Annotated in this window: 52 protein-coding genes and 2 pseudogenes (1 of these 54 running past the window's edge); 34 read left to right on the top strand and 20 right to left on the bottom strand. The window is 63.4% G+C overall.

Translation table 11 applies throughout. The annotated features are described in order from the left end of the window. The 7 genes and pseudogenes from pdhA to A5784_RS34130 all read left to right on the top strand — a co-directional run. Positions 1–792: the 3' portion of a pyruvate dehydrogenase (acetyl-transferring) E1 component subunit alpha gene (pdhA, locus tag A5784_RS34160; protein WP_064949297.1), read on the top strand. It extends 180 nt beyond the left edge of the window; the window shows 792 of its 972 coding nt (coding positions 181–972); its start codon lies off the left edge, out of view; the stop codon is at positions 790–792. After that, positions 789–1,763 (top strand): alpha-ketoacid dehydrogenase subunit beta, encoded by a 975-nt coding sequence (locus tag A5784_RS34155; protein ID WP_064949296.1) that lies wholly within the window; start codon positions 789–791, stop codon positions 1,761–1,763. Before pdhA ends, A5784_RS34155 begins: the two co-directional genes overlap by 4 nt. Further along, positions 1,763–2,899, top strand: a complete 1,137-nt coding sequence (locus A5784_RS34150) for a dihydrolipoamide acetyltransferase family protein (protein ID WP_064949342.1) — start codon at positions 1,763–1,765, stop codon at positions 2,897–2,899. Before A5784_RS34155 ends, A5784_RS34150 begins: the two co-directional genes overlap by 1 nt. A gap of 7 nt (positions 2,900–2,906) precedes the next feature. Continuing rightward, the gene (locus A5784_RS34145; RefSeq protein WP_064949295.1) at positions 2,907–3,155 is read left to right on the top strand and encodes an acyl carrier protein; all 249 of its coding nucleotides are present in this window, start codon (positions 2,907–2,909) and stop codon (positions 3,153–3,155) included. 142 nt (positions 3,156–3,297) lie between these two features. Continuing rightward, on the top strand, positions 3,298–4,434 hold the full coding sequence (locus A5784_RS34140) for an alpha/beta hydrolase family protein (protein ID WP_064949294.1): 1,137 nt from the start codon (positions 3,298–3,300) through the stop codon (positions 4,432–4,434). A gap of 12 nt (positions 4,435–4,446) precedes the next feature. Then, on the top strand, positions 4,447–5,841 hold the full coding sequence (locus A5784_RS34135) for a wax ester/triacylglycerol synthase family O-acyltransferase (RefSeq protein WP_064949293.1): 1,395 nt from the start codon (positions 4,447–4,449) through the stop codon (positions 5,839–5,841). Positions 5,842–5,950: 109 nt separating this feature from the next. After that, positions 5,951–6,583 (top strand): annotated as a pseudogene (locus A5784_RS34130) (dienelactone hydrolase family protein); the annotation flags it as partial. Between the two features lie 53 nt (positions 6,584–6,636). Here the strand turns inward: A5784_RS34130 and A5784_RS34125 are convergent. Then, complete coding sequence (locus A5784_RS34125; protein ID WP_064949341.1) at positions 6,637–8,313, bottom strand: GAF domain-containing sensor histidine kinase; 1,677 nt, start codon at positions 8,311–8,313, stop codon at positions 6,637–6,639. Between the two features lie 403 nt (positions 8,314–8,716). On the opposite strand from A5784_RS34125, the gene A5784_RS34120 reads away from it, so the two are divergent. Beyond that, the gene (locus A5784_RS34120; protein WP_064949292.1) at positions 8,717–9,004 is read left to right on the top strand and encodes a hypothetical protein; all 288 of its coding nucleotides are present in this window, start codon (positions 8,717–8,719) and stop codon (positions 9,002–9,004) included. Between the two features lie 114 nt (positions 9,005–9,118). Continuing rightward, positions 9,119–10,831, top strand: coding sequence for a sensor histidine kinase (locus A5784_RS34115; protein ID WP_156750933.1), 1,713 nt, complete (start codon positions 9,119–9,121; stop codon positions 10,829–10,831). A 24-nt stretch (positions 10,832–10,855) separates the two neighbouring features. On the opposite strand, the gene A5784_RS34110 is transcribed toward A5784_RS34115, so the two are convergent. Next, a complete protein-coding gene (locus tag A5784_RS34110; protein ID WP_232006358.1) occupies positions 10,856–11,275 on the bottom strand; it encodes a hypothetical protein in 420 nt (139 codons plus the stop codon). Positions 11,276–11,716: 441 nt separating this feature from the next. On the opposite strand from A5784_RS34110, the gene A5784_RS34105 reads away from it, so the two are divergent. From A5784_RS34105 to ligD, 4 genes are all read left to right on the top strand, one after another. Then, positions 11,717–12,184, top strand: a complete 468-nt coding sequence (locus A5784_RS34105; protein WP_064949290.1) for a hypothetical protein — start codon at positions 11,717–11,719, stop codon at positions 12,182–12,184. Between the two features lie 107 nt (positions 12,185–12,291). After that, the gene (locus A5784_RS34100; protein WP_064949339.1) at positions 12,292–13,551 is read left to right on the top strand and encodes an NRAMP family divalent metal transporter; all 1,260 of its coding nucleotides are present in this window, start codon (positions 12,292–12,294) and stop codon (positions 13,549–13,551) included. 56 nt (positions 13,552–13,607) lie between these two features. Then, positions 13,608–13,916 carry a hypothetical protein gene (locus A5784_RS34095; RefSeq protein ID WP_064949289.1) on the top strand — a complete coding sequence of 103 codons (309 nt, stop codon included), beginning with the start codon at positions 13,608–13,610 and terminating at the stop codon, positions 13,914–13,916. Positions 13,917–13,918: 2 nt separating this feature from the next. Beyond that, entirely contained in the window at positions 13,919–14,953 is a 1,035-nt protein-coding gene (gene ligD / locus A5784_RS34090; RefSeq protein ID WP_064949288.1) for a non-homologous end-joining DNA ligase, read from the top strand. Between the two features lie 75 nt (positions 14,954–15,028). Here the strand turns inward: ligD and A5784_RS34085 are convergent, their stop codons facing one another. Next, positions 15,029–15,457, bottom strand: a complete 429-nt coding sequence (locus A5784_RS34085; protein ID WP_064949287.1) for a three-helix bundle dimerization domain-containing protein — start codon at positions 15,455–15,457, stop codon at positions 15,029–15,031. 190 nt (positions 15,458–15,647) lie between these two features. Between A5784_RS34085 and A5784_RS34080 the strand changes: the two genes are divergently transcribed. Together A5784_RS34080 and A5784_RS34075 are read left to right on the top strand one after the other, a co-directional pair. Further along, entirely contained in the window at positions 15,648–16,757 is a 1,110-nt protein-coding gene (locus tag A5784_RS34080) for a 3-oxoacyl-ACP synthase III family protein (RefSeq protein ID WP_064949286.1), read from the top strand. After that, complete coding sequence (locus A5784_RS34075) at positions 16,741–17,664, top strand: 3-oxoacyl-ACP synthase (RefSeq protein WP_064949285.1); 924 nt, start codon at positions 16,741–16,743, stop codon at positions 17,662–17,664. The genes A5784_RS34080 and A5784_RS34075 overlap by 17 nt, the downstream gene beginning before the upstream one ends. A gap of 271 nt (positions 17,665–17,935) precedes the next feature. Here the strand turns inward: A5784_RS34075 and A5784_RS34070 are convergent, their stop codons facing one another. Together A5784_RS34070 and A5784_RS34065 are read right to left on the bottom strand one after the other, a co-directional pair. Beyond that, positions 17,936–19,981, bottom strand: a complete 2,046-nt coding sequence (locus tag A5784_RS34070; RefSeq protein ID WP_064949284.1) for an erythromycin esterase family protein — start codon at positions 19,979–19,981, stop codon at positions 17,936–17,938. 48 nt (positions 19,982–20,029) lie between these two features. Further along, positions 20,030–20,461 (bottom strand): Hsp20/alpha crystallin family protein, encoded by a 432-nt coding sequence (locus A5784_RS34065; RefSeq protein ID WP_064949283.1) that lies wholly within the window; start codon positions 20,459–20,461, stop codon positions 20,030–20,032. Positions 20,462–20,621: 160 nt separating this feature from the next. On the opposite strand from A5784_RS34065, the gene A5784_RS34060 reads away from it, so the two are divergent. Continuing rightward, a complete protein-coding gene (locus A5784_RS34060) occupies positions 20,622–21,275 on the top strand; it encodes a hypothetical protein (RefSeq protein ID WP_064949282.1) in 654 nt (217 codons plus the stop codon). A gap of 4 nt (positions 21,276–21,279) precedes the next feature. On the opposite strand, the gene A5784_RS34055 is transcribed toward A5784_RS34060, so the two are convergent. The 5 genes from A5784_RS34055 to A5784_RS34035 all read right to left on the bottom strand — a co-directional run bounded on the left by A5784_RS34055 (position 21,280) and on the right by A5784_RS34035 (position 28,303). Continuing rightward, positions 21,280–22,185, bottom strand: coding sequence for a universal stress protein (locus A5784_RS34055; protein WP_064949281.1), 906 nt, complete (start codon positions 22,183–22,185; stop codon positions 21,280–21,282). A 134-nt stretch (positions 22,186–22,319) separates the two neighbouring features. Further along, complete coding sequence (locus tag A5784_RS34050; RefSeq protein ID WP_064949280.1) at positions 22,320–22,745, bottom strand: universal stress protein; 426 nt, start codon at positions 22,743–22,745, stop codon at positions 22,320–22,322. Positions 22,746–22,790: 45 nt separating this feature from the next. After that, positions 22,791–23,234, bottom strand: a complete 444-nt coding sequence (locus tag A5784_RS34045) for a pyridoxamine 5'-phosphate oxidase family protein (RefSeq protein ID WP_064949279.1) — start codon at positions 23,232–23,234, stop codon at positions 22,791–22,793. 57 nt (positions 23,235–23,291) lie between these two features. After that, on the bottom strand, positions 23,292–27,287 hold the full coding sequence (gene otsB / locus A5784_RS34040; RefSeq protein ID WP_064949278.1) for a trehalose-phosphatase: 3,996 nt from the start codon (positions 27,285–27,287) through the stop codon (positions 23,292–23,294). Further along, on the bottom strand, positions 27,284–28,303 hold the full coding sequence (locus tag A5784_RS34035) for a 1-phosphofructokinase family hexose kinase (protein ID WP_064949277.1): 1,020 nt from the start codon (positions 28,301–28,303) through the stop codon (positions 27,284–27,286). The genes otsB and A5784_RS34035 overlap by 4 nt, the downstream gene beginning before the upstream one ends. Before the next feature lie 168 nt (positions 28,304–28,471). Here A5784_RS34035 and ppsA point away from each other — a divergent pair, with 168 nt between their 5' ends. From ppsA to A5784_RS34020, 3 genes are all read left to right on the top strand, one after another. Continuing rightward, complete coding sequence (ppsA, locus tag A5784_RS34030; protein ID WP_064949338.1) at positions 28,472–30,730, top strand: phosphoenolpyruvate synthase; 2,259 nt, start codon at positions 28,472–28,474, stop codon at positions 30,728–30,730. A gap of 91 nt (positions 30,731–30,821) precedes the next feature. Beyond that, entirely contained in the window at positions 30,822–31,604 is a 783-nt protein-coding gene (locus A5784_RS34025) for a universal stress protein (protein ID WP_064949276.1), read from the top strand. Between the two features lie 96 nt (positions 31,605–31,700). Further along, complete coding sequence (locus tag A5784_RS34020; protein WP_064949337.1) at positions 31,701–32,225, top strand: hypothetical protein; 525 nt, start codon at positions 31,701–31,703, stop codon at positions 32,223–32,225. On the opposite strand, the gene A5784_RS34015 is transcribed toward A5784_RS34020, so the two are convergent. The 5 genes from A5784_RS34015 to A5784_RS33995 all read right to left on the bottom strand — a co-directional run bounded on the left by A5784_RS34015 (position 32,220) and on the right by A5784_RS33995 (position 38,008). Beyond that, complete coding sequence (locus tag A5784_RS34015) at positions 32,220–33,329, bottom strand: site-2 protease family protein (RefSeq protein WP_232006357.1); 1,110 nt, start codon at positions 33,327–33,329, stop codon at positions 32,220–32,222. The genes A5784_RS34020 and A5784_RS34015 overlap by 6 nt on opposite strands. 63 nt (positions 33,330–33,392) lie before the next feature. Beyond that, the gene (locus tag A5784_RS34010; RefSeq protein ID WP_064949274.1) at positions 33,393–34,775 is read right to left on the bottom strand and encodes a WS/DGAT/MGAT family O-acyltransferase; all 1,383 of its coding nucleotides are present in this window, start codon (positions 34,773–34,775) and stop codon (positions 33,393–33,395) included. Between the two features lie 440 nt (positions 34,776–35,215). Next, a complete protein-coding gene (locus A5784_RS34005; protein ID WP_064949273.1) occupies positions 35,216–36,910 on the bottom strand; it encodes a SulP family inorganic anion transporter in 1,695 nt (564 codons plus the stop codon). A gap of 148 nt (positions 36,911–37,058) precedes the next feature. Next, entirely contained in the window at positions 37,059–37,739 is a 681-nt protein-coding gene (locus A5784_RS34000) for a hypothetical protein (RefSeq protein ID WP_064949272.1), read from the bottom strand. A 5-nt stretch (positions 37,740–37,744) separates the two neighbouring features. Next, positions 37,745–38,008, bottom strand: coding sequence for an SHOCT domain-containing protein (locus A5784_RS33995; RefSeq protein WP_064949271.1), 264 nt, complete (start codon positions 38,006–38,008; stop codon positions 37,745–37,747). Between the two features lie 241 nt (positions 38,009–38,249). Here A5784_RS33995 and A5784_RS33990 point away from each other — a divergent pair, with 241 nt between their 5' ends. From A5784_RS33990 to A5784_RS33965, 6 genes are read left to right on the top strand one after another with little or no spacing between them, the layout of a single operon-like run. Beyond that, a complete protein-coding gene (locus tag A5784_RS33990; protein WP_064949270.1) occupies positions 38,250–39,131 on the top strand; it encodes a universal stress protein in 882 nt (293 codons plus the stop codon). Positions 39,132–39,182: 51 nt separating this feature from the next. Next, the gene (locus A5784_RS33985) at positions 39,183–40,061 is read left to right on the top strand and encodes a slipin family protein (RefSeq protein ID WP_082945248.1); all 879 of its coding nucleotides are present in this window, start codon (positions 39,183–39,185) and stop codon (positions 40,059–40,061) included. A 16-nt stretch (positions 40,062–40,077) separates the two neighbouring features. Beyond that, positions 40,078–41,073: an Acg family FMN-binding oxidoreductase gene (locus A5784_RS33980; protein ID WP_064949269.1), complete on the top strand. Its 996-nt coding sequence runs from the start codon at positions 40,078–40,080 to the stop codon at positions 41,071–41,073. Between the two features lie 25 nt (positions 41,074–41,098). Next, complete coding sequence (locus A5784_RS33975; protein ID WP_064949268.1) at positions 41,099–42,091, top strand: Acg family FMN-binding oxidoreductase; 993 nt, start codon at positions 41,099–41,101, stop codon at positions 42,089–42,091. 48 nt (positions 42,092–42,139) lie between these two features. Beyond that, positions 42,140–43,042 carry a universal stress protein gene (locus A5784_RS33970; RefSeq protein WP_064949267.1) on the top strand — a complete coding sequence of 301 codons (903 nt, stop codon included), beginning with the start codon at positions 42,140–42,142 and terminating at the stop codon, positions 43,040–43,042. Further along, on the top strand, positions 43,036–43,689 hold the full coding sequence (locus A5784_RS33965) for a response regulator transcription factor (RefSeq protein ID WP_064949266.1): 654 nt from the start codon (positions 43,036–43,038) through the stop codon (positions 43,687–43,689). Before A5784_RS33970 ends, A5784_RS33965 begins: the two co-directional genes overlap by 7 nt. 22 nt (positions 43,690–43,711) lie before the next feature. Here the strand turns inward: A5784_RS33965 and A5784_RS33960 are convergent, their stop codons facing one another. Beyond that, positions 43,712–45,154, bottom strand: a complete 1,443-nt coding sequence (locus A5784_RS33960; protein ID WP_064949265.1) for a bifunctional aminoglycoside phosphotransferase/ATP-binding protein — start codon at positions 45,152–45,154, stop codon at positions 43,712–43,714. Positions 45,155–45,387: 233 nt separating this feature from the next. On the opposite strand from A5784_RS33960, the gene A5784_RS33955 reads away from it, so the two are divergent. Next, complete coding sequence (locus A5784_RS33955) at positions 45,388–46,230, top strand: universal stress protein (protein WP_232006355.1); 843 nt, start codon at positions 45,388–45,390, stop codon at positions 46,228–46,230. Positions 46,231–46,236: 6 nt separating this feature from the next. Then, positions 46,237–46,770 (top strand): GNAT family N-acetyltransferase, encoded by a 534-nt coding sequence (locus A5784_RS33950; RefSeq protein WP_064949264.1) that lies wholly within the window; start codon positions 46,237–46,239, stop codon positions 46,768–46,770. A 19-nt stretch (positions 46,771–46,789) separates the two neighbouring features. On the opposite strand, the gene A5784_RS33945 is transcribed toward A5784_RS33950, so the two are convergent. The 3 genes from A5784_RS33945 to A5784_RS33935 form a co-directional block, all read right to left on the bottom strand. Beyond that, complete coding sequence (locus A5784_RS33945; protein WP_064949263.1) at positions 46,790–47,800, bottom strand: Acg family FMN-binding oxidoreductase; 1,011 nt, start codon at positions 47,798–47,800, stop codon at positions 46,790–46,792. 92 nt (positions 47,801–47,892) lie between these two features. Beyond that, positions 47,893–48,690, bottom strand: coding sequence for a universal stress protein (locus A5784_RS33940; protein ID WP_064949262.1), 798 nt, complete (start codon positions 48,688–48,690; stop codon positions 47,893–47,895). A gap of 221 nt (positions 48,691–48,911) precedes the next feature. Then, on the bottom strand, positions 48,912–49,511 hold the full coding sequence (locus A5784_RS33935) for an Rv1733c family protein (protein WP_064949261.1): 600 nt from the start codon (positions 49,509–49,511) through the stop codon (positions 48,912–48,914). A gap of 231 nt (positions 49,512–49,742) precedes the next feature. Between A5784_RS33935 and A5784_RS33930 the strand changes: the two genes are divergently transcribed. The 6 genes from A5784_RS33930 to A5784_RS33905 all read left to right on the top strand — a co-directional run bounded on the left by A5784_RS33930 (position 49,743) and on the right by A5784_RS33905 (position 55,565). Beyond that, positions 49,743–50,789, top strand: a complete 1,047-nt coding sequence (locus A5784_RS33930; RefSeq protein ID WP_064949260.1) for a zinc-dependent alcohol dehydrogenase family protein — start codon at positions 49,743–49,745, stop codon at positions 50,787–50,789. A 102-nt stretch (positions 50,790–50,891) separates the two neighbouring features. Then, positions 50,892–51,524 carry a universal stress protein gene (locus A5784_RS33925; protein WP_064949259.1) on the top strand — a complete coding sequence of 211 codons (633 nt, stop codon included), beginning with the start codon at positions 50,892–50,894 and terminating at the stop codon, positions 51,522–51,524. Next, positions 51,499–52,146, top strand: a complete 648-nt coding sequence (locus A5784_RS33920) for a response regulator transcription factor (RefSeq protein ID WP_064949258.1) — start codon at positions 51,499–51,501, stop codon at positions 52,144–52,146. The genes A5784_RS33925 and A5784_RS33920 overlap by 26 nt, the downstream gene beginning before the upstream one ends. Before the next feature lie 88 nt (positions 52,147–52,234). Then, positions 52,235–53,680 carry a bifunctional lysylphosphatidylglycerol flippase/synthetase MprF gene (locus A5784_RS33915; RefSeq protein WP_082945247.1) on the top strand — a complete coding sequence of 482 codons (1,446 nt, stop codon included), beginning with the start codon at positions 52,235–52,237 and terminating at the stop codon, positions 53,678–53,680. A gap of 21 nt (positions 53,681–53,701) precedes the next feature. Beyond that, entirely contained in the window at positions 53,702–54,520 is an 819-nt protein-coding gene (locus A5784_RS33910; protein WP_064949256.1) for a universal stress protein, read from the top strand. A 163-nt stretch (positions 54,521–54,683) separates the two neighbouring features. Further along, the gene (locus tag A5784_RS33905; RefSeq protein ID WP_064949255.1) at positions 54,684–55,565 is read left to right on the top strand and encodes a universal stress protein; all 882 of its coding nucleotides are present in this window, start codon (positions 54,684–54,686) and stop codon (positions 55,563–55,565) included. A gap of 55 nt (positions 55,566–55,620) precedes the next feature. On the opposite strand, the pseudogene A5784_RS38005 reads toward A5784_RS33905, so the two are convergent. After that, a pseudogene (locus A5784_RS38005) lies at positions 55,621–56,244 on the bottom strand (TIGR03857 family LLM class F420-dependent oxidoreductase); the annotation flags it as partial. Positions 56,245–56,435: 191 nt separating this feature from the next. Between A5784_RS38005 and A5784_RS33895 the strand changes: the two are divergent. After that, positions 56,436–57,671, top strand: a 1,236-nt coding sequence (locus A5784_RS33895) for an HNH endonuclease signature motif containing protein (protein WP_082945255.1), incomplete at its 3' end; no start/stop codon positions are given.

Genomic DNA, 57,671 nt, shown 5'->3' with positions numbered 1-57,671 from the left:
GTCGCGACGTACCGCGAGCACGCACATGCATTGCTTTGGGGTGTCGCGATGAACTCCATCATGGCCGAGATGTTCGGTAAGCAGGAAGGATGTTCTGGCGGCAGAGGCGGATCGATGCATCTGTTCGACGCCGCCACCCGTTTCTACGGTGGCAACGCCATCGTGGCGGGCGGTCTGCCGATCGCAGTGGGACTGGCCCTCGCCGACAAGACTCTCGGCCGCAACCGCGTCACCGCCTGCTATTTCGGCGATGGAGCCGTCGCCGAGGGGGCATTCCACGAGTCACTGAACATGGCCGCCCTGTGGCAGCTTCCCGTGTTGTTCTGCTGCGAGAACAACCTCTACGCGATGGGCACCAGACTGGACCGGGCACAGTCCCAGACCGACCTGACGGCCAAAGCAGCGTCCTACCGGGTGCCCACGCTCGCCGTTGACGGGATGGACGTGTTGGCCTGCCTGCACGCAACCGAACAGGCTGTCGCGCACATCCGGACAAAGAGCGGACCGTTCTTCCTCGAGTTCCGTACCTACCGCTTCCGCGCCCATTCGATGTTCGATCCGGAACTCTATCGCGACAAGACCGAAGTCGCCCAGTGGCGCGAACGAGATCCGATCGAGCTGTTCCGCACGCAGTGCCTGCGCGACGGTGTGCTCACCACCGACGAAATAGCTGGTATCGAATCGGCCGCCGACCGCGAGGTGGCCGAAGCTGTCGCGTTCGCCGAGGCCGGGACCTTCGAGCCCGTCGAGCAGTTGGGACGTGACGTTCTCACTTCGGAGAGTGTCGCATGAAGGTCAGCTATCGAACCGCCGCGCACGACGCATTGCGCGACGCACTGCGAAACGATTCCCGGGTCGTCCTGATGGGCGAAGACATCGGCCGATACGGCGGAACGTACGCGGTGTCCAAAGGGCTACTCGATGAGTTCGGCCCCGACCGGATCCGCGATACCCCGTTGTCCGAGCTGGGTTTCGTCGGGGTCGGCATCGGTGCGGCGTTGGGCGGATTACGCCCGATCGTCGAAGTCATGACCGTGAACTTCAGTCTGTTGGCACTCGACCAGATCGTCAATACCGCTGCGGCACTGAGACATATGTCCGGCGGGCAGTTCTCGGTACCGCTCGTGGTGAGGATGGCGACCGGGGCAGGTAGACAACTCGCCGCGCAGCATTCCCACAGTCTGGAATGCTGGTATGCCCACATCCCTGGCATCAAGGTGCTTGCCCCGGCCACCGTCGAGGACGCCTACGGGATGCTGCGGACGGCTCTCGCAGACCCCGATCCGGTAGTGATCTTCGAACACGTGCAGCTGTACAACGCGACGACCGACGTCGATGCACTCACCCCGGCCGACATCTCCCGAGCCGCGGTACGGCGACCGGGATCCGACATCACCGTGATCGCCTACGGCGGGTGCGTGCCGAAAGCCATCGACGCGGCGAATAGACTTGCGATTGACGGAATCGCTTGCGAGATAATAGATCTTCGCGTGCTGCGCCCGTTGGATGACGCGACTATCACCGAGTCCGTGCGCAAGACGCATCGGGCCGTCATCGTCGACGAAGCCTGGCGCACAGGCAGCCTGGCCGCGGAGATCAGCGCGCGGCTGGTCGAGAACGCATTCTACGACCTGGATGCACCCATCGCCCGGGTATGCACTGCAGAGGTACCGATTCCATATGCCAGGCACCTTGAGGAGGCTGCCCTCCCCCAGGTTGATGCGATTGTCGACGCGGTGAAGCGCACTCTCGGGAAGCCATGATGATCGAGTTCAAGATGCCCGCGCTCGGGTCGGACATGGACGAAGGAACGCTGACCGAATGGCTCGTGAAGCCCGGTGATGCCATTGCCCGAGGCCAAGTCGTGGCGGTGGTGGAAACCACCAAGGCAGCTGTGGAGGTGGAGTGTTGGCAGAGCGGGACCGTGCACGAGCTGCTGGTTCCCGTCGGCGAAACCATCCAGGCCGGTACGCCTTTGGCCACACTGCTGGCAGCAGGCGAGTCCGCCCCGACCGAGCTGCCTGCAGTGTCTGCCGAAACCACTGCGACCCCACAGCCGGCACGGCGCCGGTGGATTTCGCCGGCCGCACGGCGCGTTGCCGCATCATTGGGCGTCGGCCTCGGCGGCGTCACCGGGACTGGACCGCAGGGAGCCGTCACCATTGCCGACGTCGAGCACGCGGCAGCAGAGGCTACGAAGACTCCGTCACACACCGCCACCACCGATCGCGCAGCGCAGATGCGCAGATCGATCGCTGCCGCGATGAGCCGCTCCAAGCACGAGATCCCGCACTATTACCTGTCAGAAGAAATTCCGATGGAGACGGCGCTGACGTGGCTCGCCGACTACAACAGTCGGCGGCCGATCGCCGAGCGCGTGTTGCCCGCCGTGCTGCTCGTGAAATCGGTTGGCCTGGCTGCGCGACGGTACAGCGAATTCAACGGGTTCTGGCACAACGATGAGTTCCAGGCAGGTTCAGGAAGCCACGTCGGTATCGCGATCTCCCTCCGCGGCGGCGGATTGGTGGCGCCGGCAATACATGATGTTGCGGACAAGAAGATCGATGAGTTGATGCGCAACCTGACCGATCTCGTGGCCCGAGCTCGTGCTGGCAGTCTCCGCAGCTCTGAGGTGTCAGACCCGACGATCACGGTGACAAACCTCGGCGATCAGGGAGTCGATTCTGTTTTCGGCGTGATCTATCCGCCACAGGTTGCGTTGGTGGGGTTCGGGCGGCCGGCTCAGAGGGTTCGCGTCGTCGACGGTGGGATCCGAGTCATGACCACGGTGAACGCAACCCTTTCCGCCGATCATCGTGCCAGCGACGGCCACCGCGGCGCGCTGTTCCTCGCCGCAATCAGTGAGCAATTGCAGCTGCCTGACGAACTCGAGAAATGACACGAAAATGATGACCGCTCAACGCATCCGTGAAGAAGTGCTGTCGGTTTTGACGACCATCGCCCCCGAGGTGGATCCGGTCGAGTTGTCCGACGACGTCCTGTTGCGCAACCAGGTGGACCTGGATTCGATGGACTGGCTCAATTTCCTGGTCGGCATACATCGACGGCTCCACGTTGCGATACCCGAAAAGGACTACGCGGGCTTGCGGACGCTCTCGGATGTGGTTCGTTATGTCGAGACCCACGCAGTCTAACCTTCCGACCTCAGCGGAGAGCCCGGCAATCCGTGACAGTACGAGTGCATCTCGTACCGGCCTTTCGCGCATTCACGCGTTCGGACGGGGTGCGGTCAGCTCGGCGATACACCCGATCGTCCAAACGATCGACTACTACGTGATGGCCTGGCGCGAATACCTCGACCGTGGTTCGCGCGACCTGCCCGTCGCGCGGCCGACGATCGCACTGGCCGCACACGCACTTCGCGATGAGATCGTGTTACTGGGATTGCGGGCAAGACGGCCGGTGGGCGACCTGCGTGAATTCGACCGCATCGAGGCTGAAGTCACTGCGGCGCTTGGTCTCTACGCCCGCAGAGGTTGGTTGGCCGAACCGTCGCGGTTCTTCGCAAAACCCCCCGCGTTGACAGAGGTCACAATCCGGTCGGTGCGCGCGACGGGTCGACGCTATGAACGTATCGCCTTTGACAGCGGCTACAGGCCTCGCGTGGGTGAACCCGGCAGGACTCGATGGATGAGCTATACCGCCAACAACCGCGAATTCGCCTTGCTACTGCGGCACGCTGATGACCGGCCCTGGCTGGTATGCGTACACGGCGCGGAGATGGGCCGCGCCGCACTCGATCTCGCGCTGTTTCGGGCCTGGCACCTACATGACGATCTCGGCTTGAACGTGATCCTGCCGGTCCTGCCCATGCATGGTCCACGGTCACGCGGGCTACCCAAAGGGGCCGTATTTCCGGGCGAGGACGTGATGGACAATGTCCACGCGACAGCTCAGGCGGTTTGGGACATCAGGCGGCTGCTGACCTGGATCCGGATGCAGCAACCCAACTCGTCGATCGGCTTGTACAGCATCTCTCTCGGCGGATATGTCTCATCGCTGGTCGCCAGTCTGGAAGACGGCCTGACATGCGCGATCCTCGGGGTACCGGTGGCCGATTTGGTTGTGCTGCTCGGTCGGCACGCCGACCTGAGTCGCGAAGATCCGCGTCGCCGGATCGTGTCATTGGCCGCGCCCATCGGACACATGTTGTCACCACTGGCCCTGCGGCCGCGTGTACCGATCTCTGGTCGCTTCATCTATGCCGGCATCGCTGATCAGCTCGTTCATCCGCGCGAGCAGGTCCTTCGATTGTGGGAACACTGGGGTAAGCCACAGATTGTCTGGTACCGCGGTGGTCACACGGGGTTCTTCGAGTCGCGGCCCGTGCAGCAGTTTGTCGACTCTGCGCTGCTGCAATCGGGGCTCGTCAATGGGCCGTTCACCGAGCCCGAGTCACACCGGTCGGCCTGAGCGAGGCGCACGGTGAACTGGATGGGCCCGTTGGACGCGGCAATGATCACCGCAGACGTGATTTCCAACCCGCTGAACATCGGTGCGGTACTGGTACTGTCGCCGCCACCCGGGTCGACGCCGGATTATCTCGATCAGGTATATGCGGACAGTGTCATCGGTCGAGTAGTCGGGGATCCACGGCTGCGCAGATATCCCCACCGCGGCATTGACACAGCGGGCGTCTGGGTGTGGCGGGAGCTCGACGTCGTCGATGTCGGCAGGCACTGCCAAAGAGTCACGCTGACACCAGGTGAGAGCCTGTGGAAGTTGATCAGCGCATTGCACGCAGAGCCTCTCGCCAGATCACGACCGATGTGGATGTCCTATCTCATCGACGGCCTTGACGACGGCCGCTTCGCCTTCTACATCAAGATGCATCACACCGTGATGGACGGTGTGACCGGTTTGCAGACGCTCGCCGATGTGCTGAGTCCTGATCCGCGATGCCGTTCGTCGCGTGGATTCTACGCCGAGCCAAAGACCCGAACCCCCGCGGTACACCGCGGATTTCGGTTACCCAATCCCCTGGCGTTGCTCGGCGCCGTGACCAAAGCCGGGTCATCAGCCGCCGCGTTGGCGGCGCAGGTGGTCACCGGCGAAGTAGCGAGGATTGCGGCAAGCGTGACCGGGGATACCGCGTTGCAGCCTTTGGCCGCGCCCTATGTTCGCTTCAACGGCCGCCTCGGACGCGAACGTGTGGTCAGTGCCGCCACCCTGCCCAGCAGTCGTTTTCAGGCAGTCCGACGAGAAACAGAGACGACGGCCAACGACGTCATCACCGCGGTGATCGCCGGTGCTCTTCGCCGATGGCTGACAGATCACGACGAGTTGCCCCACCGGTCGTTGGTCGCCATCTGTCCGATCGCGGTGCATCCTCACGATCACCGACGAGCCGACCAGCCGGGCAACATGTTCGGCGCGTGGCTTTGCCCGCTGGGTACGGATCTGGTCGACCCCGCAGAGCGACTGGATCGCATCCATCGGTCCATGTCCGAGGGCAAGCACGAAGTGGCTGCGCGCGGTGCGGCAGCGTCCTTGCTACTACTGGCGGCGAGCATCGCTCCGACGGTGCTGCTGCCGATGCTGCCGTTCGCGCCGAGACTCCGAGCAGGTTACAACCTGCCGATCTCGCACGTTCCAGGTCCGCGAGACGAAATGTATTGGAACGGTGCACATGTCGAGGAGATTTATCCGATCTCTGCCGTGTATGACGGACAAGCGCTCAATGTCACGACCTGCTCGTACGCCGATCGCGTCGGGTTCGGCTACGTCGCCGGTGGCGACGTCATGCCCGATATCACCGAACTGGGGCCCCTGACCGAGCAGGCACTCGCCGAACTTGAGACGGCCGTCGGCGTGACGTGAGGCCTCTTGTCCGCACGACCGGTGACCAAATCCCGTATCGATCCGGTACATGCCTGCCGAACATTCAACTATGGAATACCTTGATACTGCGCACCAGTCAGGACAGCGTTACCTGCGCGACGAGGAAGTACAAGTGCTCGCAGGGCAGGCTTCGGTAGCCGGGCACCTCACGATCCCCGAGAATCCCAGGGGTGTTGTGGTCTTCGCTCACGGCAGCGGGAGCAGCCGGCACAGTCCGCGCAATCGTTATGTCGCACAGGTCCTCAACGCTGCCGGTTTCGGCACGCTCCTGTTCGACCTGCTCACGGTCGACGAAGAACGCAACCGCGCCAACGTCTTCGACATCGGGCTGCTGGCCTCGCGCCTGGTCGGTGTCACCAGATGGCTTGCCGACCAACCCGACACCGCGGCTCTTCCGATCGGCTATTTCGGCGCCAGCACCGGGGCCGGCGCAGCGCTGACAGCCGCAGCCGACCCGCAGGTGCGGGTCAACGCAATCGTGTCGCGCGGTGGCCGTGCTGATCTCGCCGGGCGCGCGCTGACAAGAGTCCTCGCGCCGACACTTCTGATCGTCGGAGGGCGCGACCATGGCGTCATCGAGCTGAATCAGCGTGCGCAAGCGCTGATTCCAGGTCGATGTGAACTTGCGATCGTTCCTGGCGCCGGCCACGTCTTCGAGGAGCCGGGCACTCTGGAACAGGTCGCCAAGCTGGCTTGCGAGTGGTTCGCCGAATACTTGTGAGCGCCTGTGGTCGACGTTGCCCGCGGCCAGTCATCTCGGCGCTGACAACTTCGCTACGGTTGCAGCGGCGCCGACCATCGCAAGGTCGCGCCTTGACCCGTGGTATCGACGACGCTGCACTCACCCCCCATGTCCTTGGCGCGCTGGTTCAAATCCTCCACGACGCTGGTGGTCACGTCGTCAGGAACGTCGTGTCCGTTGTCGGTGACCTCAATGGTCAAGTCGTCATCAACCGTGACCGCAATGGCGAGGGTTGTTGCGTGCCGGGCAGCATCGCGCACCGCTGCTCGGACGACTGCCTCGGCATGATCGGCGAGCTCGGCGCTGACTGCCGATAACGGCCCCTGTGTCCGCACCTCGGTCTGCAATCCTGAGTCAGCAAACTGTGCGACCGCAGCGTCGAGACGTTGGCGCAGGCGCGTCACACCCGCCAAGGATGGCCCGTGGAGATCGAATATGGCCGTGCGGATCTCCTGGATGACATCGTGCAGCTCGTCGACGCTGTCGATAATGCGTCGCTGCACTTCGGCCATGCGCGCCCTGGGGATAGTTCCCTGCAGCGCCAGTCCGATGGCGAACAGGCGTTGGATGACATGGTCGTGGAGGTCTCGGGCAATGCGATCGTGGTCGGTCAGGATGTTCAGCTCACGCATGTGGTGTTGGGCTGTGGCCAACTGCCAGGCGAGCGCGGCCTGGCTGACGAAACCCGTCATCATGTCGAGTTCGTTGGCGTTGAAGGACCGCTCGCCCTCGGATCGCAGAACAACCAGTACGCCGACGATCACGTCCGTGGTGTGTAACGGCAGGATCAATGCGGGCCCCGAGGCCACGTCGAACCCGCTGTCGAAGCAGTCCACGTTTGCGGCCAAGCCCGTGCTGAAGGCCTCACCTATCGCGGTCCCCGCGGTCGGCACCGTCTTTCCCGCAGTGATCGGGTGTCTACCTGCTGTAGCCACCACAATGAGTTCGGTAGTGTCGATCGCCGGTACGTCAGGATCTGCTGGGACAGCGACGAGCGTTGCGGTCGCACTGCTGAGTGTGCGGGATTCGTCGGCAACCAATTGGAACACGCGGTCGGGATCGGCCCCCGAGAGCATCTCGGTGCCGATGTCCCGGGTTGCCGCGATCCATACCTGTCGGAGCTTGGATTGCGCATACAGCCGCGCATTGTCGATGGCGATACCCGCTGCCGCGGCCAGTGCCCGAACGAGTACCTCGTCATCGTCGCTGAAGGGCTGCCGGCCAGCCTTCTCGGTCAGATAGAGGTTCCCGAAGACCTCGTCTCGGATACGAATCGGCACACCAAGAAAGGTACGCATCGGGGGGTGATGGGCCGGAAACCCGACAGAGGCGGGATGTTGGGAAATGTTCGCCAGCCGAATCGGTTTCGGATCATCGATCAATGCCCCCAACACTCCACGCCCCTCGGGCAGAGATCCGATCCGTTCGCGTAGGTCGTCGCCGATTCCTTCATAGATGAACTCGGTCAGCTCGTGGTCGTAACCACGAACACCCAGGGCTCCATAGCGCGCGTCGACGAGCTCGATGGCGGTGTGGACGATGGTGCGCAAGGTCGTATCGAGGTCCAGGCCCGATGTGACCGTCAGCATCGCCTCCAGGAGTCCGTCGAGTCGATCACGCCCCAGCACGATTTGCTCGACTCGGTCCTGTACCTCCATGAGCAATTCGCGGAGGCGCAACTGCGAAAGTGTGTCACGCAGGGGACGCATGCCGGTCTCGACGCCCGACCTGCGAGGGCCGGTCACAAGATCATGATCGCATCGACTCACTGGTTTGACCAGAGGTTCCTAACCACCAATTGACGCAACCGAAGATTGTTGTTGATCAAGAAACGACCGTCCGGGCCGGCGGACCCCCCAAAGGCCACGACATCGGTGTCGATCCTGCCCCCGACAGCGCTGCAGTGGAAACCGATGGGCTCACACCGAGATTCGGCATTCAGGTCGCGGTTGACCACTTAGGCGATGAGTCTTGACCGAATCGACCGCCCCAATCCTCCTGCGCAGGGACTATCGGCCGCGCCAGGTCGGGACTTTCGCCGGTGTCGGGGCAGATTCACTCTCGATACCGTCAAACCGCACGCATTCACAAACCCACAAGGAGAGAGCAGACATGTCCCAGACAACCGAATCCACGTCGTCGCCGCAGCGGACCGAACTGTTCGAAGAACTTCGCGAATCGGCCCGCGTCGGCCAGCACGCAGCGACGGATGCCCTGCGCAAGTTCAACCACGCGCTGGATGAAGCAATCCCCGAAGCCGTCCATCCGCTGCGAGCCAAGATCGTCGACGCGGCAATCGATCTGGCGAGCACCCTGGCGGCCGCGCAGTACCAGTTTCACCGCAATCTGATCCAGACCGCTGACCGGGCCCTGGCGCGCCCCGGCCAGGACGGAAAGTAAACCCACCGGGTCCGGTAAGAACAGTCGGACTCCGGCCGACTGTGTCGTTCAACTGGAAACGATCAAGACTAGTTTTTGCTCGCGTTCACGATCACTGAGTGGGACCATCGTGTGGTGGCCGATGAGTCGGGCGCCGATAGCGCCGTGCATCCGCTCAGGAACACGCTGTCCCAGCTGCGGTTGCGGGAACTGCTCGTGGAGGTACAGGACCGCGTCGAGCAGATCGTCGAAGGCCGTGACCGCCTCGACGGCCTGCTCGACGCCATGCTGGTGGTCACGTCGGGTCTAGAGCTCGACGCGACTCTGCGCACCATCGTGCACACCGCGATCGAATTGGTCGACGCTCGCTACGGTGCTCTGGGTGTGCGCGGTCGGGATCATGAACTGGTCGAGTTCATCTACGAGGGCATCGACGAAGCAATGCGCGAGCGGATCGGGCACCTGCCGGAGGGACGTGGCGTGCTCGGGGTGCTCATCGACGAACCCAAACCAATCCGGTTGGACAACATCGCCGATCACGTTGCATCCGTGGGCTTCCCACCGAACCACCCGCCGATGCGGACTTTCTTGGGGGTACCGGTCCGTATCCGCGACGAGGTGTTCGGCAACCTCTATCTGACCGAGAAGGCCGGTGGCCAACCATTCAGTGAGGACGACGAGGTACTCGTCCAAGCGTTGGCCGCCGCTGCCGGCATCGCCATCGACAACGCGCGCCTCTACGAGCAGTCCAAGGCCCGGCAATCGTGGATCGAAGCAACACGCGACATCGGGACCGAGCTTTTGTCCGGCATTGATCCAGCGACAGTCTTCCGGCTCGTGGCTGACGAAGCCAGAAATCTCAGTGGTGCCGAACTGACCCTGGTTGCCGTCCCCGACGATCCCGATGCGCCGCCCGATGAAGCGGAAGATCTTGTTGTGGCGGCCACTTCGGGGGCTAGTCCAGCATCCGTCGCATCGGTCATTCCGGTCGCTGGATCGGTGATCGGCGACGCCTTCGTCCGACGACAAGCGGGGCGCTTCGACAGCATTCGCATCTTGCCCGAAGACGAGCCAGCGACCGGTCCGGCACTGGTGCTGCCGTTGCACGCGCCCGAGACGACCGCCGGGGTGCTGGTGGCATTGCGTCAGGTGGGTGCCGAGCCGTTCAGCGCAGAGCAACTCGACATGATGGGTGCCTTTGCCGATCAGGCTGCGCTCGCCTGGCAACTCGCGACGACTCAGCGGCAAATGCGGGAACTGGACGTTCTGACCGACCGGGACCGGATCGCACGGGATCTGCATGACCACGTGATTCAACGGTTGTTCGCGGTCGGGATGGCGCTACAGGGCACGATCCCGCGCGCGCGTGCTCTCGACGTACGCCAACGACTCACCGAGTGCGTCGACGATCTCCAGGATGTGATCCAGGAGATTCGGACCGCCATCTTCGACCTGCACGGTGTCGGCTCGGGAATCACCCGGCTGCGTCAGCGGCTGGATGAAGCCATCGGAGGGTTCGCGGGTTCGGGAATCCGAACCACCATCCAGTATTCGGGTCCATTGTCCGTTGTTGATACGGCCTTGGCCGATCATGCCGAAGCCGTTGTCCGGGAAGCGGTGAGCAATGCTGTACGGCACGCTCAGGCCAGTACCCTCTCGGTCTACGTCGGGGTAGCCGACGAGTTGAGCATCGAAGTGGTGGACAACGGTTGCGGAATCGGTGACAACATCACAGGCAGCGGGTTGGTCAATCTGCGTCGCCGTGCCGAGGAGGCTGGCGGATCGTTCATCGTGGAGGCTGCGCCCGGCGGCGGCACCCGGCTACGGTGGTCGGCCCCGCTCCCGTAATCGACCGCCCTTCGGCCCAGGGCGTCAGGCTGCTCGCGGAAGATCAGGCGTTGAGCTGACAGCCGGTGAAATCGTGGGCTTCGGGCGGGCGATCCAGCCTGCGTAGGTCAGATAGACGCCCATCGCAACGAAGACGACGAACACTACGCGCCATAGGTTTTCCGCACCGACAGTCCGGTTGGCGATGGACATGAAGAAGTCGGGAAATGCCATGAGCAGGATCCCCCGTATCACCATGATCCATCCCAGCAGGGACACGATAACTGCAGTGAGCCCTCGCCAGTACGGATGCAGCGCGACGACGATGATACCCGCGATCAACACGAACGCGCCTGTTACCCAGGGCCATACGGCGCTCGCGCCAAACTCCGTCAAGAGCACGCGCATGTTGGGCGAGCGCGCAACCACGGTTGCCGACGCGATGGTGAAGAACGGACCGAGCACTCGGGCGAATGCACGGGTCGCTGCCGATTGAGCCACTGTGCTCATCATCTACCTCCAGTTCGGGGCCAAACCGTATTGCGGCCGGCCTGACGTCAAGATGCCGCGGGATCGTAAGACCCCACGGTCTATATCAGCACCGGTATCCCTCGTTGCCCAGAGACCAAGGTCTTTGGACGCTGGGGCTTTCGACCAGATTTCGGTATGCCGTGCAACCATCACACAACGATCTCCAAATCCGGCGAGAGGCGTAGCGGCACCGAGCCTCCGTCAGCCGTTGGCCCTCGGTGACACGCCGACAGTCGCTGACGCTTGCCAACCGATCAGGGACTTCGGTCCCTACCGGTGGGGTGTCGTTGCGGGGTCAGATAGCCTTGCGGGAGGTGGACTCCCGCTGATGTCGCGTCATCACCGCGATGGCGCACTCGCCCAACGGAGGTCGCCATGAGCACCACACCGCTGCAGCCAAGGACGCGCCTGTTCGCTCGCGTGCTGGGCCCGTACCTTCTCGTCGCTGCAGTGACCGTGATCGGCCGCGGCCCACGGCTGCGTTCGATGGTCGAAGCATTCGCCGCAGACCCCGTATGGCCCTGGGTCACCGGCGCCTTCGTACTGCCGATGGGTCTGATCGTCATCGCTCTGCATTCCTACTGGCGCGGTCCGGCCGCCATCATCGTTTCGGTGCTGGGCTGGCTCACCACCTTCAAAGGGTTGGCGCTCTTGGCTTTCCCACAGGCGTACCTCTCCGTGGGTCAAACCGCTGTCAGCGCCACCCTGTGGTGGCAGGCAAGCTCGTCCGTGATCGCGATCGTCGGACTGTATCTGACGTACGTCGGCTGGACTCCCACCCGCAGCCATCCAAGTTCACACCAATCCCTCGATACCACACCCGATCTCCCGCGCGCCGCGTGAACCTCTACGGGCCGCGGGGAGAGAACACCGCGCCAGAACCGAGCCATGCGGACGAATCATCGGATCCGCGCGAGATCCCCTCGTTGCACGAGTCTTTGCGGTCCCGGATGGGCTCAGCATGGCGAGTCCTGGGTCCAGGGTTTGTCACCGGATCCTCCGACGACGACCCATCGGGCATCCAAACCTATAGCCAGACCGGGGCACAATTCGGTTACTCCCAACTGTGGGTGGCCGCCTGGACGTACCCGTTCATGGCAGCAATCCAGGAGATTTGCGGCCGGATCGGCATGGTGACGGGCCGTGGGCTGGCGGCAATCCTGCGCGAACACTATTCGCGGAAGGTGCTTTTCGTCGCGGTAGCGCTGCTCATGAGCGCAAACATCGTCAATGTGGGGGCCGATCTCGGCGCGATGGCCGCCACCGGACAAATGCTCTTTCACATCCCGTTCGTGGGGTGGCTGGCGATCATCGTAGGGATCTCGCTCGCGCTACAGATCTTCGTGCCCTATCCCGCATATGCCCGATTCTTGAAGTACGCGTGCCTGAGCCTGCTGGCCTATGTTGTGGCAGCCTTTGTCATCCATCATCCATGGCCGACAGTCATTGTGAGCGCACTGATTCCTCATGTCGAATGGTCGCGGGATTACGTGCTCAACATCGTCGCCGTGCTGGGGACGACGATCACGCCCTACTGCTTCTTCTGGCAAGCCGACCAGGAAGCTGAAGAAGACTTCGCCCGTGGTCGAATGACGTTCTACGGTAAGGGTGTTCCCACACTCCGCAGCGGCGACATCCGCACCATGCGGACCGACACCGCGGTCGGTATGGGTTTCTCCAACGTCGTGCAGTTCTTCATCATCCTGACGTGCGCGTCCACCCTGCATCAGGCAGGTGTGTTCACTGTCGATACACCGGACCAAGCGGCTGCAGCACTGCGGCCCCTCGCCGGTGACTTCGCCTTTATCCTCTTTGCGGTCGGGATCATCGGGGTCGGCTTTCTCGCCGTGCCCACCCTGACCGGTTCGGCGTCCTACGCGTTGTCCGAGGCCATGGGCTGGAAAGCGGGCCTCGGCTACACATTCCGCCAGGCCCGGGCGTTCTACGTCGTGATCGCCGTGGCGACCGTCCTCGGCGTAGGATTGAATTTCGTTGGGATTCAACCATTTCGGTTGCTGTACTACGCTGCTGCCGTCAACGGTATCCTCGCTCCGCCGTTGATGGCGATGATCATGTTGGTCGGCAACGACAGCTCGATCATGGGCAAGCACGTGAACGGTCGGTTCACCAATGTCATGGGATGGGCGATCGTGGGGATCATGGGTGCGTGTGCGCTGGCGCTGCTCGGGTCGATCCTGACCGGCGGATGATGAGAACTGACCCGCGATGCTGATCGAATGCATAGCGCTCCAGAAAGGCGAATCCCATGACGATGCTGACGATAACCGCGCCGGCGACGGTAGATCTGGAAGACCTCGAACAACAGACCGTCTCCGCGCTGGCGGACCGACTCAGGGACGACGACGGGTGCGAACTGACGGATCTGCGGCCCCACCCATCGGAGTGGGGTAATGAATACCGGCTCGCGCCGGCCGGCCGCATCATCGTCGACAGCCACCAGAAAACGCTGACCGTCAGACTTCGCGACCTCGCTGTCGACGCGCACGACCTGTTCGTCGCGGTGAGTAGCGAATTGGAACAGCAATACGATGAGCTCAGTACAGAGATTGGTTGACCATGGTCTCCGCTGACGACGGCGGCCATGGGATCGACTGTCGCCTCGACCGGCTGCCGAGCGAGGTGCGCAAGTTGCTGCAGAGCGAGCCCGTGCCCACGTGGCGGGCGCCGATGCTGGCAACCTTGACCGACCAGCGGTTCTCCGACCCCCTATGGATATTCGAACTCAAACTCGACGGCGAGCGGTGTCTCGCCTTCCGTGACGGGGACCGCATTCGCCTGCTGTCCCGAAATCGTCAGTCGCTGAACGGCACCTACCCCGAACTTGTCCATGCACTCAACACCCAGCGGAGCTCACGTTTCATCCTCGATGGTGAGGTCGTCGCCTTCCAGGGAAAGCGCACCAGCTTTCAGCGGCTTCAGTCCCGATTGGGCGTTACCGACGTCGACGAGACACAAGCGTCACGAACGCCCATCTTTTACTATGTATTCGATCTTCTGCATCTCGACGGATATGCGACAACCGCTTTGCCTCTGATCTGGCGTAAACGTCTTCTGCACAACGCAATCAGCTGGAAGGATCCAGTTCGTTACCTGCCCCACCGCCGGACCGAAGGCCAGCGGGCATACCAGGAAGCCTGTGAACGCGGCGACGAGGGCGTGATCGCCAAGCTCGCCGATTCGACATACGACCAGGGTCACCGTTCGTCCAATTGGCTCAAGTTCAAGTGTGTGTTGGGGCAGGAGTTCGTCATCGGCGGTTACACCGCTCCCAAAGGCACCAGAGTCGGATTGGGCGCGCTCCTGATCGGCTACTACGCGGGCGACGAGTTCATATACGCGGGTAAGGTCGGCACCGGCTTCGATGATGCCACCCTGCGAAGTCTGCACCGGCGTCTGTCCGCCATCGAACAGGACACGTCGCCGTTCAGCGGGTACCGGGCTCTCCGCGCCGATACCCATTGGACACGTCCAGAGTTGTTGGCCGACGTCGCCTTTTCGGAATGGACGCGAGAGGGAAAGCTGCGTCATCCTCGCTTCGTCGGCCTACGTAATGACAAGCGCCCGGCCGAGGTGGTGAGGGAATCGCCCTGAAGGGCGGATTCGATCGACAGCAGACAGTTTACGTGGATGGCGGTTCTCGTTTGTCGCTCGCCGGCTCACGCGTGGTCAGGCCAAACGCTGGTGAGCGACCTGTTCGGCGACCAGCGGCAGAAATTTGCGCACCGTGTGCGCGTCCAGGTCGGCGTAGATGCCCGTGACGACGTCGGCGACAGTACCGGCATCGACGTCCGGATAGGTGATCGTGAGCTGGGCGACAAGGTCCTTGATGGCAGCAAACTCTTCCGTCGCAGTGACATGCTCAGCACCTGACGGCTGCACACCGGAATTGTGGCGATGTTCGACGTCGAAGGCGTCGTAGGCGCAGGCGATGTGCTCCGGCGTGGCGTCTGGATGCTCTTGAGCCAACAGGTCGATCGACGCCCAAGTTGCGGGGCCCACCATCGCGGTGCGATGTGGCCGGTGACCGTGCACGATCGCCCGGTTGACCAACTCTCGGAACGTCGATTCGGCGCCGTCGGCGGACACTTCGGTCATGCAGACGAAGGTACGTACCCCACGTTACGCAGAAGTGCACTCGACGTGCCGATCATGATGAATGCTGCTCACGGACCGGCGTTCATGGCGAGACGACCGGGCGAAGTACGTCGCCGCGGGACTTTCGGACCATGTATTTGTCGACTTAGCGCCCTAGTTCAAGTACCGCGCCGGGAACGAAGATTCGTAAATGACGCGCGACGACTGGCTGATGATGGAACCCGCAGACGACGGGTCGCCCGCCCGGTTTCGCACGCGGGTGACCGGGGTGGGTCGGCACCTTCCCGGCACGCGCCTGACCACCGAAGCTCTGATGTCGGCGACGAGGCACCGGACCCACATCGACCTTGAGCGCCTGACGGGTATCCGGGAACGCCGTGTCTCCATCGGCGACGAAGACTCGTTCACTCTCGCGACGGCGGCGGCACGGGACTGCCTCATAACCGCCGGATGCGACGGGTCGGCGGTGGATGCCGTCATCAACTGCAGCATCACAAAATTCCGGGGTGGCCTCTCCCAGCGGATGGAACCGCCCATGAGCGGGATGGTCGCCCACGCGATCGGCGCCGACAACGCCATCACGTTCGACGTCTCCAACGCCTGCGCGGGAATGCTCACCGGGGTCATGATCGCGAACAACTGGATCCGGCGCGGCATGATCCGTCGGGCACTCGTGGTCAGCGGCGAATACATTTCGCAGCTGGGTCAAAACGCTTCCCGCCATGTCCGAACGATCATGAGCAAGGAGCTCGCCTCTCTGACGCTCGGCGACGCGGGCGCGGCGCTGCTCCTCGAACGCGCAGATGCCGACTCATCCGCCGGCATCATGTTGGCAGGGTTCACCACAGTGGCCGGTTACAGCAGGCTCTGCCTGGCCTACCCAAAGGGCCATGAGTCCGGAGCCCGAATGTTCACCGACGCCAGAGGCATTCAGCAAGCTGCGATGTCCGACACTCCCCTGCTGCTGCACGAAGTGCTTGATTCGATGGGCATCTCGATCCACGATATCGACCACGTCATCACCCACCAGACCTCCGCGCGAGCCATCCGAAAGGGGATGGCGAAGGTCGCCGCCTCATTTGGCGACCGTCCGCGCCACGACGCCGTGATCACCGTCGACCGGTACGGCAACACCGCATCGACCACACACACGGTCGCTCTGATCGAAGAACTCGAAGCCGGGCACATCCAGGCGGGGGAAACGATCGCTCTGATTGCGCTGGCTTCCGGACTCGAAATCGGCATCGTCCTCCTGACCCTCGACGAGACAGTGGTGAACCACCATGGGCACAGTTATTGAGGCAACGACCCTCACCACCGGCCACCATTGGCGCGATCGGCACAGCGCACTGAGACTCGCGGTGAAGGCAGCCAGAGATTGTCTGAGCAGCGCAGGCCGCGAAGCCTCCGAGGTCGATCTGCTGATCAACGCGGGCATCTACCGCGACCGCAATCTCGGCGAACCCGCTCTGGCCGCGATGATCCAACAGGACATCGGGGCACATCCGGAGGACCCGCGGCCCCAGGCGCACGGGACATTCTCGTTCGACGTCGCCAACGGGTCCTGCGGAGTTCTCACCGCGCTCCAGATTGTCGATGGCTTTCTGAGTGCCCGGGTGATCAATCGGGCGCTGATCGTGGCAAGCGATGCCGACCCAGGCCGCAGAATGAGTGAGAACTTCCCCTTCTCCCCCAGCGGATCTGCGTTACTGTGCCGGTGGTCCGACGACGAAGGCCTCAACGCTGTGCACTGGGCGCGAATCCCCGACGACGGCGAGAGCTTCAGTGCTGGAGTAAGTCTCGTCAATCGTCGCAATGTGCTCCGCATCGGAGAAGGCTCGACGATGGACGAACGGTTCGCCGCGGCCGCCGCGCAAGCCGTGATTCAGTGCGTCGGGGCGGCCACACTCGACATGACCGAGATCGCTGCGATCGTCGTCGCGCCCACCCGTAGCCGGTTCTGTTGCCTGCTCGCTGAACACCTCATGGTCCCCGACGACATCATCATCGCGGCCGACGACGAGAACTCCCACACCGCAGCACTTGCGGGCGCGTTCACATGCGCTACCCGCCGCATCGTGCCCGGCAAGTACGTCCTCATGGTGGCGGCGGGCGCAGGCGTCACGGCTGGGGCGGCGCTGTACCGAATGCCGTTCGTAGCGCAGACCGGTCCAGCACCCGATGTATTTCAGTATCCACCCATGTAGCCCGGCGATCGCGGAGTTGCGCTCGGAGGCGTGGTAGTGCTCGTGGTAGCGGTGGAATTCGACAGGGACGGGCCCGATTCACTCGGCGTAGGCGTAAGCACGACCGCGCCGACGCTAGCAATGATCAGGACGCCCGAGCAGTTCGCGGCAACATTCTTCCAATTCATCGTGAAACTCCATCCAGGCCCGTGGCGGTCGCGGACCCTGCACTATCCACGATTCCGGCCATGGTGAAGTTCAGCGTTGGCGGACAACGGCTCTTGTGACCGGCTCACAGCCCGGTCGGATATGTCTCGGGAGTCTCCCCCTGCACCCACGTGCTGGTGACGTCCAGTGGTTCGAGCGCACGCGTCCGGTCGATGTGGATGATCGCATCGAACTGTTCGGATGGTCTCACGTGGTAGTAGTGGCTTTGTCGTTCGGTGGCCGGCAGATAGATCACGCCGATGGCCCGGCCCAGCCGGACGACCTCGAGCGGTTCGGCTACTGCCCGGCTGATCATGGCCGACACCAGGAATTCCGGCTCACCGGTCTCGTGGAACAGCTCCTCGATGCTGCCGTTGAGGGCAGGCCTGACGACCTTGCGCTCCGCGATGGCACCCCATTCGCTTGCCGCGGTGACAGTGCCGGTGTAGGTGGTGAACCCGATCGAGCGGGAGTCCTCCCCCCAGCGCTCGCGCACCAGCTGCCCCAGCGTCAACTGGCCGTCGTTGCCGACTTCGGTGGCCCGCGCATCACCGACATGAGAGTTGTGTGCCCACACCACGATTCGTGCAGGCGAACGGCCGTCGTGCCGGTCGAGGTGCGCCAACAAGGCCTGCAGTGTTTGCGCCATGTGCTGATCACGCAGGTTCCACGATGTGACCCTGCCGCCGAACATGGCCCGGTAGTAAACCTCAGCGTTGCGGACGGTCTGCGCGTTCTGCTGAGCGTAGAAGAGTTCGTCTTCGGCAAGCAGGCCGTCTCGGCGCGCATATTCGATAGCGTTGCGGTGGATCTCGACCAGTTGGTCGACTGCCTGGCGTTCGCACGACAGCCCAGCGCCGAAAGCCGCGGCAAATCCGTAGGCCTGCCCGTCGTCGGCGGAGGTGTGGTCAAAGCACGCGTAGCGTTCCCGGGCTCGCGCCGCGGCAACCGGATCAACATTCTCGAGGTATCTGATGACCTCCTGCATGGACCGGTGCAAGCTGTAGAGATCCAAACCGTAGAAGCCGGTTTGCCGTTCGCCGTCGGCCCTGCGGCGCCCGTTGTGCATATGCAGCCAGTCCACGAAGTCACGAACCACGACGTTGCGCCACATCCAGGCGGGGAAGCGCTCGAATCCGCTCAGGGCCTGGGTTGCCGATTCGTCGCCGCCGAGTCCTCGGACATACCGGTTCACCCGGTAGGCGTCCGGCCAATCCGCCTCAGCAGCGACGGCGCAGAAACCCTTGTTCTCGATCAACCATTTGGTGATCTCCGCGCGCGCCTCGTAGAACTCGTGTGTGCCATGCGAGCTTTCACCGATCAACACGATTCGCGCGTCACCGATGATCTCCTCGAGCGCCTCGGCCGGGGGTACGCCACCGGGGGAATCGACGGCAAGCCGCCGGACGACCGCCGCTGGCGTTTCGGCGGCTCGAACCCGTTCTGCGGCACGGCCCGTGGTGGGCGCGGCGAGCAATTCGCGCACCTCTTCGTCGCTGACTTGCCGGAAATCCCAGAACGATTCACCGACCGCGACGAACGGAGTGGGCATGGACGCACACACCACATCGTCGACCATGGCTGCGAACTCGCGGCAGGTGGACTCCGGCGCCGCAGGTACGGCGATCACGATTTCGGCAGGGTCGGATTCTCGCAGCGCCTGCACCGCGGCGAACATGCTGGCGCCGGTCGCCAACCCGTCATCGACGAGGATGACTGTTTTGCCGGCCACGTCGACGCGAGGACGGCCACCGCGATAGGCGGCTTCGCGCCGGTGCAGTTCCCTACCCTCGCGTTCGGCGATGGTGCGAAGCTGTTGTGGGGTGATTCGCAAGGCACGCAGCATGTCGTCGTTCACCACGACCCGGCCGTCTGCGGCCAGTGCGCCTACGGCAAATTCCTCATGCCCCGGCGCGCCGAGCTTGCGGACGACGAAGGCGTCCAACGGCGCGCCGAGGGCGGCGGCTACTTCCCATGCGACCGGGATGCCACCGCGAGGTAACCCCAGAACAACGAGGTTCTCACGGCCTCGGTACGCGCTGAGCATGCCGGCCAGGACCTGCCCAGCTTCACGCCGATCCCTGAAGACATGCCTTGGCGCCCCACGGGTCAGGCCTCGTGAACGAGTCATGGTGATACTCCGTCCGCTCGGATTCTCGTTGTCTGGTGATCCGATCGGCTACTTCGCCGACTCGATCGCGACGTGCTTTTCACGGGTCTGCGGTTCGGCTACCGGAACCGCGACCGTGAGAATGCCCTTGTCGTAACTAGCCTTGATCCCCTCTTCATCGGCCCCGGCCGGCAGCGTGAGCGACCGGGTGAACGATCCGTAGGAGAACTCGGAATGCCCGGTCGTCTCTTTCTTCTCGCTGCGCTCAGCCTTGATGGTCAGCACACCGTCGCGGACGGTGATGTCAACGTCTTTGCTGGGGTCTACCCCGGGGATCTCCGCACGCAGCTCATAACTGCCGTCTTTCATCTCGTCCTCGACGCGCATCATGTGGGTGCCGAAGGTCGGCCGAAGCGTCGCCCAGGACGGAAAGCCCTCGAACAAGTCGGCCAGCTCTGGAAATCCGGACCGCGGACGATGGGGGGCGGGAAGCTTGTTCATGATTGCTCCTGTCGTTGATTGGATTCGTAGGTTCAATCCGACCACCGTGACAACCCCCTCACAAGGGACCGAAGTCCCGGCTGACCGGGCCATTCGTCGGCGCCCAAGTCCGGGACCACTGGCCCTAGCGCGTTCCGGCACAGCCGCGCATGGTCAAGGCATGAGAATCAACATGACGCGCGGCGCGGTTGCCATCGCGCTGCTTGCCGCGGCAAGACGCTTCTACCGCAACTGGGGCACCACGAAGGAAGAGTGCCAGATGCACATACCGGGTGACGATGCGATCGGCGAGCCCGCAGATGTTACAACAGAGGGCATTTGGATCGACGCCCCACCGAGCGCCGTCTGGCCATGGCTGGTTCAGATGGGCCAGGACCGCGCCGGCTTCTACGCCTCGCCGGGATACCAGAATACGGACAGCATTCATCCGGAATGGCAGCATCTCGCCGTGGGCGACACGGTACGCCTCACGCCCGGCGACGACGGATTCGTGCTCTCGGTCGTCGAAGTCCTTGAGCAGCACGCGATAGTCCTTCGCACCAACCGCACCGGCAACTGGGACGCCACGTGCACGTTGCACCTGGTGCCGCACTGGCAGGACCGGTGCCGACTGCTCGTTCGGACCCGCATCCGGCTAGCCCACCCGGGCGCGGTCGTGATCACCGAACTCGTCGGAGCGCCAAGGGCACTCGCCGTCCGCCATATTCTCAAAGGCATCAAACAGCGCGCGGAGTTCGCCTATCAGGCCGAGGTAGCCACCGCACCATCCGAAGCCCCCACGGCGGTGCTGGCAGCGCCGCATCTAGACCGCTGATCGGTCATCCGGTGGTCTGATGAGAGCGCGGTCGGGTGATGAGTACCGGGCACATCGCGTGGTGGATCAGCGAGTGGCTGGTGGAGCCGAGGAACAAACCCGCCGCGTCGCCGCGGCCACGGCTACCCACCACGACCAGCCGGGCATGCTGACTTTGGCTGGCCAGAACCGCCGCCGGCTTACCAGTCGTCACGACACGATGCACCTTTACGTCAGGAAACTTCTCCTGCCATCCCGCCAGACGTTGAGCCAACAGCCTCTCCTCCTGGGTGTCAGGTGTCTCGTCACCTGGGCCGGGCGGTCGATAACCCCAGAAGATGTGGGACGGTGCGATGTCGTTCCAGACGTGCACGGCGATCAAGTCAGCGCCGCGTAGCGATGCCTCGTCGAATGCCCACGCAATCGCATCCTCTGCATCGGCAGATCCACTGACACCGACCACGATCGGGCCGTCGATCGAAGGCACGGACGTACGTGTTACCACGACCGGGCTATGCCCCCGGGCCGCAAAACCTACCGATACCGAACCTGCCACCAGCCCCGAGAAGGCGTTGAGCCCGGTGGAACCCAGGGTCGTCAGGACGGCGTCTGTGGACAGTTCGACGAGAGCTGCCAGCGGATGGCCTGCCACTCTGGACATCACAATCTGGACGTCCGGATCGAGTGCGTGTGCATGGTCACGGGCCTGGTGGAGGTACCTGAGGGCGTCAGCGTTGAGATGCTCGAAGAAACTCTCCGACGCGCCAGGATTGAATCCGACAGCCGCGCCGCTGTTGTCGACCGCGTGGGCCAGCCGTATCGGCAGCTTCCGCAGCTGGGCTTCGCCCACTGCCCAGGTCAGGGCGTTCAGTGCTGAGCAAGATCCGTCGATACCGACGAGAATGTATGGGTGAGGAACTGATTCGGTCACGGTGCCCTCCGGGATGAGGTTGACGACATCTCTGCTGTCGACACTAGTCGGACGCCGTCGGCACTCGATATGGCCGAAAGTCCCGCACCGCCGGGACCTCAGTCTCGATCAGCTCGCCGGCTACCCCGCGCCTACTACTGCTCCTTCGCAGGAACCGCGAGCACCGGGCAGGGTGCAACTTGGAGGAGCCGTTGCGTGACGCTCCCGAGAAGGAGCCCTGTGATCGGGCCAAGCCCGCGCGTTCCAACGACGATGAGGTCCGCCCCCTCCTCCCTCGCGATGTCGGCCGTGATGTGCGCGGCGTGACCCGCCGCTGCATGGTGGGCCCGCAAAGACGCGTCGACGCCTGCCCGCTTCAAGTCGTTCACCTGGGCGTAGATCTTTTGCTCGAGTTCGTCCTCGTTGAGATGGACGGGGCCGGCCCCTCGGCCCACGATCACTTCCTTCACGTGCACGACGACGACCCGTGACTGGCCCCCTTCGGCGAGCTTCCTGACGTAGTCGAGCGCAAGGTCGGCGTTCGCCGAACCGTCGGTCGCCCAAACAATCACATCGAACATCCCACTCCTCCTGTCGTAAGGGTTTCCGGGGTATCTCGCTCCACGCTAATCACTTACCTCGTCGGCGGTAGCGCACTCTGGTTCAGGGCCGAAAACGAATCGCCTGCCGGTGACTCGCAGCGGCCGGATCCGCACGTAGTGTTTTTTGGTCGTTGCTGTCCAGGGATACAGCTGTGCGCGCTCGGCCTCCTCGAGTTCCTCGTCGCTACGCAGCGTTTGAGCGACGCCCCTGACGATCACACTCCAGCCATCGGTAGCGACGTGATCGTCGGCTTCGAACAGCACGTGGTTGTTGATCGCGGCACTGACCAGTTTGGTTCCCCCGGCGGTACGAAACAGCACAGTGCGGCGCTGTACGGCGAAATTCACCGGGAAGATCTCTGGCTCGCCGTCGACGCTCGTCACCAGCCGGCCCAGTGCCACGCCGGACAGCAGATCCCAGCATTCGGTCTCGGACAGAATGGAAATCGGTTGCGGTTCTTTGGACATGCCAAGGACGCTACCCAGTGAGCGGACCAACTCGACATGGCCGAAAGTCCCGAATCGTCAGACCCCAACGGCACCTGTTCGACTGGGTGCCTGGGCTATCGTCGCTCCTGGAAAGCGGACCAGGCAACCCGGTGCCACGTGCTCGACTCTGCCTCGGCATTCGATGGTGACCGGAGGTAGATCGCGCGGGCTCACGCTGACCTCGGCTCCCAGACCGCTCACTCGGATATACAGGTGATGACCGCGATAGTGGATCGGGAAACCCAAGGCGCCGAGCGATTCCGGCCAATGTGGGGACAGCACGATCCGGTTGGCGCGGGTTTCGAGTCCGGTGAAACAGCGCTGTACAAGGTCAACGCTGCCGGCCATCGCGGCGAGGTGTATCCCCTCGGACGTGGTGCCGCCCTGAATGTCGGCGACATCGGATTTCAGCACATCTCGGAAGAACTCGACGGCACGATCGCGGTTGGCCCGCGCGAGAACCCAGGCATTGACCACTGCGCTCAATGTGGACCCGTTCGACGTGCGGGCGATGTAGTAATCGACCATCGCCGGGATGCGTTCCGGCGGAAACTCGTAATCGAGCCGGTCGAGCAACTCCCCCAACTCATCGGACGACAGGAGATACAGCAGCATCAAGGCGTCAGCCTGCTTGGCGGCCTGGTATCGATTCACGTCATCACCCTCGGCTTCGAGGATGCGGTCGAGCCGCTGAATGTTCCCGTATTGAGTTCGGTAGTCCTCCCAATCCAGTTCTGCCAACTGGTCATAGCCTTGAAATTGACTGATGAAGCCATCATGGAACGGCACAAACATCCGACGGCTGACATGGTCCCACCGAGCGAGTTCTTCGTCTGTCAGTCCGAGCTTTTCGCGCAGGTCGAGCCGGTTGGCCAATGGCATCGCCTCAAGGGCTTCGATGGCCCGAAGAATGGCCCACACCGCCATCACATTCGTGTATGCGTTGTCGTCGATTCCGTCGTGTGGCCTGTCGGGGTATCCCGAGTGGAACTCATCGGGACCGATGACACCGTTGATGTGATAGCGATTCTCGACAGCATCGTAGGTAGTTCTGCTGGCCCAGAATCGGGCGATCTCGACCAACATCTCGGCGCCATAGTCGATGAGATACGCCAGATCTCCGGTGACCTGATAGAACTGCCAGACGTTGTAGGCGATGGCGACACCGATATGATGCGCGTGGTGGCTCGGGTCGACGCTCCACCGACCCGATCGCGGGTTGAGGTGCAGCTCCGGACTCTCCTCACGTCCGTCACTGCCCGACTGCCAGGGGAACATCGCACCCGAGTAACCGGCCATCCGGGCGGCGCGACGCGCCTCGGTGAGCCGACGGTAGCGGTAACGCAGCAACGCCCGGGTGATCGTCGGGAAGTGCATATTCAGGACGGGGAAGATCAGCAACTCATCCCAGAACACGTGGCCTCGGTAGGCCTCGCCGTGCAAGCCACGGGCGGGGATGCCGATGTCCAGGTCCTCGCTGTGGTACGAGACCGTCTGCAGCAAGTGCATCAGGTGCAGTCGCAGTACACGCAGTTCATCGACGTGGCCGTCGAAGTCGACATTCAGCCGCTCCCAGATATGTGACCATACGAGTTCGTGGCCCCGCCGCAGCTCGGCGAACCGACCTTGCCGTTCCAATCGCCGTATCGCACTGCCTGCTGCGTCGGAGGTCGCAACGTCGCGACCTGTCACCAACACCACGGTCTTCTCGATGGCCAACGACTGACCCGCACTCAATTCTGTACGGATCTCATGGCCGATCTCGAATCCGTCCTCGAGGAGTCGGTACTTCGCCACGGCCGCAATCTCGTCACACCAGACCGTGGTGCGCGCGGCGAGTGCTATGGGTATCTGCGATTGCTTGGTCTGGACCGTCAGAAGTACCGAATTATCTGCCAGGGGAAGAGTTTTCAGCGATCGAAGGTGGTCGCCGGCCAGCTCACGGTAACGCTCGACTCCGATATTGCACACGTTGGCGTCCAGTGTCGAACGAATCTCGATCGTCCCGGACCAGTCCTCGGGGCGAATTACCGTTTCCAGGGCCGCGACATGAGCCTGGTCCATGGCGGCAAATCGATTCTGAGTCACCGCGGTTGTATGTCCGGCGCTATCGCGGAATCGGAGCTCGCGGGTCAGCACCGCAGCTCTGAGATCGAGGGCCTGCCGGAACGAGAGCAACGTAACGGTGTCAATGTCAAACCAGTCGCCGCCGTCGACGCGGAAAGTCAGAGGAAGCCAATTGGGAAGATTCACCAGGCTTTCGTTCTCGACCTTGGCGCCGGCGACCGAATCCTCCAATCGGTTGTATACGCCGGCGACATAGGTGCCCGGGTAGTGGGTCTGTCCAGCCGTCGATTCCGGTGCCGCGCCCCGCGTGGCAAAGTAGCCATTTCCGACCGTGCACAGGGCTTCCCGCAACTTCTCGTCCGCCGGTACGTACTCGTCGTACGCAAACGTCCAGGCCGGCCCGTGGTCAGTTCTGCGGTGCACCAGCCAAGCCGCTCCACGTCTCAGGAACTGGCCGACGTCAACGGGATTGTTCAGCCGGTACTGGGCGGCTGTCCGACGATCGCCGGCTTCGTCGTGACAGACGATGACTCCGACTCCGTTGAACCGAATCGCGTCGAAGACGTCTTCATCAGTGAGGTCGTCGCCGATGTAGAGGGGCAACATCTGGTTGCGATGGCAGACCTGATCGCGGATCCAGGTCAATGCCGCGCCCTTGTCCCAGTGGATGTCTGGTCGCAATTCGATCACCATGCGGCCTCCGGTCACCCGCAGGCCGCGTTCGTGTCCTTGCCGGTACACGGTAGCGACAACCTCGCTCACCCGCTCATCTGCCACGTTGCGGTAGTGAACAGCGACCGCATACCGCTTGCGTTCGATGCGCACCCCTGGCACATCCACCAGGTCATCGTGCAAAGCCTCGGCAGCACGCTCTATCGCCGGAATCGCAGCCAGCGCCGCCTCGTTATCGTGACGCTTTCCGTCTGGAGCGACGAGTTCAAAACCGTGGCTGCCCGCGTACCACAACCCCGGCACGCCCACCCTGTCGCGGATGTCAGCCAGGTCGCGGCCGCTGAGCACCGCAACTGGGCACAGCGTTGCCAACTCGACCAGTGTTTCGGCAACACCGTCGACCAGCGTCGCCAAGTCTGGCTCCGCCACGATCTCGGACAACGTTCCGTCGAAGTCGAGACAGATGAACGGCTGCCGACCATCCACCACACCCGTCAGCTCACCGTAGACATTCGCCGCATTGGGCAGCTCTGACATGTGCTTGTCACCCGTACGCACCGCCACGGCCGCCAGATCGGAAACGACGACATCGGCCCCAGCGCAGAGCAATTCCTCGGTGTGCCCGGTCCTGTCGACACCAATCACAAGCCCGAAGCCTCCGTCGCGGCCGGCTGCCACACCGGCTTGAGCGTCTTCGACGACCACGCAGCGTTCCGGACGTACTCGCAACCTGCCGACGGTCTCCCAAAGGACAGCCGGGTCCGGTTTGCCAGGCAGGTCGAGCGCATCAGCGACCAGTCCATCGACACGGGTCGCAAACAGATCGTCGAGTCCGGCTGCCTTGAGGACCTTTTCGCAATTCCGGCTGGAGGTATAGACGGCTGTGGCCACACCGGCTTCGGTGAGTCTGCGGACCAGCGCAACCGTTGACGGGTAGGCCGACACCCCTCGCGCAATGGCTTCCAGAAAGAGGTCCTGTTTACGATTCGCCAGGCCACATACGGTGTCATGTCCGGCGTCGTCCGGGTCGCCGCTCGGCAGCGAGATACCGCGGGCGCGAAGGAAGTCCGCGATGCCATCCCGACGAGGCTTGCCGTCCACGTACCGCCGGTAATCGTGCGCGGTGAACGACGAGTGGTCCTCGCCGTCCCTGACGGCACGTCGGGCGAAGAATTCGGCGAACATCGCCGTCCACGCCGCGGCATGAATCGACGCGGTATCGGTGACCACGCCGTCGAGGTCGAAGATGACTCCGTCGTGCAATCGCGGGTCGATCGTGACCGATGGGCTCATCGCCGGTGTAGAACCGCGCTGCCGGACAGCGTCGCGTCGGCATCGCCATCGGTGAAGTCCTGCAACACCACCGGTTCGTCGGCGGTCGCATAAAGTCGTTCCACGTCGGTCCGCGTGCACGGCTGACTGCCCGGTGTCAGCAATTTGGCCGCACCGGCCGCGATCCCGTACCGCACCGACTCGTTCAGCGTCCACCCTCTGCTCAGTCCCACGGTGATCGCCGCAACCATCGCGTCACCCGCACCGACACCGCTGATAACCGTCCGCATCGGAATCGCCGGGAACCACAAGGCCTGGGCTGCCGTGATCAGCACTGCACCGTCGGGGCCCAGGGACACCACGACAACCTCGGCCTGACCGCACGCGATGATGTCACGGGCGGCCGCGATTTGCTCGGATCGGGTTGCCAGTTCGCGCCCCGCATACTCGCGGAGTTCACGCACACTGGCCTTCAACAGAAACACCCCAGAGGTGAAATGACGTAGTCCGCAGCCCGACGTGTCCAGTACCAGCCGGGCACCGGCTTCTCCGCACACGAGAGCGACCTGCTGGTAGAAGTTCTCGGCGGCGCCGGGAGGCAGACTGCCGCTGGCCACAACGAAACCCGCCGACGCGGCTTGCTGTCGTAGTTCTCGTAAACAGCGTTGCTGATCGACGAACGACATCGACGGCCCCGGCAGCACGAACCGATACTGCAGACCCGTGGCTTTCTCGTTGACGGTGAAGCTCTCCCGAGTCGCACCATCGATCGCAATGCGCCGGACCGGCACGCCGTCACGCAAAAGAAGCCCGGTCAGCAGGTCGCCGGATGAGCCGCCCGCCGGATACACCGCGCAGACCGCAGCGCCGAGCTCATGCGCCACTTTGGCGACATTGATTCCGCCGCCCCCCGCGTCATAATGAGGAGCGGCGCACCGGATCTTATCCGTGGGACGCACCGCCTCAGCGGAACTGGTGATATCCAGCGCAGGATTGGGCGTCAAGGTGACGATCGCCGGTGAATGTGTCCGCTCCATAACGATGATCCGACTACGCGGCGCAGCTCAGCGCTAGGGACCGAAGTCCCACATCGACACATTGACGGTATTGAGGACTTTGTGCCTCCCCGACGGGTGACCTTCAGCTCACCGGTTGCGGTCCTCGGGCGCTACGCGATGCCATGCCCGATGCCAAACGCTGGTTTCATGCAACGCGACAACTACATCCGCGCCATCTCGGCGCTGCGTATCGCCGATGCCGAGGAAGCCGGCGGCAAAGGTGCCAACATGGGCGAGCTGGTCGCCGCGAACCTTCCCGTGCCACCCGGGTTCGTCCTGTTGCGTGACTGCTACCGGGAGTCCATGAGCTCGGGCGGAGTGACTGAACAACTCAGCACTCTCCATCGTGACGCGATGAAATGTGCGGCGGATAGCGCTCGCCTCCACGAGATGTGTAGCCACATGCAGGACTTGGTCCGAAAGGCCGGCGTCGCGGACGTCGTCCGCGAGGTCATCGTCGACGCCTACCACGCCATGGGGTCCAGTGTCGTTGTCGCCGTGCGGTCCTCGGCAACCGGCGAAGACGGCCGGGACGCATCCTTCGCGGGCATGAACGCCACCATCACCAACGTGAGTGGTGACGACGGTTTGGTCGACGCGGTATTGCGGTGCTGGGCGTCGTTGTTCAGCCCCCGCGTGATCACCTACCGTGCGAGCCGCGGTTTCACCACCGACCCCGCCATGGCCGTGGTGGTGCAACAGATGATCGATTCCGAGAAGGCCGGCGTCGCATTCACAGCCGATCCCAGCACCGGCGCACTAGATCGGGTCGTTATCGAGGGCGCTTTCGGCCTCGGGGAGGTCGTCGTGTCGGGCGCGGTCGAGCCCGATACCTACATCGTGTCCAAGGAAACGCTCAAGCCACTCGACATCCGGGTCGGCCATAAGAGCTTCAAGATCGTGCGTGGTGAGAACGGGCTCGATCGGACTGTGGATCTCGACGACATATTGGCAGACGCCCGTGTCCTCAGCGACGACGAGCTGCGGTCGATCGCCGACCTCGCGATCGCGACCGAACGGCACAACGGCTGCCCGCAAGACACCGAGTGGGCGATCTGCAACGGCAAAACGTATCTGGTGCAAGCCCGTCCGATCACGACGTTGCCCACCACGACGGCTGACCCGCACGCCGTTCTCGTGCGCGGCCTGGCCGCCGCCCCCGGCAAAGTCGCGGGCAGGGTCCGCGTCCTGCAGTCCCCTGACGAGGGAAGCCAACTGCTCGACGGCGAGGTTCTGGTCGCCCCGATGACCAACCCCGACTGGCTGCCCACCATGCGCCGCGCGGCGGCCCTGGTGACCGACACCGGCGGAATGACCTGTCACTCTGCGATCGTGGCCCGCGAGCTGGGGATTCCATGCCTGGTCGGTGCACGTACCGCCACTCGGGACCTCCACGATGGCACAACGGTGACGGTGGACGGAACGCGCGGCCTGGTGGTGTCCGGCCGGGCCGACACCAAGACCGCCGCAGTGCCTGACCGTCCCCTCACCACGGCACCGGCCGCCGAAGTCACCGGAACCCGGATCTACGCCAATCTGGCCATGCCTGACGCCGCAGAAGCCGTTGCCGCACAGGGTTTTGACGGTGTCGGTCTGTTACGGGCCGAGTTCATGCTGACCGACGCGTTTGCCGGCCGCCACCCGCGTGACATGATCGCTCACGGCGAGCAGGACACCTTCATCGAAAAAATGGTCGCGTCGGTCGGTCGCATCGCCTCCGCATTCGCTCCCCGGCCGGTCATCTATCGTGCTACTGATTTCCGCAGCAACGAGTTCCGCGGACTGGCCGGAGGCGCGACGTATGAACTGGTCGAACATAATCCGATGATCGGCTACCGTGGCTGCTATCGGTACATCAAGGAACCCGATCTGTTCGCGCTGGAGCTGCAGGCACTGGCGCGGGTACGCGCCCAGTCCCCCAACGTGCATCTGATGATCCCGTTCGTGCGCACGCGCTGGGAGCTTGAGGAATGCCTCGCCCTTGTCGATGCCAGTCCGCTGGGACGGCACCGCGGCCTGCACCGCTGGGTGATGGCCGAAGTCCCCTCGGTCGTCCACTGGCTCCCCGAATACATCGGGATGGGGATCGACGGAGTGTCCATCGGCAGCAACGACCTGACGCAGCTCATGCTGGGCGTCGACCGCGACTCCGACGTGTGTGCGGAACTGTTCGATGAATCCGATCCCGCGGTACTCGATGCCATCGGTCAAATCGTCAGCACCGCCCGGAAGTTCGGCATCACGTCCTCGTTGTGCGGCCAAGCGCCGTCGACCAATCCGGCATTCGCCGAGCATCTTGTTCGCATGGGTATCACCTCGGTATCGGTAAACCCAGATGCGCTGGCGGCCACCCGCCACGCGGTGGCCGCAGCGGAGCGTCGGCTGCTACTCGATGCGGCGCGGTGACTCTCGGCACCAGCACGGGGACTTTGGACTCCATCACAGCGCATTGCCGTAGCCATAGCGTCGTCATCAGACCAGCGGATCGGAGAGCATCATGATTGACAATCGCACCGCTAAGCCCGTCGTCGTCGGTATCGACGGCTCCGCCACCTCCATCGCGGCAGCGGAGTGGGGCATCAAGGAAGCGATCGCCCGCGACGTGCCGCTGAGGCTTATCTGCGTCATGAAGTCCAAGCACCCATCCAGCGACGACTACTACCGCGATATCCATCACGCGGAGGAGTCGCTTCGATTTGCCCAGGCCGCAGTGGACGCTGCCGGGACCTTTGTCAAGACCGAGACGGCAATTCTCGACGGCCCGCCCGCGGCCGTCCTTATCGAGGAGTCGCGCGACGCGGCTCTGGTCTGTGTCGGTTCCGTCGGAATCGGGCAGTACGCACGATCGATCCTGGGTTCCACTGCAGCCGAGCTTGCCGAAAAGGCCTGCTGCCCTGTGGCAGTCATCCGCCCGCGCAGCTTCCCCTCGTCGCACACCATCGACTGGATCGTGGTTGCTGTTAACGACAAACCCGACAACGACGCTGTCATCGAGACCGCCCTCACCGAAGCTGAGCTGCGACGAGCGCCAGTTCTCATGTTGGGTAACCGTGACGGCCTTGAGCAGCGGGTGAAGCAGTGCAGCCAACGGTATCCCGACGTGCACATCTATCCGATCACCGAAGGCGCCTGCGTAGCCGGGTTCCTCAAGAAACATGACGAACGGGTACAGCTCGCCGTGATCGGCGCTACCGAAGCAGGCCAGCTTGCCCACATCATCGGCCCCCACGGCCACCGGCTCTTCAACCACACCCAGTCATCGACACTGATCGTGCGCTGATGGGAGTTGATGATGCCGAAATGTCCCAATGGCCACCGCAATCCCAAGAATCAACAGCTTTGCGGCCAGTGTGATGCGCTGATCGTCCCGGCCGCCGTGCAACATCCAGCGAGCGGCAAGGCCGGGCGCTACGTCCTTCCGGTGAGTGTCGCGACTTCGGTGCTGCTGGCCGCGGCGTTGGGTTTCACAGTGACGGACCGCGCGGTGCGAGAAGCCCCGGCCACAGACCTCCAAGTCTCGACACAGCATTGGTGGCTGGCGGCACACACTCCTGTCAATGAGCTCCGAAACGTCCTGTTGGACACCCGCTCTGCACTTCAGCGTCAGGACCCAACCACGCTGGGCACCGATTGCCACAAGATGCACGATGCAGCTGTGGTGCGGCTGCGTGCACAATTGCCGGCACCGGATCCCCAGTTGACGGCTGAGTTCGATGCCGTCATCAACGACGCCCACGACGCGGCGCACATGTGTCTCGCAGCCATCGACGGATCGCAGAACAACTACGGCGGTGAGTTCAGATCCGCCCTCGACCAAGCCGACCGCAACCTCACCGCAGCCTTGATAGCCATCAACAACAGTCTGTCGGCGGCTGGGCCGGAGGCCAGTTCTTCCTCATAAGAACGGCTTTGAGATCAGTCGTCGCACATCGAGAAGTCGTGCGATATCGCGAGCCGTGACGATGCCCACCGCATGAGTGCCGTCTCGCATGACCAGCACACGGTGGCCCGTCGGCGAGTCCAGCCGTTCGGGTAACACGGTGACGGGCTCATCGGGACCAGCGATCGGCACCTGCGCCAGGGGTATTGCAGCGTCTTCGACGAGAGTCGATGTCCTTTCGCTGGATGCCAGACTGCGCAGCTGTTCAAGCGTGATCAGGCCGCAGATCGTTCCGTCTGGCCGTTTGATCGGATAGGCGGAATGCCGGTCCCCGAGCAGGTAATCTCGGATGAAATCGTCAACTGAGATCCCGGCCGGTACCGTGTGCGGGTTCGTGGTCATCACATCAGCGACGGTGAGTCCCGCAAGTGCCTGCCGAACGCGTACGGTCGCCTCTTCCTCCCGGGCCGCAGTCAACAAGAACCAGCCGATGAATGCGGTCCACACTCCCCCAACCACGGCACCGGCAAAAAATTGGAGCAGCCCGACGCCGATCAGGCTGTAGCCCACACCTCGCCCCGCACGCGCCGCACCAACAGCAGCCCGCATGGGATCGCCCCACTTTCGCCAAAGAAATGCGCGCAGAATTCTGCCACCGTCCAACGGCGCCCCGGGGACGAGATTGAACAACCCAAGGACAAGGTTGATCCCGGCAAGCCACCAACTGACACCGACAACGAGATCAGCTGCACCGGTATAACGCAGGATTGCGGCGATACCCGCGAAGGCACCTGCCAATACCAGACTCGTCATAGGACCGGCGACAGCAACCAGGAAGTCGGTACGGGGCGTCTTCGGCTCGCTACCGAGTCGGGCGACCCCGCCGAGCAACCACAGTTTCAGCCCTTTGACCTCGATGCCGTTGCGCCGCGCGACGATCGCGTGCGTCGCCTCGTGGGCGAGCAGCGACGCGACGAGCACCATCGCGCCACATAGCCCCGCCAACCAGTAGGCGGCCTCGCTATGTCCGCCCGCAACACCGGGGAGCAGCGAAGCCAGGCTCCAGGTGAACAGCCACAGGACGACAACCACGCTCCAATGAATGCTCACCGGAATCCCGTACACCCGCGCGATCGGAATACCGTCCGTCATGGGTCACCACCACCCTCGATCCCTCCACGTCAGCGGTCAACCCTCGACGCTTTGCGGTCCTACGCTGCAACCGATCAGCCGAGCAACCCCTTGCTCGATGCCCCGTGCGATCTCGTCGACATCCCGGCCGGTGTCGTAGTCGGCCGTAATACCGAACACAAGATCGTCGGCATAGCTGAGAATCGCGATGCCCGTTCGTAATTGGAGCGCGATCGGGGGTATGGGCACCAGCTGTATCACGTCCTTTCCCATGATCCGCAAATGTTTGCGTGGCCCCGGCACATTCGTGGCGACAGTCACGACGCCACGCTGAGGGAGTCTCATCAACGCCCTGACCGTCCACGCGGCCAGTGGGTACGGCGTGACATTGACCAGATCGACGAACCACGTGCCTGCTTCCCGTTGACCAGTCCCCTTGGACCGCATCAACCGCCGGTGAACCGACCGGAGCTGCTCGAGCGGATCGTCTTTGTCGACCGGGAGAAACGGAAGCATCGCCGAAACCCGATTGTCGGGCACCCCGAGCGCGTCGTTGTCCCGAACCGACACCGGCACCAAGGTCCTGAGGGTGGTGCGGCGGGGGTTTTCTCCCCGCCGTACCAACGCAGCTCGGTAACTGTGGGTGATGGCCGCCAACGCCACATCGTTGAGCGTCACGTCCAATTCGTCGCAGATCTTGCGCACGTCGGAGAGACTCACCCGCGCGGCACTGAACCGCCGCATGGTGGTCACGGGTCCCGTCAGTGACGACTCCGCCGCTGGACTCAACAGTCCGGCGGCGAGTTCGATCGCCCCGCCCATCGCCCCGGAGACTGTTCTGGCTGTCCTCGCAGTAAGGCGCCACACGCCATTGACCCAACCCAGCGGGTTCAGACCGATCTTGGTCCAGTCGAACGCTGGGCCCGGCGCCGCAGTGGCGGCCCGTATCGCGCTGGCGAACGTTTCGCCGGCGCCCTCATCGCTCAATCCTGACAAGATCTGCACCGTCGCGATGCCATCGGCGATGCAGTGGTGAAGCTTCATCAGAATCGCCCATCGGTCGTCGGCGAGACCCTCCACAATCCAGCACTCCCACAGTGGCCTGTCACGGTCGAGGCGCCTCTCCATGACGTCGGCGACAAAGCGATACAGAGCCTCATCGTCCCCACCGTGCGGCAGCGCAGCGCGGTGGATGTGATGGGATGGGTCAAGGTTGCAATCCTCAGTCCAGACTGGCGGCCCGAGATCCAACAGATGGGTGTGTAGCACCTGCCTGAGCCGCGGAACCGCGAGGATCCGTCGCCCGATTGCCGCCACCATGGTGTTGAAATCCGGAATCGGTCCCTCAACGATCGCGAGACCTCCAACCGCGAGGCTGACGTGCCGGTCGGAGTCCTCTGCCTCAAGGAAAGCGGCGGCGAATGGCGACAAATGCTCCATGGGACGACTGTGCGCCTCCCGCCGGCACGAGTGAAGGGACCGAGGTCACCTTCCTACCGGGACCACGTCCTCTACTGTTGGCGTCCCCAGCCAGCGGTATCGACATACGTACGTGCAGCAATCACTGTGTGGCGAGCCTTTGCCGTCGTCAAATTTTCGATGTCCGGAACTTGACGCTCCTATATGTGTCAAGCGGCTCGGGGCCAGTTTCTGTCGTTCTCGGCGAAGGCGTCGTCGCGTTGAAGTCTGCGTTCGAGACGGGACATGGTGGTGGGCCACACGCCGAACTGGCTTGCAGCAGCGGGTCCTACCTCGGGCCGACCATCTGCACCCACGCGGACCGAATGATGCTGACCACCAGATGAATTCACACGCGAGTCGGTCCGGCAACGCCGGGCCCAAAGGCTCCCGTCCTACTCGGCCGTCTCACAAGAAGTCGGTCAACGTTGTTGGAAGGCCTGGACCGCAGTAGGCAGCGTCATGTATATCCGGTCTTCACCTATCTTGGCCAGCAATCCTGCCGCAGCCAGGGCGCCACGAAGGTCCTGTTTGACGCGGGCCATGGCGAACACAACTCCTCGTCTACTGAGTTCCTCCCGTAGCTGATCTATGGCGTCAAGAGCTGTCAGATCAACCTCGACGTTAGCCTCGGCATTGAGAACAAACCACTCGACGGGAGAACAACTCTGCTCCACCGCAGCCAACGCGCGGCGACGAAAATCCTGGGCGTTGGCAAAGCACAGCGGCGCGTCGTAGCGGTAGATCACCAAGCCGGGCACCGGCATTGCGTCCGGGTAGTCCTCGATGTCGTGCATTCCGGCCACTCCAGGAACGAAACCGAGCACACTATCGTGCGCGTGTGCGACGCGACGCAACAAGTCCAGGATTGACAGCGCGATCGCCGCCAACACCCCGTAGAACACACCCAATCCAAGCACCGCCACCGCGGTCGCCAGGGCTAACACAAGTTCGCTACGGCGGAACTGCCGCAGCCGCCGATATTCCGCGAAGTCGATCAACGGCGCTGCCGCATAGATGACAAGTGCTCCCAGTGCGGCAACGGGAAACTGAGCGAGCAGGCCTCGACCCCACAGCATGACCACCACAACCACGATCAGGGCAATCACCGAATACGCCTGGGTTCGGCCGCCGACAGCGCTGCTCAACGCGGTTCGCGAGCCGCTAGAACTGACTGGGAACCCCCGCATCAGGCCGGCACCCACATTCGCAAGGCCGAGCGCACGAAGTTCTGCGTTGACGTCGACCTCGGGCGCCACACCGCTCGCGAAAGCTCTCGCGGTGAGCACGTTGTCGGAGAAGGCGACGATTGCGATACCCATCGCCGGCAAGATCAAAGCGGCCAGATCGCCCGGTGCCGCCCGCGGCACGGCCAGCGCCGGTACTCCTGCCGGGATTGTTCCGACCACCACAATGCCGATCGCCCGCAACGACAGCGTCGAGGTGACGGCTGACGCGAGGAGCACCGCGATGAGCGGTCCAGGTATCCGCGGAGCGAACCTACCAAGCATATAGAGCAGTACTAGGACGCCTGCGGCCAGCAGCGCTGTCGGCCAATGGACATGATTGACGCTCTGCAGGAAACTGCGAATCAGGTCGACGACCTGCTCCCCCGCAACCGGTACACCGGTAACCTTTCCCAGCTGACTCGCGATCATGACGATCGCGATGCCTGTCATATAACCGACCATCACCGGCCGAGATAACAGGTTCGCGAGCATACCCAGCCGTGCTGCAGCTCCTGCCAAACACACCACTCCGACCATCACCGCCAAAACCGCGGCGAGAGCTGCGTACCGCATGGCGTCGCCGGCTGCCATCGGAGCGATGACGGCCGCCGTCATCAATGCCGTGGTCGATTCCGGCCCCACCGACAAAAGCCTCGAGGAGCCGAAGACGGTGTATGCGGCAATAGCAGCACATGACGCCCAAAGTCCCGTCACGGCGGGCAGCCCGGCGACGGTGGCATATGCCATCACCTGGGGGACGAGATATGCAGCGACCGTCACACCGGCGACGAAATCGCCACGCAGCCATGAGAGCTGGAACCCGCGCCATTGCGCGAGGCCCGGCATCCAATCCCGCCACATTCCGGTAGTCGCATTCATGGGAATCATCGCCGTCGTGGTGCGGGGCCGTCTAGCACCCTGCTTGTCCCAGCCCCCAGGGTATCGTCATGCTGACCGTAGCCGCCAGCCCGGACAGAGCGGACGGTCGTTGTGTCTCAACACTTCTTGAAAATTAACCGCTCCATGCACAGTCGGCTTACTTGGACACGCCGGTGACGTCGAGTTCGGCGAACATTCCAGCCACGTAGTGGCCCGCGATGTTGCAGATCAGCTCATAACGTCCGGGTGCCAGGGTCAGGGTGGTCCAGCCGGAAGCTTGGGGGACGATGCCGAAATCGGGTGACTGTTCGTCACCCTTGTCTGGCCCGCATGTCCGGGATACCTCGCCGAGGCTGTCGGATTCGTCGACGCGACCATCGGGACCGCTCGGCCGTTGTCCGGGCAGCTTCCCTGGTGCCAGTGGCACCACGACCAGCTCGTGACTCAGACCGCCGGTGTTGACGACCCGTAACGACACCTGGCCCATCGGGATCGGGCTGGGATAAACCAGGATTCGCATCATGGCCATGCCGGGCATCATGCGCGGGCCCATCATCCCGGCTCGACCCATCATTCCGCGGGTCACCGGGCCCATCATCGATCCCATGTCAGTGAGATTGACATCGACGACGGTGCCTGGAAGTGCCGGCGCGGAACACAGTGCGGCAGCAGGATATTGGTGCCACATCGCCGAACCCTTGAGAAATGCGGCTCCTTGGGCCCGCGATGCTGGCCCGGCAACCCACGCGACCGCGTGTACGACCACCGTGGCGGTGAAGCCAAAGATGACCGATGCTGCCGCAATGGCGAGCGCCAGCCGGGCACGGTGCGTACGCATGGCGATCAGCGGTGCTCACGCAGCGTTGCCATCCGCTGCCGGTATTCGTTGTCGTCGATTTCACCGCTGGCCAGGCGTTCTCCGAGAACGTCTTCGGCCGCGCGGCCCTGCGGCGCACCCGGTCCGCCATGGCGCCCACTGGCCAGGTAGCGCACGCCGAGCACGATGCCGGTGATCACCACCGCGAACAGCATTGTGAACACCGCGGCGGTCATGATCCAGCCCAAACCACCGTTCCACATCCATCCGTTACCGTCCCAGCCGCACATCGCACCGCTCCCTTCGTACGCAGTCAACAACGCCAGTTCGCCTAGCCCACACGATCCGCCGGCCCTGATCGGTGACGTAGAGGCTTTGGTCCGCAATCGTGCCCCAACAGTCCCCTGACGCGTTCCCTGACCTTTGTCCGCATGGGTTGAGGACCAAAGGCCCACGAATTGACCGGGGTCGATACCTAGGCTCCCTTGTACAGGCGTATTTCGCTCGAAGCCTCAACAAGGGAGAAAACCCATGTCTCACGAAGGGATTCTCGTTGCCGTAGACGGCTCGTCGCAGGGCGATGTGGCCGTGCGCTGGGCAGCCCGAGAAGCGGTGATGCGCGATGCACAGCTGACTATCGTGCATGTGATCAGCCCGCTGACCGCAGACTGGTCACCGGTCGGCATGATCGGCAGCCCGCTACCCGAGGAGTTCGGCGAGTGGCAGGAAGAAGAAGCGCGACGAATGATCCAAGACGCGATTCGCGTCGCGCGCGAAACCCCCGCCGGCGACTCGTTGCGGATCCAGACCGAGACACCCTGTGGTCCGGTCGTGCCGGTGCTTCGCGATCTCACCAAGCAATTCGCGATCATCGTGGTCGGCTCGCACGGCCGACGCGCGCTGGCTCGCGGGGCGCTCGGATCCGTCAGCACCGCAATGGTGCATCACGCGCACTGCCCGGTTGCCGTCGTCCGTGATCAATTGCCGCCCGAACGCAGGCACGCGCCCGTCGTCGTGGGTATCGACGGTTCACCGGCATCGGAAGCCGCTACGGCACTGGCGTTCGATGAGGCCTCCTGGCGCAACGTCGAACTGGTGGCCGTGCACGCCTGGATCGATGCGGAATGGCCGGGCGAGCTGCCGCTACCGTGGGCCAACGTCTGTGCCAGCGCAGACGAAACGCTGGCCCAACGTCTGGCGGGCTGGCAAGAACGCTATCCGGACGTTGTCGTACGGAGGATGGTGGTGCGCGACGACTCGATCGCTGCGCTGCTGGCACAGTCCGAGTCGGCCCAGCTGATCGTGGTCGGAAGCCATGGGCGAGGCGGATTCGCTGGCATGCTCCTCGGATCGGTCGGCTCCGCGGTGGTACACGGAGCCCACATCCCCGTGATCGTCGCCCGTCAGGACTGACGCGGGCGACTCGTCGAACGGCAGAGTTTTCGCAAGTGAGGAAGTTGGGTCATGAATAACGCCGCTCTCGGCGCAATGGTCATTCTGGCTATTGCCGTTGTAGCACTGCTTATTTCGTCTATTCGCGTCATCAAGCAGTACGAACGCGGAGTGCACTTTCGGCTGGGCCGGGTAATAGCCGTCCGAGAACCGGGACTACGGCTGATCATCCCGGTCATCGACCGGCTGTGGCGGGTGTCCTTGCGGATTGTGACGATGCCGATCCAGTCCCAGGGCATCATCACCAAAGACAACGTGAGCGTCGACATCGCCGCAGTCGCCTATTACCGGGTGGTCGATGCGCGCAAAGCGGTGGTGACGATCGAGAATGTCTCGTCCGCGATCGACCAGATCGCCCAGACCACGCTCCGAAACGTAGTGGGGCAGCACTCGCTTGACGAGGTTCTGGCCGAGACATCGATGATCAACGGCAATATTCGCGAGATCCTCGACACCACGACTCTGGTCTGGGGGGTGGAGGTGACTTTGGTCGAGCTCAAAGACATCCAACTGCCTGACAGCATGAAGCGGGCCATGGCTCGAGAAGCCGAGGCCGAGCGTGAGAAGCGTGCCAAAATCATTGCTGCCGAAGGCGAAGCCCGCGCGGCCGCCGCGCTCGGCGAGGCCTCGGACACGATGATGCGCCACCCATTGGCTCTGCAGCTGCGCAACCTGCAGACACTTGCCGAGCTGGGAGTCGAGAAGAACACCACGGTCGTCTTCCCCGCACCGCTCATGAGCGCGATCGGCGAACTGACCGCATTCCTGGCTCACGAATCCCACTCGGCGACAGGTCAACCTAGCAGCTATGCGCACTACGCACGTAGCGGCCAGGAATTGAGCACGGCGACGCTGGCCAACGAGCGGGAAAACTCGCTCTCGGCGTCCTGACAAGGAGATCACACCGATGACCGGTCAAACCATCGAGCACGCGGCATTCGGGACGACAGACCTGACTGCGATAGTCGGATTAGCCTGCCGTGCACCGTCGCTGCACAACAGCCAGCCGTGGCGATGCGACTATGAGGCCGGCACGCTACGTCTGTTCGCCGACCACGGCCGAGTAGGGTTGCATACCGACAGCACGGGGCGCGAGGTGATCCTCAGCTGTGGTGCGATACTTGATCACCTCCAGGTGGCCGCCGCGTTTTACCGCTGGCACTCGCTCGTCGACAGATGCCCCGATCAACGAGATCAGGATTACCTGGCGTCGATCAGCTTTCACCGCGCTGATGCCGTGACTGAACATGAACGGGCCCTGGGTGAGGCGATTTTGGCGCGACGCACCGATCGGCTGGCCTTCGCAGCGCCCGAACCATGGGTGGAGCTGCACCGCTTGCTGGACACGGTGGTCGATGGCACTGGAATCAGCCTCGACATCATCGACGACAGCGGACGACCGGCCCTTGCCGATGTGTCGCGGCGCACCGAACACTACCGCCGCACGGACGCCTCGTATCGGTACGAATTACTCTGGTGGGCAGGGCATTCCCGAGTGGATGACGGCTTGCCCACCGAGGCGCTGCCGTCTACCGCCGAAGCGTCGCATGTCGATATCGCGCGCGACTTCCCTACCTACGGAGTCGGTGACCGACGACCAAAGGCAGACAGCGACCATTCCAAGGTCTTGGTCCTGTCGTCGTTTGATGACAGCCGCGAGAACACCTTGCGTTGCGGCGAAGCGCTGTCAAGGGTGCTGCTGGAATGCACGGCAGCAGGCTTCGCGACGTGCCCGCTGACGCACATGATCGAGGTGCACGACAGCCGGGAGATGTTGCGCGGGATCACTGGCCGAAACGCCGAGCCACAGGTGCTCGTCCGGGTTGGCCTCGGACTCGAAACCAATCCGGTGCCGGGCCGGACACCGCGGCGCGCCGTCAACGACATTCTCCACGTCCGTTGACTGCACAGAAAAGGCGAGGTTTGTGATGCGCGACGTCATGGTCGATACCCAGATCATCAGGGATGCGGTGATGTTGGCCTGCCGTGCGCCATCGCTTCACAACAGCCAGCCGTGGCGATGGGTCGCCGTGGGCCGAACCGTGGAGCTCTTTGTCGACCCAGACCGTGCCCCCCGGCACGCCGACACTTCAGGTCGGGAGGCGCTGATCGGCTGCGGCGCGGTTCTCGATCATTTCCGGGTGGCCATGGCTGCCGCCGGGTGGCGCGCCAATGTGGATCGATTCCCCAACCCGAACGATCTTCATCACCTGGCTTCCGTCGATTTCAGCCCGCTCGGATTCGTGACCGACGGTCACCGGCGCCGAGCCGACGCCATACTGCTACGACGAACCGATCGGCTGCCGTTCGCAGCGCCGCCGGATTGGGAATCAGTTGGGCCGCGCCTGGGCTCGAGTGTGAACGCCGAGCTCGTGCGCATCGACGTGGTGGACGACCACCTCCGCCCTGAGCTTGCCAACGCCTCACAGCTAACAGAGTCGCTTCGCCTGTACGACTCGTCGTACCATTCAGAGCTAGCGTGGTGGACTTCTGATTTCTCTGCGCGGCAGGGCATTCCGCACAGTTCCCTGGTCTCGGCGGCGGAGAGCGAACGGGTCGACGTGGGACGATCCTTCCCCGCCACCCATCATCGCGAGCGACGTCGTGACGTGGCCGAGGACCACTCCAAGATCATGGTGCTGTCGACCTACGACGACACCCACTGCGCGATGTTGCAGTGCGGCGAAATCCTCTCCGCCGTGTTGCTCGACGCGACCCTCGCCGGGCTGGCAACCTGCACGCTGACGCACATCACCGAACTGCCCGCCAGTCGGCAGGTCGTGGCGACATTGATCGGCCAGTCGGCCACGCCACAGGTTCTTATCCGCGTAGGCCTCGCGCCGACCTTGGATGACATCCCGCCGGCGACCCCTCGGCTGCCGATCGATGACGTTCTGGAGGTCCGTACCGACGTCCGATGACCTGATCTGCGACGAACTCGGCCACTCAGGGGTGCAACGGAGGTACCGATGGAGGAACGCTCCAACCCAGCGGATGCGGTTGTCGTCGGTATCGACGGCTCGCCGTCGGCCGTGGCAGCTGCCCTGTGGTCGGTGGACGAGGCGGTCGGCGCTGGCATTCCACTGCGGCTGGTGTACGCCATCGATCCCGACCACCCCTCCAGGAATGAGTACGGCGCCGGCGCATTTGCGATGGCCGAGATCGCGACCGACGATGCAGTCGCCGCGATCGAGTCGACGGGCCGGCCTGTGAAGCTGCAGGTCGAGGTCCTGATCGACCACCCAGAGCGGGCTCTGCGTGTCGCCGCCGAAAACGCAGCGATGATCTGTGTGGGCGCGACGGGCATGGGGCGACTCCAAAGCGGTCGCATCGGCGCGTTACCGGCCGCTTTGGCGGGCACGACACCGTGTCCGCTTGCCATCATTCGGCAAACAGTCGAAACGCAGCAGCGCTGTGTTGCCGTCGAACTGGATGCTTCACGCCTCGACGACGACCCGCTGCGTCTGGGGCTGGAGGAGGCGAGATTGCGCAAAGCGCCACTACGGGTTCTCACCGCCCGGCAGTCCCACTACACCGATATCCATGACAGCTGTGCGACAGCCCGTGGCGACCGCCTGGCCAAAGCAGAACTCGAACGCCGGCTCTCGCACTGGCGCAAGGTGTACCCCGAGGTCGACGTGCGGGCGGTGGCGCTGCACGGCAACACCCTGAGCTATCTGGCGAAGAACATCAATGCGATCCAACTCCTGGTTGTGGCACGGGAACGCGGCTCAGGAGTCAGGGAAATGGTCGCCGCTCGCGGAAGCAGCGCATTACACGACGCAGGCTGTTCTGTGTTGATCTGCGGGTCCGGGACGTATTCTGTGAGTGAAACCAATGGTCACGGCCGTAGGGAGCGTGTCGCATGGTAAAGGTCTTCCTCGTCGACGACCATGAAATCGTCCGCCGCGGACTGATCGAACTGCTGGGCGCCGACGAGGGACTCGAGGTTGTCGGCGAAGCGGGTTCGGTCGCTCAGGCGCTCGCGCGGATCCCGGCACTGAAACCCGACGTCGCTGTCCTGGACGTGCGATTACCCGATGGCAACGGTATCGAGCTGTGTCGAGATCTGCTGTCGCAGTTTCCCGAGCTGCGGTGTCTGATGTTGACGTCGTACACCTCTGAGGAGGCGATGATCGATGCCATCTTGGCTGGTGCCAGCGGATACGTCGTCAAGGACATCAAGGGTATGGAACTGGCCAATGCCATCAAGGAAGTTGCTGCGGGACGATCGTTGCTCGACAACCGGGCCGCAACGGCACTCATGACCAAGTTACGGGGACTCGCCGAGCACAACGATCCGTTGTCGGAGCTGAGCGACCAGGAACACGTCCTGCTCGAACTCCTCGGTGAGGGCCTTACCAACAAACAGATCGCCGCGCGGATGTTCCTTGCCGAGAAAACGGTCAAGAACTACGTTTCCAGGTTGTTGGCCAAGCTGGGCATGGAACGGCGAACCCAGGCGGCGGTGTTCATCTCCAAATTCGACCGTGACCATCACGGAACGCGCCACGAATAACCGCGAGGCGTTCTGAGCCGTATCAGCACTCCTGACAGCAGAACTCGTAGGATTCGCGAACGGATTCGGCAATGCTGCGGGTGGTGTCGATTCGATGGGCTCCGCTCCACGCGTACTCATCGTCGGCCATCGCGGCAGCGATAGCCGGCGTGGCATCGGAGGCTCCTCCCGATCGCCGGCTGATCCGATCCATCGCTTCCGGAAGCGGCGTTGAGCAGACGAGCTCTATTGTCGGACAGGAATATTCATCGGCGATCTCACGCGCTCGCCGCCGATGATCCGGGTTGCGCCAGGTACCGTCAAGGATGGCGGTTCGTCCGTGGGCCAAGGCGACTGCAGCACGCCGCAGCACCTGGTCGTATACAGCATTTACGTTGTCTGCCAGATAGAGTCCGCGTTCGAAGACGCCTTCTGAACCCTGGATCGCGCCCGATGCGAGCAATTCACGTCGCACGTCGTCGGTCGATATCACCTCGGCCTCGACGCGCTCCGAGAGAGCACGCGCCAGCGTGGTCTTGCCGGTGCCCGGGCCTCCGCCGACCAGGATCAGCCGCACAGTCCCCGCCCGTAGGTGCGCCAGCGCTATGTCGAGATGGCGCTGCGCATCAGTCCGCGCATCGGTGATGCCTTGATCGAATCTGATGCAGTCCACTTTCGCACGAACCACGGCGCGGTAGCTGATGTAGAGATGCCACAGAGACTTCGATGCTGAATCCGCGGTCAGCCGCACATACTGGAACTGGAATTTCTTGGCCAGGTCCTCACGGCCCAGAAACTCCAGGTCCATCACGAGGAACGCCGCGTCGTCGACACCGTCGAGATAGCGCAACCGGTCATCGAACTCCAGACAGTCGAGCAGGGCCGGCCCATCGGGCAGGCAGAAGATGTCATCAGCCCGCAGATCGCCATGACCGTCGACGATATGTCGTTCGGCGATGCGCGCCGCGAACAGAGCCGTCCTGCCCGACAGGAACCGGGTCGCCAGCGTGGTTACCTCGGCGATCGTCTCCTCGGTTAGAACGGTGCCACCGTAACGTCGCAGCTCGGTCAAGTTTTCCTGCCACAGCTCGGTGATCTTGGCAGCCGTTCCGCACGCATCGATCACAGAAGATCTTTCGGCGTGATCGTGGAACCGGGCAAGAATCTCGGCGATGCGCGCGAGGTGTTCCTCTACCGGCTCGCCGGCAACGACCATGGTCGCCAGCCGCACCGAGTCAGCGTAACGGCGCATGATGATCACGGGTTCAGCAGCACCGTGTCCGGCGTTGTCAAAATGCCCGACGCCGAGGTAGCTGTCTGGGGCCAGCCTTCTGTTGAGCTCAACCTCCCGAGCACAGACCTGCTCGCGTCGTTCGACCGAACGGAAGTCGAGGAAATCCGTCACTATCGGTTTCTTGACCTTGTACGCCCGGTCCCCCACCAAAACCACCAGACCGGTGTGGGTTTCGCAAATCTCTGAGTTCATCCGCCCGCCCTTACCTCAGTCCGGCCGTCACTGTTGTCCGAACACCATCCACGATCCCGCACCCGGCTGTGGGAGTCACAGAGTCCAAAGTCCTGCGGTCCCGGGTTCGTCTAAACAGGCGCGCCAGGTGGCACCGGCAAAAGGACCTTTGCTCCGTACCGGATTGACCAAAGCCTCCAGACCTCCACATGGCCAACGTCCTACGGTTCATCCATAACGATGGTGCGGCCACCATGACCGAAGGAGCCACAATGACGACTGCAACCGACGTCGGGCCTGTCGTGGTCGGCGTAGACGGATCGCAAGCTGCCGTGGCTGCCGCAGTGTGGGCAGTCGATGAGGCTGTCCACCGCGATGTGCCGCTGCGCCTCGTACACGTCACCGGGGTTCCCCTTGAGCCGTCGATTCCCATCGACGTCTATCGTCCTGAGCTGCATTACGGTGAAAGCGCTTTGCGTGCTGCGTCATCGGCTATCGAGGCGACCGACAGGACGGTCAAGGTGGAAACGGATATCCGGTGGGGATCTCCCGCTGCCGCGCTGGTCGACGAGTCACGTTCGGCAGCGATGGTCTGCGTCGGATCGGTCGGCATGGGGTTTCTCGCACGCCGACTGCTGGGGTCGACCGCCGCAGAACTCGCCGAAAACGCGCATTGCACTACTGTCGTTGTCCGACGCCGCACATCGACTCCAGCTTCGGCTCCGACTGATTGGATCGTGGTCGGGATAGATGATCGAGCTGACAATGATCTCGTAGTGGCACGTAGCATCGACGAAGCCCAACTGCGGAACGCACCGGTTCTTGCGCTAGGAGTGTGGTGTGATGCGGCTGTCGGTGTACCCGCCGAAGAGCTCGAATACCGTGTGGCGAAATGGCGTCGAAGGCATCCGGATGTCCACATTTATCCCGTATCGACCAGGTCGGGTGTGCCCGACTTCTTGGCAGACAACGGAACAGAGCTTGTCCAGCTCGTCGTGATGGGATCGCATGACATTGCCGACCTCCCCCGGATCATCGGACCTCATGACCGACCATTCACCTCGCACCTGGAATGCTCGGTTATGGTGGTGCGCTGACGCGCCATGGCAATCGACAAAGTCAGCACCGCAGACGACTTCACCAGAGACGCTACGCTTCTGGACGGTACGGCCGTTACGATCCGGCGCCTGAACACGGATGACTACGACGCGGTAGTGGCGCTGGCGCTGACACTGGACGAGCGGGAACGCTATATGCGGTTTTTCACCGCCCATCCCGCTTACATCGGCGAGTGGGCGCTGTCGCTGACCGCGCCGGCAGCCGGAATGGTCGCGCTTGGCGCGTTCGAAGCCGGTGAGCTGATCGGGGTCGCCAATTACGCCCAGATGGATCAGCCGGGCTACGCCGAGGTTGCGGTGGTGGTGGCACACGACCAGCACGAGCGCGGCGTGGGCACGGCACTCTTGCGTGCCCTCGGCCACCTGGCTCGCAACGCGGGCCAACATCACTTTATTGCCGACATACTCGCCGAGAATCGCGCGATGTGCCGGGTCATCTCCGATGCCGGCTGGCCGACGACGCGTCACAACGATGCAGGCGTGCTCAGTATCGACATCGACCTCGACAACCTCCGATAGCCGACTTGCTGTGCAGCTTCTATTCGAGCGGCGCCCCGCGCTCGAACGGAGACCCGTCCAGCCGAGTCACAATCTCCTCTAACGGCCGGCGGGGCGTCGCAGGCAGCGGGTCAGCGTTCACCGGTGCCCAACCGATACGCAATAGCATCTGTGGGTAGCTTTCGCCGTCGAACACGCCTTTGCGGATGCTCTCGCGACTTGCCGCGATCTCTAACGGTTCGGTGATGGGGCAACTCGACAATCCCGCAGCTGTAGCAGTGAGCAAGATCATGCTCGTCGCCTCGCCGGCTCGCAGCCGGTGCACCACGCCGTCCGTGGCGGTCCCCAGTGCCAGCACTGTCGCACCGTCGCGGTGATCGGTGCCATCTGGCGACTGTGCCAACACAGGGCCGGCGAACAACCGCGCAGGTATTGCGTCGGCTGGGTCGGATTCGGGAGTGTTCCGCGCGGGGACGCCGGCGGTAGCTGCGTATCTGCCGCTCCACTGCGTCAACTCGGTCAAATACTCGGCATCGCCGAGATGCTGGCGGACAGCCGAGGCAAGCAGAGCGTGAAAGTTCGCCGTGACGTCCACTCGGCGCATGGTGACTCCCATCCGAGCAGCGCGAGATCCCATCACCGCGATGTCACCCGGCGGAACCGTCCACGAACTGTAATGGCGGCGATCGGTGCGCCGACGCGGAATCGCCGCCGCCAGTGCGATATCGACCGGCCCCGGCTGAAGCGGATGAGGCTGGATCGATGCCAGGTGATCCGGATCGGCAGGATTCGGCAGGTAGCTGACTTTCGACTGCCAGCCGAGTGCAGCGAGCGCGATGACACAATGGTTGAGTGCCGTGCCACAACTGACAATGAGGTCGCGACAGTCGGGATCGGTATGCGGCAAGTGCTTCGATGTGTCGGAATACAGATGGATGCTCTGTGGTCCCACCCGCCACCGCCACGGCTGCGAATTGTGGACGGACGGTGCGCGATTCGCGAGCGACAACGCTGCGCGGACCGTTTCGCTATCAGGAAAATGGGCATTCATCTCTGGGTACCTTCTATCTGGATCGTCGTATTCACTATCTGTCGGCTGTGAACTTCCAGATAGAGCAACAAGTCCCGACTTTTCATGACCTGTCAACGCGTGAAGAGCAACGAGCAATCCGTTCCCCGCAGAATCTCGCGAGCGCCTGGACCGGTCAGTTCCTCGACCAGCACACGATGATCAGCAGCGACGACCAACAGCTGGTCGATGCTGACGCATTGGTGCAACAGGTGCAGCAAGTGGGTCGGCATGGGCAAGGTGGACACTTGGACGTCGGTCACCCCCGGCCCGGTCAAATACTCCTCGAGTACGGTCCGCACAGGATGGCGCTCCGTATTGCCTGCGTCGGCCTGACGCCTATGCGACCACGATTCCAGCACCAGGACCGGGGCATCGCGGAGGCTGGCCTCGCGCATGGCGGCGCGTAATGCATCGAGAGCGGAGTCGGTTTCGTCGAGCACGACGACAATCCACTTGCGGAGGCCCAGAGGTTCTGGCGTGCGACGTCGGATGACCGCGACCGGCCCTGCCGCCTGCGTGGCCAGCGCGGCCGACGTTGCGCCGCGTCCCTCACCGGCACCGACACACACCATCGACGCCCCACGCGAAGCCCCGACCAAGCAATCCACCGGCTCACCGAAGACGATCTCGGATTCGAGCTTGACCCCGGCACCGGTATCGGTGACCGCTTCCCACGCGCGGTGTAGGACCGTTCGGGCCTCGTCCATCGCCTGTTCGATCTTGATGTCGTCGCAGTCCGCGACATATATGAGACGCAGCACGGTGTTTCGAACGGCCGCTTCCTTCGCCGCCCATAACGCCGCGTATTCCGCCGATGTCGAGCCGTCGACGCCGACAACGATCGGCCCCGTGTGCGTTGTAATAGTCATCGGTCCGGCCCTCACGCGGCCCGCGGCAAGTCGCGCGTGGTATCCGTGGCGGGCGGCGCTGCGCCTCGCCAGGTCTGAGCTTGCTGAACGCCATTCACGTCGTCCTCGATTCGAGTCGTGCCAGATTCAAACCTGTTGGTCCTTTCAGCAATCGGACCACCGCAAGCCATGCGGTAATAGAGCCAAAGGTCGTCGTCCGGAACACTTTTGGACATGTCCAACTAAGGGCGACGGTTCTCTCGACGCCCGTTGCCGTCGCGGTCTAGCAGCTGCCACTCCCGCGTCCATTCCGCATACCTGCTCCGGTCAAGATGCCACCGCACCACCCGTACGGCCGCGGACAACACTGCGACGACCACAAGCCACGCCAGCGCCGCGCTGGCGATCGCCATCGTCGTGGCCTGTCCACGTGACAGCGGAGGGCCTACCTGTTCACCGAAATCGTTGACCCACACCGTTGCTCGATCGCCTGGTTTCAACCGGTCGACGCCCTCGAGCCAGCCCGTGTGCACTCCAGGACCCGCCGACCAGCGCACCGGTGTCCCGAAAGTCACCCGGCCCGGCTGTGTCACAAGAGTACTGCCGTCCGTCACCGTGGCGACGGCGGTGTGCCGCTCGGCGGCCTGCTGTAGTGCGACTTGCAGCTGTCGATCATGTGTCGCGGTGCCGATCGCCGCGGCGAAAGGAACCGTCAGCACGACCACGAGCGAAGCGATCAGGATGACCCACGCTTCTAGCCGGTCGCTCCGACGTACCAAAGGATGTCGGCCGACGTATCTGGACAGGAGGTACGGCTTTGCACTCCAGGTGTATTCGTCCATGACAGCCTCCTCACGAGACGCTGCGCCAGCCAAGGCGCGCCGGTCATCAGAATCCGCCGACCCGACATCTCTGCGGCAGAGCCCAACGTCCTCGCCAGGCATGTCTATCGTCATCGTCCACGTAGGACTGAGGTCTTTAGTCCCCTACCTCGGGGTCGCACGGCCGCTGCGCGGCACGGTGAAATTCCACCAAGATGCCAATCATCCGATCCCCCAAGGAGGTAGCGCATCGTGAAGGCGTTGATCTATACCGGTCCGGGAATGCCCTCCTGGACCGACGCTCCGCAGCCCAAGATTCTCGACGACACCGACGCGGTGATCCGCGTCGATGCGGTCACTATCTGCGGGACCGACCTGCACATTCTCAAAGGTGATGTGCCGGAGGTGGAGCGGGGCCGGATTCTCGGTCACGAAGCGGTGGGCACGGTGACCGAGATCGGTCCTGCGGTGCGCACCATCGCTCCTGGTGACCGGATCCTGGTGTCGTGCATCAGCGCATGCGGCAGTTGCCGGTACTGCCGAGATGGACAATACGGGCAATGCCTCGGCGGAGGCGGCTGGATCCTGGGGCACCGTATCGACGGAACCCAGGCCGAGTACGTCCGGGTGCCATTCGCTGACAATTCGACCTACCGGCTACCCCAGGGCGTCACCGACGAAGAAATGGTCATGCTCGCCGATATTCTGCCCACCTCATACGAGGTCGGGATCCTCGCTGCCGGCGTACGACCTGGAGACACCGTGGCCATCATCGGCGCAGGCCCCATCGGTCTGGCTGCGATCATGACAGCCCGGTTGTACAGCCCAAAGCACGTGATCGTCATCGACATCGCCGACTCACGACTGGAAGCAGCGCTCAAGTTCGGCGCCGACACCGTCATCAACGCCGAGAGACAGTCCGTACGCGGCCTCGTGGCGCAAATGACCGACGGCCTCGGAGCCGACGTCACGATCGAAGCCGTCGGGACACCGGCGACTTTCGAACAAGCGGTGCAACTCGTCCGTCCGGGAGGACGCGTCGCCAACGTCGGCGTCCATGGTGCACCCGCAACCCTTCACCTGGAAGACATCTGGGACAAGAACCTGACCATCACGACAGGTTTGGTCGACACCCACGCCACCCCCACGCTGATCGACCTGGTCGCCAATCGCCAGATTGATGTCGCCCCGATGATCACTCACCGGTTTTCCCTGGATGAGTTCGAAGACGCCTACCGCGTATTCAGCACACCCGGCGAAACCGGTGCGTTAAAAGTCGTTCTGACGAGACATCACTGAGCCGACCATGACCGCGCACGAGGGACTTTTGGCCCTGCCGCTCAGTCGGTCGCCGCATTAGCGTCAATGCCGAACAGACCTGATCATTCTGGGAGTTTGGATATGGAATCAACATCGCGATCCGCGCAGGGCATCGTCGTCGGTATCGACGGGTCACGCTGGGCGCTGAATGCCGCATTATGGGCAGTCGATGAGGCCCTCAGCCGCAGCGTTCCGCTGAGATTGATCTATGTCGTACAACCGCGCAACCGCGATGAGTTTGACGGTCAAGAAGCCTCACGCGATTTGGCACGCGCCGATATCGCCATCCGCCAAGCGCGGATTGCACTGGAGTCGACGGAGAAACCCGTGTCGATCGAATGGGCGGTAGTCCATGGCGAGCCGGCAGACGTTTTGCTCCACGCGTCGGAATCGGCCGACATGCTCTGTGTCGGATCGTTTGGGGTCACCCACGCGGTGGGTGACCAGCGTGCTGGTTCAACCGCCACGGCAGTGTCAGCCGCGGCTGGGTGTCCGGTGGCGGTCATCGGCAGTGATTCCGGACCGTATACCCCCACCGCGCGCATCGTGCCCGCTGTCGACGGCACCGCCGACAGCGGGCACGTTCTGACTGTCGCCGCCGACGAGGCCGAACTCCGCGGCTGCCCCGGGCTCATTTGTCCCCAGCCTCGGCCCGTCGCAGTGACGAGAGCCAGGAAGGTGCACTGCCATGGTGAGGGTATTCCTTGTCGATGACCACGAGGTCGTACGACGTGGCCTGGTCGGGCTGCTCAGCGCCGATCCTGAACTCGATATCGTCGGTGAAGCCGGCACGGTAGCTCAGGCGATGGCCCAGATCCCCGCACTGCGGCCTGATGTCGCGGTCCTCGACGTGAGTCTTCCCGACGGGAGCGGCATTGAACTCTGCCGGGACCTGTTGGCGTGCCTATCTGATTTGAAGTGTCTGATGCTGACCTCTTACACCTCCGACGAAGCAATGCTCAGTGCCATTCTGGCCGGTGCCAGCGGCTACGTGATCAAGGACATCAAGGGAATGGCGCTTGCCGAAGCGATCAAGACGGTCGGCGCCGGACGATCCCTGCTCGACAACCGGGCGGCCGCGGCACTGATGGACAAGCTTCGCGAAACGGCGCAGCACCGAGATCCCCTGTCCGCACTCACGGAGCAAGAGCGTGAGCTGTTGGAGCTGCTCGGTGAAGGCCTGACCAACAAGCAGATCGCCGACCGAATGTTCTTGGCAGAGAAGACGGTGAAAAATTACGTGTCCCGGTTGCTGTCGAAGCTCGGGATGCAGCGACGTACCCAGGCCGCAGTGTTTGCGTCACAGCTGGATCATCGGTCACGTCAACGCGACTGAAATGGGGCCTTTGGACCCTCGACGCGTCGGGCCGGCATCGAAAGGATAAGAGTGTCTGCGATTGACACGCCGGCTACAGGGAGGCGCCATGAAGCTATCTGGTCAGCCCCCTACCCATGCCCGCAGTGTGCCGTCCGACTCCGCCGACAGGCACTCGGGCATCCGTTCGAACAGTAGGGCGCCGGTGGTGATCTGTGTCGCCGTTGTGACTGGCGCCGCCGCAGCGGGTTTCGCCGCCTGGCATGCCGATCCGCACGTCCTCGGTCTGCCGAGGCCGGTAGTCCCTGAAGTGCTGGCAGCGGTGATCGGGATCGCGGTGATCGGACGCGGATTGAGGCTCGGCCGTCCCGTGACAGCCGCCCATGCAGGCCTGGCATCGGTGGTACTGGCGTTGGCTCTCCTCGTCGAGTCGCACGGCTACACCGGCGCGGCAACCGTGGGAATCGTGGTATCAGCAGTCCTGCTGGTGTGCCCTACCCGATCACGACCGGAACCCGACGCGTTGCCGCGGGTGTGGCCACTGGTGAGAGTCACCGAAGGCGATCCACTGGCAGCGTTCGCCATGGCGACCGACAAGAGCTACGTATTCAGTGCGGATGCGACGGCTGCAATCGCGTACCGTGCGGTCGGCGGATTCGCCGTGGTCGGCGGCGACCCTATAGGAAATTCCGCCCGCTACGGCGAAGTAGTCGACGAATTGGGCTCACTCTGCCGAAGCCGCGGGTGGCGGATCGTGGTGCTCGGGGCGTCAGCATCGCATTTGGCGTTGTGGCGGAACCATTCTGGAACAGGAAGCCACCTTTGGTCGGTACCGATCGGTCGCGACGTCGTGATCGACGTCGCCGGATTCAATCTCACAGGACGACGCAAGCGCAACCTCCGCCAGGCCGTACAGCGCACTCGCAACGCGGGCGTGACAACAGAAGTCGTCGCCGAGAACGCACTAGATCCGCGACTGCACGACGAACTGCACGAGGTGATGGTCAGCTCACACAAGGCCGTCGGCGCAGAACGCGGGTTCGCGATGATGCTGGGCGGTACCTTGTCCGGGCATTTCCCAGGCGTGTGGTTGATTATCGCCCGAGACCATAGTGGCCGGATACAAGGCTTTCAGCGGTACGCCAGCACCGGCGCCGATACAGATCTCAGTCTGGACCTGCCGTGGCGCCGCCCCGACGCACCCAACGGAATCGATGAACGGCTCAGCGTCGACATGATCGCCTGGGCAAAAGCTCGTGGCGTACAGCGGGTTTCTCTGGCATTCGCACCGTTTCCTGACCTCTTCGCCCGCGAGTCGAGCAGCACGACAGCGCGGGCACTACGCGTCCTGGCACATCTTCTCGACCGATTCATCAAACTGGAATCGCTCTACCACTACCTGCACAAGTTCGACGCCCTGGGCGAAGAAAGATATGTGCTGATTCCGCTGACCCACCTCATTTCCGCCGCGGCGATCCTGCTCGCAGTGGAATTCACGCCCCACCGCGACCGACAGCCGGTACCTGGAATCGTCACCCCAAAAAGCACGACCTGACACAATCGGCAGGAGACATCAATGGCCACATCGAGCGACAGCTACCCGGTGGTCGTCGGGATCGACGGGTCTGCCGCTGCTCTGCACGCAGCGCTGTGGGCGATCGACGAAGCCGCGGCGCGGGACGTCCCACTGAGGCTGGTGTCGTCCATCGATCGCGTAGGCAGCGATGCCATCGGCGACGAGTGGCGCATGAATCAGGAATATGCCCAGACGGGCTTGAGGTCAGTACGGGCAGCCATCGATGACACAGGACGATCCGTGAAAGTCGAATCAGCTGTGCTACAAGGCAGTCCGGGCACCAATCTGATCGAGGAGTCGCGACACGCAGCCATGATCTGCGTTGGATCCAGCGGCATCGGCCGGATCGCCAAGTCGCTGTTCGGATCTACCGCCACTTCTGTCGCCGAACATGCACATTGCCCCGTGGCAGTCATCCGGAGTCACCCGTCTCGGCAATCGTCCGACGCGGGGATGATCGCGGTGCCAGTCGGCGCGTTCGACGGCGATGACCATGTCATCGGCGCTGCTGTCGCTGAAGCTGCCCTGCGTGGACGCTCCGTCTTGGCCGTGGGGGTCTGGCAACGCGATTTCGGCGACACCCCCTACGACGAACTGGACCGCCGCACGGCACGGTGGCAGCAGCGTCATCCCGGTGTAAGGATCCATATCACTGCCGGTGCGGCAGGCATCTGCCAGTTTTTGGCGGAGCATACCGAGTCGGTCGACATGGTCGTCCTCCCCTCCACCGATGCGACCGAGGTAGCCAATATCGTAGGGCCGCATTCTCGTTCGCTTACCAGCTACGCCGAATGCTCAGTCCTCATCGTGCGTCCGTAACCGACATCTCAATGGGAATGCGGCCGTTGGTCACCGCGCCCGGTGACTGCCGACGACATACGGATGGACTTACGGCCCTGTCTGTTCAGGTTGGCTGCGGCCTAACGTCATCTGCCGAGGGTACCGCGCAACGGATCGCAGGCACCGGACAGGAGAGGTCGAAATGAGCCCGAACGTAGCCGAATACAAAATTGTTGTCGCAGTCGACGGGTCGGCTGCGTCGAACGCGGCCGTCGAGTGGGCCGCGCACGAAGCGATCATGCGGTCAGCCTCGGTGACACTGCTGCACGCCATCGAACCGGTGGTTGTCAGCTGGCCCATCGCGCCCATGCAGGGGTCCATCACCGAGTGGCAGCAAGAAAACGCACATCAAGTCATCACGCAAGCCCAAAAGCTGTTCTTTGCAGGCCTCGGCGATGCTCAGCCACCGAGCGTCTGCACTGACGTGCGGGCGGGCATCGCCGTCTCCGAGTTGATCGACGCGTCCAGCCACGCTCAAATGATCGTCGTCGGTAGTCAGGGCAAGGGGGCTGTGGAGCGGGTCGTCCTTGGGTCGGTCAGCAGCGGTTTGCTTCATCATGCGCATTGCCCCGTCACGGTGATCCACGCTCAGGGATCCACATCTGTGGCTGCCACTTCCCCAGTCCTGCTCGGTATCGATGGGTCGCCCGCCTCTGAGGGGGCAACCGCGTTGGCATTCGACGAGGCGTCGCGGCGCGGCGTCGACCTCGTGGCGCTGCACGCGTGGAGCGATGTTCCTGTGTTTCCGATTTTCGGTATGGATTGGCGCCGTTACGAAGACGAGGGCCACGAAGTGCTCGGCGAGCGACTGGCGGGCTGGGGCGAGAAATACCCCGATGTCAACGTCCACAGGAGACCTGTCAGCGATCAGCCCGCACGGTGGCTCGTCGACGAGTCACAGCACGCTCAACTCGTCGTCGTGGGCAGCCACGGACGAGGCGGATTCGCCGGCATGCTTCTTGGATCCGTGAGCTCGGCCGTCGCGCAAGCTGCGCGGGTGCCGGTGATCGTCGTCCGCAGCTAGAGTCGCGTAGGCCGCCGACTTCGGTACGCACTGACGATCGGCTCGAGCTCATCGCGGCCTGCTCGGCAGCGTCCTTGACGGCGCGCACAGCCCGCTGCAGCGTCTCGGGGGTGAAATAAGTGTGAAGGATGACGTCGTCGAATGCCCGGCCACCGAGCGCGAGAGTCTGCGGACCAAACGCGACGAGCGCCAGCCGGATGTTCTCGTCGAAGTCCTGGTCGAGAAACAACACCGGGTACTTCCCGATCGGCCCGTCGTGGTTGAAGACGACCTCACCGTGCCAAAGCCGGCGCATCACAGCGGCGAAATCTTCCATCTGCGCGGTTGTCACAGCAGGCACTCCGAACGCGTTGAACATCGCCGCGACGCCGCGGCCGATGCCCAGGGTGAAGCGCCCGCGCGAGAGTCGATGCATGGTCGTCGCCCACGACCCGGTGATCAGCGGGTGGCGAGTGTTGTGATTGGTTGCGGCCGTGGCGATCTGCATGCGTTCGGTGACGGCGCAAGCGGCGCCGACGAGCGAGGATGCTTCCTTGACGTTCCAGCGTTCGGAGATGAACGCGGTGCCGAAGCCGAGCTGCTCACCACGGCGCGCCTCGTCCATCAGGGTGGCAGGGCCTTCCCCGCCGGCTCCGGCCAAAAGGTAGTAGCCGAGCTCGTCGAGCACCAGATCTGACATTCGAAACCCCTTTGTTCACAATCTTTTCAGCTGTCCACCAAATCTGACCACCAACGACCGACGCTACGGTAGCGATTACAGTAGCGGGCCGATGCCGGAAGGTCGGCGAAACTGCGCCCTGGGATATCTCACGGGGTTCTTCGAATTGTCCGAGCACGGAACTTGTCGTACCTGACTGCAATAATGAGGTCATGCCGTCGGCCGCAACATCTTTCGCTGCTGATGGGGTGAGCCCTGTGCAGCGGTTGGAGGTGTTGCTCGACGAATTGTCGGAACTGTGCGGGCAGCGCAACGCGATCGACGGGCGGATCGTCGCCATCGTCGCCGAACTCGAACGCGATGAGTTGTGTGGTGCCACCGGCGCCCGGTCCATCGCCGAGTTGGTGGCCTGGAAAACCGGCGCCACCCCGCACAATGCCGGGATCATGGTCACGGTCACACGCCGCCTCGACGAATTCCCGCTCTGTGTCGACGGATTGCGCGAGGGCCGCCTGTCCCTGGATCAGGTCGGGGTGATCGCCGAACGCGCCGCCGATGGCTCCGATGCGCACTTCGCCGAGCTCGCCGCGGTGGCTACCGTGGCTCAGTTGCGTACCGCGGTGAAACTGGAACCCCGCCCGGAACCGGAGCCGCGCCCGGAACCCAAACGCGCATTCCGCAAAGACGTTCGCGAGGATCACACCACTTACCAGATCACCCTGCCCCACGATGAAGCCGCCACCGTTGATGCGGCGATGCAGTCCCATCAGGATGCACTCATCGCAGAGTGGAAACGCGACCACGAAGACGAGGATGGTGGGACGACGGAGCAGGCGCCGCCGTTCCCGGACACCGTGGATGCCTTCATGAGTGTCGTCGAGTCCGGCTGGGATACCGACGTGGCACGCCGCCCGCACGGGCAGCGCACCACCGTCGTCGTGCACGTCGATGTGGAGAAGCCCGTCGCCGCCCTGCATCTGGGCCCCGCTCTGTCTGAGGATGAGCGGCGCTTTCTGACCTGTGATGCCACCTGTGAGGTGTGGTTCGAACGCCACGGGCAGGTCATCGGCGCCGGCCGTACCACCCGCACCGTCAACCGGCGGCTACGCCGAGCCCTGGAGTATCGCGATCGCTGCTGCGCCGTCCCCGGCTGTGGCGCGACCCGGGGGTTGTATGCCCACCACCTCGTGCACTGGGAGGACGGCGGCCCCACCGACCTCGACAATCTGGTGATGCTCTGCCCGTACCACCACCGGTTGCACCACAACGGCGGGATCACCATCACCGGCCCCGCCCACCAACTCAGCGTCACCGACCCCACCGGCAAGCAGCTACATCCCGGATCACTGGCGCGACCACCAACCACACCACCACCCCAGGTACCGCCTTACCGAGGGCCGACCGGCGAACGCGCCGATTGGTGGTGGTACACACCCTTCCAACCGGAA

The sequence above is a fragment of the Mycobacterium sp. 852013-50091_SCH5140682 genome (assembly GCF_001665685.1).
In the GTDB taxonomy this organism is placed as follows: domain Bacteria; phylum Actinomycetota; class Actinomycetes; order Mycobacteriales; family Mycobacteriaceae; genus Mycobacterium.
The sequence above is the reverse complement of the archived record's forward strand: the minus strand, read 5'-3'. Positions and strand labels throughout refer to the sequence as shown.

Bases quoted from the DNA above. Each gene is read 5' to 3' on its own strand.
- A5784_RS33995 (WP_064949271.1), bottom strand. From the start codon at position 38,008: ATGTGCGGCTGGGACGGTAACGGATGGATGTGGAACGGTGGTTTGGGC.
- A5784_RS34005 (WP_064949273.1), bottom strand. From the start codon at position 36,910: ATGATTCCCATGAATGCGACTACCGGAATGTGGCGGGATTGGATGCCG.
- A5784_RS33990 (WP_064949270.1), top strand. From the start codon at position 38,250: ATGTCTCACGAAGGGATTCTCGTTGCCGTAGACGGCTCGTCGCAGGGC.
- A5784_RS34065 (WP_064949283.1), bottom strand. From the start codon at position 20,461: ATGAACAAGCTTCCCGCCCCCCATCGTCCGCGGTCCGGATTTCCAGAG.
- A5784_RS33955 (WP_232006355.1), top strand. From the start codon at position 45,388: ATGACCGAAGGAGCCACAATGACGACTGCAACCGACGTCGGGCCTGTC.
- ligD (WP_064949288.1), top strand. From the start codon at position 13,919: ATGGTCTCCGCTGACGACGGCGGCCATGGGATCGACTGTCGCCTCGAC.
- A5784_RS34080 (WP_064949286.1), top strand. From the start codon at position 15,648: ATGACGCGCGACGACTGGCTGATGATGGAACCCGCAGACGACGGGTCG.
- A5784_RS33935 (WP_064949261.1), bottom strand. From the start codon at position 49,511: ATGGACGAATACACCTGGAGTGCAAAGCCGTACCTCCTGTCCAGATAC.
- A5784_RS33975 (WP_064949268.1), top strand. From the start codon at position 41,099: ATGCGCGACGTCATGGTCGATACCCAGATCATCAGGGATGCGGTGATG.
- A5784_RS33980 (WP_064949269.1), top strand. From the start codon at position 40,078: ATGACCGGTCAAACCATCGAGCACGCGGCATTCGGGACGACAGACCTG.
- A5784_RS34100 (WP_064949339.1), top strand. From the start codon at position 12,292: ATGGGCTCAGCATGGCGAGTCCTGGGTCCAGGGTTTGTCACCGGATCC.
- A5784_RS34095 (WP_064949289.1), top strand. From the start codon at position 13,608: ATGACGATGCTGACGATAACCGCGCCGGCGACGGTAGATCTGGAAGAC.
- A5784_RS33910 (WP_064949256.1), top strand. From the start codon at position 53,702: ATGGCCACATCGAGCGACAGCTACCCGGTGGTCGTCGGGATCGACGGG.
- A5784_RS34075 (WP_064949285.1), top strand. From the start codon at position 16,741: ATGGGCACAGTTATTGAGGCAACGACCCTCACCACCGGCCACCATTGG.
- A5784_RS34125 (WP_064949341.1), bottom strand. From the start codon at position 8,313: ATGCGTCCCCTGCGTGACACACTTTCGCAGTTGCGCCTCCGCGAATTG.
- A5784_RS34000 (WP_064949272.1), bottom strand. From the start codon at position 37,739: ATGCGTACGCACCGTGCCCGGCTGGCGCTCGCCATTGCGGCAGCATCG.
- A5784_RS33905 (WP_064949255.1), top strand. From the start codon at position 54,684: ATGAGCCCGAACGTAGCCGAATACAAAATTGTTGTCGCAGTCGACGGG.
- A5784_RS33965 (WP_064949266.1), top strand. From the start codon at position 43,036: ATGGTAAAGGTCTTCCTCGTCGACGACCATGAAATCGTCCGCCGCGGA.
- A5784_RS34060 (WP_064949282.1), top strand. From the start codon at position 20,622: ATGAGAATCAACATGACGCGCGGCGCGGTTGCCATCGCGCTGCTTGCC.
- A5784_RS34120 (WP_064949292.1), top strand. From the start codon at position 8,717: ATGTCCCAGACAACCGAATCCACGTCGTCGCCGCAGCGGACCGAACTG.
- A5784_RS33925 (WP_064949259.1), top strand. From the start codon at position 50,892: ATGGAATCAACATCGCGATCCGCGCAGGGCATCGTCGTCGGTATCGAC.
- A5784_RS34050 (WP_064949280.1), bottom strand. From the start codon at position 22,745: ATGTTCGATGTGATTGTTTGGGCGACCGACGGTTCGGCGAACGCCGAC.
- A5784_RS33960 (WP_064949265.1), bottom strand. From the start codon at position 45,154: ATGAACTCAGAGATTTGCGAAACCCACACCGGTCTGGTGGTTTTGGTG.
- A5784_RS33985 (WP_082945248.1), top strand. From the start codon at position 39,183: ATGAATAACGCCGCTCTCGGCGCAATGGTCATTCTGGCTATTGCCGTT.
- A5784_RS33950 (WP_064949264.1), top strand. From the start codon at position 46,237: ATGGCAATCGACAAAGTCAGCACCGCAGACGACTTCACCAGAGACGCT.
- A5784_RS34145 (WP_064949295.1), top strand. From the start codon at position 2,907: ATGATGACCGCTCAACGCATCCGTGAAGAAGTGCTGTCGGTTTTGACG.
- A5784_RS34035 (WP_064949277.1), bottom strand. From the start codon at position 28,303: ATGGAGCGGACACATTCACCGGCGATCGTCACCTTGACGCCCAATCCT.
- A5784_RS34025 (WP_064949276.1), top strand. From the start codon at position 30,822: ATGATTGACAATCGCACCGCTAAGCCCGTCGTCGTCGGTATCGACGGC.
- A5784_RS34140 (WP_064949294.1), top strand. From the start codon at position 3,298: ATGGCCTGGCGCGAATACCTCGACCGTGGTTCGCGCGACCTGCCCGTC.
- A5784_RS33945 (WP_064949263.1), bottom strand. From the start codon at position 47,800: ATGAATGCCCATTTTCCTGATAGCGAAACGGTCCGCGCAGCGTTGTCG.
- A5784_RS33970 (WP_064949267.1), top strand. From the start codon at position 42,140: ATGGAGGAACGCTCCAACCCAGCGGATGCGGTTGTCGTCGGTATCGAC.
- A5784_RS34045 (WP_064949279.1), bottom strand. From the start codon at position 23,234: ATGTCCAAAGAACCGCAACCGATTTCCATTCTGTCCGAGACCGAATGC.
- A5784_RS33920 (WP_064949258.1), top strand. From the start codon at position 51,499: ATGGTGAGGGTATTCCTTGTCGATGACCACGAGGTCGTACGACGTGGC.
- A5784_RS34105 (WP_064949290.1), top strand. From the start codon at position 11,717: ATGAGCACCACACCGCTGCAGCCAAGGACGCGCCTGTTCGCTCGCGTG.
- otsB (WP_064949278.1), bottom strand. From the start codon at position 27,287: ATGAGCCCATCGGTCACGATCGACCCGCGATTGCACGACGGAGTCATC.
- A5784_RS34010 (WP_064949274.1), bottom strand. From the start codon at position 34,775: ATGGAGCATTTGTCGCCATTCGCCGCCGCTTTCCTTGAGGCAGAGGAC.
- A5784_RS34155 (WP_064949296.1), top strand. From the start codon at position 789: ATGAAGGTCAGCTATCGAACCGCCGCGCACGACGCATTGCGCGACGCA.
- A5784_RS34085 (WP_064949287.1), bottom strand. From the start codon at position 15,457: ATGACCGAAGTGTCCGCCGACGGCGCCGAATCGACGTTCCGAGAGTTG.
- A5784_RS34150 (WP_064949342.1), top strand. From the start codon at position 1,763: ATGATCGAGTTCAAGATGCCCGCGCTCGGGTCGGACATGGACGAAGGA.
- ppsA (WP_064949338.1), top strand. From the start codon at position 28,472: ATGCAACGCGACAACTACATCCGCGCCATCTCGGCGCTGCGTATCGCC.
- A5784_RS33915 (WP_082945247.1), top strand. From the start codon at position 52,235: ATGAAGCTATCTGGTCAGCCCCCTACCCATGCCCGCAGTGTGCCGTCC.
- A5784_RS33940 (WP_064949262.1), bottom strand. From the start codon at position 48,690: ATGACTATTACAACGCACACGGGGCCGATCGTTGTCGGCGTCGACGGC.
- A5784_RS34070 (WP_064949284.1), bottom strand. From the start codon at position 19,981: ATGACTCGTTCACGAGGCCTGACCCGTGGGGCGCCAAGGCATGTCTTC.